Raw genomic sequence first — 55,903 nt, forward strand, 5'->3', positions numbered from 1 at the left:
CGCAGCGGTTCCGTTCTGACCTGTTCGGCAGCCAATGTCATAAGACAAGCAATTCCAGCCAAAGTGTGAAACGGTTTTCCGTCCGGAATTGCGTAATTTCAAAGACTTATGACACTTCAGTGTTTCGATGAAACAATGAATTGATCTAAGGGGATCGCCTGCTTCACTTTGGCTGGAATTGCGGCGCGGGGGAACTACACGCTCCCTCGACCACTTCAGGGCGCGTTACAGACCGTCGGCAGCGGCTGCTCGAGCGGCCCCTTCACTTCCTTGAGCCGCGCCGCTTCGACCTGGTAGGGCGTGAAGGGCGGCACCTGCAGCGACGGGTTGATGATGCGCGTGACGTAGCAGCCAGCGAAGAACCGGACCCGCGCGCGCTCCTCGATAGACTTCACCGCAACCGGAACCGCCGAATAGATGCTGCCGGCGCCCGCCTCCGTTTTCACCTTGCCGATCTTCACCTCGACCGACATGGTGCGATCATAGCCGCGGGTGAAGGACTTGAAGCCGCCGGCGGGCTTCGATTCGCCGAAATAGCCGTAGGCGCGGGCATATTCCTTGCGGTTGATGGCACTGTAGAGCGAACGGACGAGAGCTGCCCCGTCGGAGCGGTCGTCGACATAGGCGACGCCTTCCTGTGCCAGAGCCTCGCCGTTCAACGCTGCAAACGCGCCGAGAGCGAAGACGATGGATCGAAGCTTCATGGCAGTCCTCCTTTTGTCGTGCGACAGCCGAGCACAACAATAAGGCGAAGCCATAGCAGGATTCGCTACCCGCATGTTTCCCTACAACGCCGCGCGTCTTATCAGACGCGCAAAGGTCGCTGTAGCACTTTGAATTACTGCATGTTTTTGTCCTTTAATCGGGCACGATTAAAGGAAACATGCAGCAAGTCGTCTCCGGTCGAGCTCAGGCCGGTGGCAAGCCGGCACGGCGGCGGGCGACGACGCGCTCGCGCCACACGGTGAAGATGCCGGCGGCGACCACCAGCACGGAGCCGACGATCATGTTGACCGTCAGCGTCTCGCTGAAAATCGTCACGCCCATGATTGAGGCAAAGACGAGCTGGAGGTAGGTGAGCGGCTGAACGGCCACCGCATCCAGCACCTCATAGGCCCGGATGAGGAAGTAGTGGCTGGAGGATCCGGTGATGCAGAGCAACAGCATCCAGCCCCAGTCCGCCGGCGCGAGCGTGACCCAGAAGAACGGGCCGACCAGGCTGATCGCGGCAGCGCCCACGACGCCGGTGTAGAAGAAACTGGTCATCGCCGAATCCTGCCGGCTGACGAGCCGCGTGACGATGACATAAAGCGCAAACAGCAGAGCCGCCCCGAGCGGCAAGAGGAAGGTCCGGTCGAACAAGCCGTCTGCGGGCTTCAGAATCAGAAGCACGCCGCCGAGACCGACGGAGATTGCCAGCCATCGCCGCCAGCCGACGCGCTCGCCGAGAAGCGGCATGGACAGGAGGGCAACGAAGAGAGGCGTCGCCGCCAGAATCGCTTGCGAATGGGCAAGCCCGACCCAGGTGAAAGACGTGATCACCATGACGATCTGGGTCGGCAGCAACACGCCGCGCAGGATCTGAAGCCACGGTCTCCTGGTTGTCGCCGTGATCTTCAGGCCTTCCTTGGTACGCGCAGCCAGCGCAATCGCGAAAAGTGCAAAGGCCCAATAGCGGATCATAGCGACGAAGACCGGCGGATAGATCGCGCCCAGATGCTTGGAGATCCCGTCCTGGATCGAAAAGATGACGATCGCCAGAAGCGTGAAGATGTAGCCGTTTGCCTTGGAAGCCTGTGAGACGGTGGACGTCATGGCGCGCCGATACCTGCGAGAACCCGCCGCGCCGCCAATTGCGCACGACAGGTGCCACATACAGGGAAACACGGCCGTATTCGAGACATGAAAAGAGCCCCGTGTGGGAGGAGGTACACGGGGCTCTCGAACTTGATCGGTGACTGGGAGGAGGAGTGCCACCGACCCGCATCGGGCGCCGCGGGAGGAGGTGCAGCGCTTCGATAAGTCATATAATAATCGTGCGTCGCAGCAATTTCAAGACGTGATTTTTGCATTGCACAAAATCGTGAAGGCGAAGCGTCAGGTCGAGCCATCTTGACCCGCTGATCGGAGCCTGAGCCAGGGAACAACTCGTCGCCGGGCCGGCACGCGAAAGCCATGCATGGCGCGGTAACCAGCCGGAAACCACAACCTTTGATAGCTTTTTACTCTACTTCAGCTTTCCTGATATACGACCAGCAATATTAGAAGAAATATATTCACTCTCCATAATTGCAGGCTTTCAGATGAAATTATTGCTCCAGGTCCCCACCGCAATCATCGTTGTCCTGATCCTCGCCACCTGGATCGCCAGCCTGCGCCTCGTCGTGCTGCCACCGGGCTCCTTCAAGTTAAGAGCGATGACGGCGCTCGTTTATCAAGGGCACGACTACCGGCTGGTGGACAGCCCGCGCGCCATGTGCGACCGACAGGCCTACCAGGCGAAGGACTGCGAGGAAGTGGCGATGAACCACCTGGGGAAACGGGTTCTGTTTCGGCTTCCCTATAGCCAATGGCTCTACGACTTTACCGAGCCCGGTGCTGCCGCATCGAACGTGGCGGTCGAAGATACGCCACTGCGCAGCTCCATCCAGTAGTTGCGACCATATTGGGCTCGTTAGCACAACGGAGTGGACGTCTCACCCACTGCCACGCGCAGCGCGTCGCTTAAACGCAAGTTGTTGAAGACCATGCGTATTTCACGATGCGCTTCTTAACTCCCCCTTAAATTGCCGCATTTAAAGTTCACCCGGTCGCCGTGGCGGATGGGCGCAGAGCGCCGGTACCGCCGTCGAGATCGAAGTCACCGTCGTGATTGAGCCAATCGGCCCCGCAGACGGCAGAGGGACAAATCCAAACGGCATGGCAACAAACGGCAGGTCAGGAGAGCGGATCGAGCCATCGTTCGGCGGAAACCAGGACGATGATGACGATTTTCGCGTCGAGGCCAGCGATCGTGTGACCGCCAGCCGCAAGGCACCCCGCGGCTCGGGCAGCGGCAAGAAGGGCAGCAGCAAGAAGAAGGCAGCCGGCAAGCGCGGCAGCGCACGGCGCAACTCTGGCGGCGGCGGCTTTGTTGGCCTTGTCCGCACGCTGTTCTACTGGTGCATCGTGCTCGGCATCTGGGGCGCCATGGGCGTCGGCGGCCTGGTGCTCTACTACGGCGCGCGCATGCCGAGCGCCGAGAGCTGGTCGATCCCCGAGCGACCGCCGAACGTCAAGATCCTTGCGGTCAGCGGCGACGCCATCGCCAATCGCGGCACCACCGGCGGCGAAGCGCTGTCGCTGGAAAACATGTCGCCCTATATCCCGCAGGCGGTCATCGCGATCGAGGACCGCCGCTTCTATTCGCATTTCGGCATCGATCCGCTGGGTCTCGCCCGCGCCATGCTGACGAACCTCACCACCGGCCGCATGGTGCAGGGTGGCTCGACCTTGACGCAGCAGCTTGCCAAGAACCTGTTCCTTTCGCCCGAGCGCACGCTCGAACGCAAGGTGCAGGAGGTGCTGCTCGCCTTCTGGCTCGAGCAGAAATATTCCAAGGACCAGATCCTGGCGATGTATCTCAACCGGGTGTTCTTCGGCTCCAACGCCTATGGCGTGGAGGCGGCATCGCGGCGCTATTTCAACAAATCGGCGCGCGACGTGAACCTCGGCGAGGCCGCACTGCTTGCAGGCCTGCTCAAGGCTCCTTCCCGCCTGTCGCCGGCCCGCGACCCGAAGGCTGCGGAAGAACGCGCCCAGGTCGTTCTCGGCGCCATGCGCGAGGAAGGTTACGTCACCGATAGCGAGATCAAGACGGCGATGTCGCAGACCCCGACCAAGGCGAAGAGCTACTGGTCAGGCGCCGAGCACTACGTCGCCGACATGGTGATGGACCAGCTTCCCGGCATGATCGGCGAGATCAAGGAAGATCTCATCATCGACACGACGATCGACCTCAATCTCGAGAAGAAGGCCGAGGAGGTGATCGCTGCCACGCTGGACGCCGACGGCAAGAAGCTCGACGCTTCGCAGGCAGCACTCGTCTCGATCGATGGCACCGGCGCCATCCGGGCGCTCGTCGGCGGCAAGGACTACGCAGAGAGCCAGTTCGACCGCGCCTCCAAGGCCAAGCGTCAGCCGGGCTCTGCCTTCAAGCCCTTCGTCTATGCCGCGGCACTCGAGATCGGCCGCACGCCGATGTCGATCCGCAACGACGGCCCGGTCCGGATCGGCAACTGGACGCCCGAGAATTACGACCAGAAATATCGCGGCGAGGTTACGATCGCCGATGCGCTCGCCAATTCGCTGAACACTATCGCCGCGCAATTGGTGATGGAGGTCGGGCCGCAGAACGTCGTCAAGGTCGCCCATCGCCTCGGCATCGATTCCGAGATGCAGGCCAATGCCTCGATCGCGCTCGGCACATCCGAAGTCAGCCTCGTCGAACTGACGTCGGCCTATGCCCCGTTCATGAATGGCGGCTTCAAGGCGACGCCGCATGTCATCCGCCGCATCTCCAAGGCCGACGGCACGGTGCTTTACGAAAACACCTACGACAACCCGCCGCGTGTGCTCGACCCGGCGATCGTCAGCGAAATGAACCAGATGATGGTGCGTGTGCTGACCAAAGGTACGGGCAAGAAAGCGCAGCTCAAGGGCTGGGAGGCGGCCGGCAAGACCGGTACGACGCAATCCTTCCGCGACGCGCTGTTCGTCGGCTACACCTCGAACCTGACAACCGGCGTCTGGTTCGGCAACGACGATGGCAAGTCGATGAAGAAGGTCACGGGCGGCGGCCTGCCGGCCAAGGCCTGGCACGATTTCATGATGGCGGCCCACGAGGGCCTCTCGCCCTCGCCGCTCTTCGGCACGACGGGCGTGCAGCCGGTCTTCGACGAAGGCGTAGGCGCACCGGCCGGCGACTTGCTCTCCGGCGATCCGGAAGCCTTCCCGGAAGCACCCGTGGGCGTCAATGGCGCGGTCGCAGTGGGGCAGCGCCCGGTAGACCAGGGGGGCGAATGGGATGGCCAGAGCGCCGATCAGGGCAATGGCGGTCTCGTACCACCGGCCGATGTCGGCCAGACGACGGGTGCCACGCGCCGCACGACCCTCTTCGACATTTTGACCGGCGGTTGAGCCGGCGCGACTGGCGCTGCAAGCGTGCGACTGGTGCCATTCTCACCAGCCGCGCATAGCCCATTTCTAGCTAGGCAAATCCCGGACTTGCATTTGCCCCCAAACGCCCCGCAGAATGCCTTGCAGTCCGAAACGCCGGTCCTTATATACGCCGCATCGGCGCAGTCTCGACTGCGAAGAAATCCTGAGACCATCCCGTTAGGGGCTGTCTTACGAATGCCTGACCGGGTTCCGACAGTCCGCTGCAAGGAGAGAACGACATGGCTAAAGTTATTGGTATTGACCTGGGAACGACCAACTCCTGCGTCGCCGTCATGGACGGAAAAGACGCGAAGGTGATCGAAAACGCCGAGGGTGCGCGCACGACCCCCTCGATGGTGGCATTCAGCGACGACGGCGAACGTCTCGTCGGCCAGCCGGCCAAGCGCCAGGCCGTCACCAATCCGGAAAACACGCTTTTTGCGATCAAGCGCCTGATCGGCCGGACCTTCCAGGACCCGACCACGCAAAAAGACAAGGACATGGTTCCTTACAAGATCATCAAGGCCGACAATGGCGACGCCTGGGTCGAAGCGCACGGCAAGGATTATTCCCCGTCGCAGATCTCCGCCATGATCCTTCAGAAGATGAAGGAAACGGCCGAATCCTACCTCGGTGAAAAGGTCGAAAAGGCCGTCATCACCGTTCCGGCCTACTTCAACGACGCCCAGCGCCAGGCAACCAAGGATGCCGGCAAGATCGCGGGCCTTGAAGTTCTGCGCATCATCAACGAGCCGACCGCGGCAGCCCTTGCCTACGGCCTCGACAAGAAGGACGGCAAGACGATCGCCGTCTACGACTTGGGCGGTGGTACCTTCGATATCTCGGTTCTGGAAATCGGCGACGGCGTCTTCGAAGTGAAGTCGACCAACGGCGACACCTTCCTCGGCGGTGAAGACTTCGACATGCGTCTCGTCGAATACCTCGCCGGCGAGTTCAAGAAGGAACAGGGCATCGACCTGAAGAACGACAAGCTCGCCCTTCAGCGCCTGAAGGAAGCTGCCGAAAAGGCCAAGATCGAGCTGTCCTCGTCGCAGCAGACCGAAATCAACCTGCCGTTCATCACGGCTGACGCTTCCGGTCCGAAGCACCTGACGATGAAGCTGTCGCGCGCCAAGTTCGAAAGCCTGGTCGACGACCTGATCCAGCGCACCGTTGCGCCGTGCAAGGCAGCCCTCAAGGATGCCGGCGTCTCGGCTGCCGAGATCGACGAAGTCGTTCTCGTCGGCGGCATGAGCCGCATGCCGAAGGTTCAGGAAACCGTGAAGCAGTTGTTCGGCAAGGAGCCGCACAAGGGCGTGAACCCGGATGAAGTGGTCGCCATGGGCGCCGCCATCCAGGCCGGCGTTCTGCAGGGCGACGTCAAGGACGTTCTTCTGCTCGACGTCACCCCGCTGTCGCTCGGCATCGAAACGCTCGGTGGCGTCTTCACCCGCCTGATCGAACGCAACACGACGATCCCGACCAAGAAGTCGCAGACCTTCTCGACCGCCGACGACAACCAGTCGGCCGTGACGATCCGCGTCTCCCAGGGCGAACGCGAAATGGCCGCCGACAACAAGCTGCTCGGCCAGTTCGACCTCGTCGGCATTCCGCCGGCACCGCGTGGCATGCCGCAGATCGAAGTCACCTTCGACATCGACGCCAACGGCATCGTGCAGGTTTCGGCCAAGGACAAGGGCACCGGCAAGGAACACCAGATCCGCATTCAGGCATCTGGCGGTCTTTCCGACGCCGACATCGAAAAGATGGTCAAGGATGCCGAAGCCAATGCCGAGGCCGACAAGAAGCGCCGCGAGGGCGTCGAAGCCAAGAACCAGGCCGAAAGCCTGATCCACTCCAGCGAGAAGTCGCTGAAGGATTACGGTGACAAGGTTTCGGAAGCCGACCGCAAGGCGATCTCCGACGCGATTGCCGCACTGAAGACTGCCGTCGAAGCCTCCGAGCCGGACGCCGAAGACATCAAGGCCAAGACCAACACGCTGATGGAAGTTTCCATGAAGCTCGGCCAGGCGATCTATGAAGCGCAGCAGACGGAAGCCGCCCATGCGGATGCCGCAGCAGACGCGGCGCGCGACGGCGATGTCGTCGATGCCGACTACGAAGAAGTCAACGACGAGGACGACCGCAAGCGTTCGGCCTAATCCGTCCCTTCGATCAGACGAAAAGCCCGGGTTCGCCCGGGCTTTTTGTTATCTGCACAGCCCGGCGCGACGGGCAAAAGTGGCGACAAGTGCCGCGAGCCGCTGCAAACGTTACTTTTCCGACAAAAAACCGCATCTACCACCGCTCGGGCTATGGTATCGCGCTTCAAGGTTTACTAAATCGGTGGCAAGGTAAACGGGCAGCCGCCGAGCCCTCGCGCTGGCATGCCAACAGGATAATCTTCGACGAATGAAACGTGATCTCTACGAAACGCTTGGCGTTGCCAAGAACGCCGACGAGAAGGAGCTAAAGGGCGCCTTCCGCAAGCTCGCAATGAAGTATCACCCGGACAAGAACCCCGGCGACGCGGCAGCGGAGAAGACCTTCAAGGAAATCAACGAGGCCTATGAGACCCTCAAGGACCCGCAGAAGCGCGCCGCTTACGATCGCTACGGTCATGCGGCCTTCGAGCAGGGCGGCATGGGCAACGGCTTCGGCGGCGGCGCTGCCGGCGGCTTCTCCGACATTTTCGAAGACATCTTCGGCGAGATGATGGGCGGCGGGCGCCAGCGGCGCTCATCGGGCGGCCGCGAACGCGGCGCCGATCTTCGCTACAACATGGAGATCTCGCTCGAGGAAGCCTTCTCAGGCAAGACCGCGCAGATCCGTGTTCCAACCTCGATCACCTGCGACGTCTGCAGCGGCTCCGGCGCCAAGCCCGGCACGAGCCCGAAGACCTGCGGCACCTGTCATGGCTCCGGCCGTGTGCGCGCCGCCCAGGGCTTCTTCTCGATCGAACGCACCTGCCCGACCTGCGGCGGGCGCGGCCAGACGATCACCGATCCCTGCGGCAAGTGCCATGGCCAGGGCCGGGTCACCGAAGAGCGCACGCTCTCGGTCAACATTCCGGCCGGCATCGAGGACGGAACGCGTATCCGGCTTTCGGGCGAAGGCGAAGCGGGGCTTCGCGGCGGACCGGCAGGCGACCTCTACATTTTCCTCTCGGTCAGGCCGCATGAGTTCTACCAGCGCGACGGCGCCGATCTTTATTGCAGCGTGCCGATCTCGATGACGACAGCGGCCCTTGGCGGCAAGTTCGATGTGACCACGCTCGACGGCACCAAGTCGCGCGTCACGGTTCCCGAGGGCACCCAGGCGGGCAAGCAGTTCCGTCTCAAGGGCAAGGGCATGCCGGTGCTGCGCTCGGCCCAGTCCGGCGACCTCTACATCCAGATCCAGATCGAAACGCCGCAGAAGCTGACCAAGCGCCAGCGCGAACTGCTGCAGGAATTCGAACAGATCTCCTCGAAGGACAACAATCCGGAATCGACGGGCTTCTTCGCCCGGATGAAGGATTTCTTCGATACGCTGAGCGACTAAGGCGCCCCGCGTATCCCACAGCGATCTTGCGCGCCGGATAGGGCGCGCGGTGCTGTAAGCTTCACGTCATGGCCGCAAGCTGCCACAGCCCGGCCATGACGAGCACCACCCCAGCGACACGGGACAGGAGCCGGCCGCCGGGCACCACCTTTTCGGCGAGCACGAAGATGGCGATCGCCGCGATCCACAACACGTTCATCACCCCACCGACGAACAGAAGCGCCATCAGCGCCCAGCAGCAGCCGACGCAATAAAGGCCGTGTCGCAAGCCGAGGCCGAACGCGGCACCCGCCTCGCGGCGAAATCCGCCGTGGTTCTGGATGAATAGCAGCGGCGACTGGCATTGCCTGAGGCAACGATCCTTGAGCGACGTCCACTGAAACAGGCCGACGGCGACGAGGACCGCACCGCTCAAGGCTTGGTTGGCGCTCGAAAGCATTGGGGTGAGCAGCAAGGCATGATCCAGGAGCCATTGCCCGAGAACGGCAATCAGCGCGAACAAGGTCCAGGCCAGCAGATAGCCGCCGGCGAAGAAGCCGGTTGCGGCGAAGGGCTTGCCCTGCTGTGCCGCCTGTCTTCCGACCCGAGCATAGAGCAGGATCATCGGCGTTGCCGACGGCACCATCATACCCATCATCATGACAGCCCACATGACAAAGGCATAGGCGAAGGTTGCCGCGGTCCAGGGACCGGCGGCCGCAGTCGCCATCGATGTCATCGATCCCCCTTGCGCCTCCATAGGCATGTTCATCGGCATGTCCATGGGCATCTCCATGTCCATGCCCGAGCCCATATCCATGGTGCCGGAGGCTGCCGGGGGCGCAGCCATGTCCATGGCCGAAGCCAGCCACAGGACGTAAATCCAGCTGATCGCCGTCAGCGTAATCAGCGCCGCCACGACGATGGCGCGATCACGTCTGAGCAGGGTTTCGAGCGCCGTATCCTTCATCGACGTCAGTGGATCACGCCGCTTTCGGTCAGGTGCATGCGCGCGAAATGGGCGTGCGAGTCCGCCAGTGCCAAGGTCAGCGGCCCCTTCGTATCGGCCCATCCGCGCCCGACTTCGCAGACGTCGTATTCGAAGCCCTGGGGGAGATTGATGCGCGCCTGATGGGCGGCGCCGGTCACCGGATTGAGGATCGGTTCGCCGCGAGCGACGAGCCAGCCCGGCACATTCAGCCGCGCCGTGCGCGCGCCGACATCGACCTCGAAATCGATTTCGGCAAAGACAGGATCGTGCATGGTTTCGAAGGTCGTCGCAAAGACCTGGAAGAAGGTGGCACCCGGTTCCGTATCCTCGCCGCTCATGATGCGCAGCAACGCACCGCGCTGTTCGGCGGAGGCGCGGCTATCGACGATCGGCACTACCTGCCCCCTCCCCTCGTGGATGGCGCCCGGCCAGGCGGCGATCAGGCCGCCACGAAGCCCATCGAGCCGCGTATCGCCGTGATAGCCTTCCTCGATCTCGAAGGCGCCGACGGCGCTGCAATGGCCTTGTGTCGGCAATGCATTGAACTGGCAAGGACAGCCATAGGCGCAGTTGCAATGTATGAATTCGCGCCCCTTCATCATCCATCTCACACTCGTCATCGTCTCCTCCTGGGATCTGATCGGTGTTCCGTCTATGTCGATTTCTTGCGACTGGATGCATTCCATTAGATTGCAGAAATATACTCCTCCCAACCAGCGATGCCAACGGCCGGCCGAAGACGACGGGAAGCGCCGCGCATCCGATTGAACACGCGGCGCTTCTGTCTGTTCGTTAGAGTTAAGCCGTGATCAGAGCGTCGCCATGCCGCCATCGATGATCAGTTCGGCGCCGACAGTGAAAGCAGCCTCGTCGGAGGCGAGGAAGACGACCGCCTTGGCGATTTCGCTTGCGTTGCCGAAGCGGCCAAGCGGGATCTGCGCAGTGATCGCATCAACAACCTGCTTGTTTTCCTCCACCGTCGGGGCATGGCCGTCATGCAGCGGCGTGCGGATCGGGCCGGGGCTGACGGCGTTGACCCGGATGCCGCGGCCGATGAGTTCGCCGGAGAGCGTTTTGGCGAGCGATAGCAGCCCCGCCTTGGTCAAGGCATAGACGCTTGAGGTCGGCATGCCGATATGGGCGTTGATCGAGGTGTTGAGCACGATCGATGCCGGTTTGGAAAAGACCGGCAGCAAGGCCTGGATCAGGAAATACGGTCCCTTGAGGTTGATGGCGAGCGAGCGGTCGAAGCTTGCCTCGTCCCACTGCTCGATCGGCTGCAGCTTGGCGATGCCGGCATTGATGAACAGGATATCGAGCGTGCCCAAGGCGGCGCGGATCTTTTCAGCGACGGCGGCCTGGCCGGCGACATTGCCGGCATCGGCCTCGATGATCAGAGCTGTCTCGCCAAGGACGGCGCGTGCTTCGGCAATGTTCTTCGGATTGGTGCCGGTGACGGCGACCCTTGCGCCTTCGGCGATGAACTGGCGTGCGGTTTCGAGACCGATGCCGCTGGTGCCGCCGGTGATGAGTGCCGTCTTGTTCTGCAAACGAGACATGATGAAAGTCCTCTTGTTGGGTTGAAGAGGAGATCGGCTCGGTAGGCTGGAACCGTCGTCCTCGAATGCAGACAGTTATGGCGGAAAACGATCGTTCGGATTAGTCTTCCAATTGTGGAACTCGAATTCGGAAAAGTCGAACGATGGTGAAGATCGAGGGAATAACCGCCTTTGTCGCGGTCGCCGAAGCTGGCTCGATCAGTGAAGCGGCGCGGCGCCTGCGCCTGTCGAAATCCGTCGTCAGCGAACGCGTGGCGGAACTGGAGCGCGGGCTCAACGCCACGCTCCTCCATCGCACGACGCGCAAGCTGACGCTCACCGAGGACGGCATCGCCTTCCGCGAGCGCGCCGTCAGGATCGTCAGCGAGGTGCAGGCGGCCGCGAGCGACCTTGCCGAGCGGCGCGGACAGCTGACGGGGCCGCTTCGGATCGCCGCGCCCGTCAGCTTTGGCCGCCGGCATCTCGGCCCGGCGCTCTATCCGTTCCTGGCGCGCCATCCGGAAATCGAACTGACGCTCGATCTCGACGACCGGCGGGTCGATGCGGCCTCGGAAGGCTACGACGCGATTGTCCGCCACGGCGTGATCGCCGATTCCCGCCTGATGGTTTGGAAACTTGCCAGAAGCCGGCGCTTGCTCGTCGCCTCGCCCGATTATCTTGAACGACACGGCACACCGGCGTCGCTTACCGAGCTCGAAGGCCATCGCGGCGTCTTCTACACCAATCGCGGTGCGGCCGATTGGCGGTTCGAGGGACCTTCCGGTGCAACGATCGTCAGGGCGCGCCTGGCCCTCGGCATGAACAATGGCGACATGATGCACGACGCCGCCGTCGCCGGGCTCGGCATCGCGCTGTTGCCCGCCTTCATCGCCGGCCCCGCGGTGCGCGAAGGGCAATTGCGTGAGATCGATGTCGGGCTGCGTCCGGAGCCCGAATTCATCTACATGGCGCATCCGGAAGGACGACGCGTCTCCGCCAAGCTCCGAGCCATCGCCCAACATTTGAAGGAAGCGTTTGGCGATCCGCCCTATTGGGATCCGTGAAGCGTTTCCGCAACCCCGGCGTAATCGCTGTCGGCGACGGTATCTCGCCGATTGCCGATCGAGTCTCGACAGAAGCTTGATCGAAATCAGCTGGCATGCGCTTCGCACCCATCGCAACCAAAGATTGGTTTCCTATCTTCTCATCATGCGGACCTTCTTTCTGAACTGGATCGTCGCCATGACACTTGGCACCGCCGCCCATACGGACAACCTTTCCACGGCCCCGACCGATGCCGAAATCCTGAATATTCTGACCGATCGAATCGACAAGCAGCAGCAGTCGATCGGCATTGTCGTCGGAATCATCGATGCCAATGGACGACGCATCGTAGCGCATGGCCATCCGGCCAAAGGTGACCCGCGCCCGGTCGAAGGGCGGACCGTGTTCGAGATCGGCTCGGTCACCAAAGTCTTCACCGCGCTGTTGCTCGCGGACGCGATTGAAAAAGGCACGCTGCGCCTCGACACGCCCGTCTCGACGTTGCTTCCGCCAGGTGTGGCGATGCCGGACGACAAGGAGGAGCCGATCACGCTGAAGGACCTGGCGACGCACATGTCCGGTCTGCCGCGGCTACCCAGCAATCTGGACCCGACAGACACAAGCAATCCGTATGCGGACTACGGCACAGCAGAGCTTTATGCCTTCCTGTCCCATCACAAGCCGCTGCGACGCCCTGGCGTCGAGCACGAGTACTCCAATCTCGGCGCCGGGCTTCTCGGCCACGCGCTCGCCTTGAAGGCCGGTCTTTCCTACGAGGAGCTCGTCATCAGCCGCATCACAGCGCCTCTCGACATGAAGGACACCGCGATCTCGTCGCAGCCCGGCTGGGCCGAAAGGCGGGCGACGGGCCACAATGCGGCGCTGGAGCCGGTGATAGACTGGGATCTCAACGCGCTGCAGGGAGCCGGCGCGCTCCGCTCCACGGCGAACGATCTTCTGACATTCCTGGAGGCGGCCATGGGGAAAACGCCATCGCCGCTGGCGCCAGCCTTCACCACGTTACTTGCGACCCGGCAGCCGCTCGGCAACGGCGACGACGACCAGCAGGCGCTTGGCTGGGTGATCTCGGGCAAGGGCGACGAGCAGTTTATCTGGCATAACGGCGGGACCGGCGGCTACCGATCCTTCGTCGGCTACCGACCGTCGACCGGTGTCGGCGTCGTCGCTCTCTCCAATGCGTCGACCGAGGTCGGCGTGGACGATATCGGCCACCACCTGCTCAACCGCAACGCTCCGCTTGCGCCGGCAACTGTCAGGCGCACTGCGATAACCGTCGATCCGACGAGCTATGACGCCTATGTCGGCACCTATCGGCTGGCGCCCGGCTTCGATCTGACGATCTTCCGCGATGGCGATCGGCTGTTTGCCCAGGCAACAGGACAGGATCGGATCGAAATCTTTCCGGAGGCCGAGCACCGTTTCTTTGCGAAGCTTATCGATGCGCAGATCAGCTTCACCGTAACCGGCACCCGCGCCGGGAGCCTGACCTTGCATCAGGGCGGACGGGACAGCCCCGCGCCTCGGATCGAGAAATGATGCACGTCTCCCGCCGATTGAAGCGGGAGACGCTGTTCGCTTCGATCAGAAGATCAGATCGATCAGGAAATAGGCGAGCGCCGAAATCGCCGCCGCGGCCGGCATGGTGATGAACCAGGCAATCACGATATTGCCGGCAAGCCCCCAGCGGACCGCCGAGACGCGCCGCGCCGCACCGACGCCGATGATCGCACCGGTGATGGTGTGCGTCGTCGAGACGGGAATGCCGAGCCAGGTGGCGGCAAAGAGCGTGATCGCCCCGCCGGTTTCGGCGCAGAAGCCCTGCATAGGATTGAGCCTGGTAATCTTCGAGCCCATGGTGTGCACGATGCGCCAGCCGCCGAACAGCGTGCCGAGCGCGATTGCCGCCTGGCAGGTTATGACCACCCAGAAGGGCACGTAGAACTCCGAACCGAGATAGCCCTGCGAGAAGAGCAGAACGGCAATGATGCCCATGGTCTTCTGCGCGTCATTGCCGCCGTGGCCGAGCGAATAGAGCGACGCGGAAACGAACTGCATCACGCGGAAGGTGCGGTCGACGGCAAAGGGCGTCTGCCGCACGAAAATCCAGGAGACGATCAACACCAGGAGCAAGGCCAGGAAGAAGCCTATCGCCGGCGACATGAAGATGGCGCCGACGGTCTTCAGAAGACCGGTCCAGACGATGGAACTAAAGCCGGTACTGGCAAGGCCGGCACCGACGAGGCCGCCGATCAGCGCATGCGACGAACTCGACGGAATGCCGAAGAGCCAGGTGACGATGTTCCAGACGATCGCCCCCATGAGGGCCGAAAAGATCACCAGCGGCGTGACGATGCCGGGATCGATGATGCCCTTGCCGAGCGTCTCGGCCACATGCAGGCCAAAGAACAGGAAGGCGATGAAGTTGAAAAAGGCTGCCCAGATGACCGCGTATTGCGGTCTCAGCACCCGCGTCGAGACGATTGTCGCGATCGAGTTGGCAGCGTCGTGCAAACCGTTCAGGAAGTCGAAGAACAGCGCGATGCCGATCAGCCCGACGAGCAACGGAAAGGCGAGCGTCGCATCCATCAGACGTTCTCGATCACGATGCCGCTGATTTCATTGGCGACGTCCTCGAAGCGATCGATCACCTTTTCGAGCTCGCCATAGATCTCACTGCCGATGATATAAGCCATCGGGTTGCTGGCGCCGTGACGGCGGAAGAGATCCTTGAGGCCGAGGTCGTGCAATTCGTCGGCACGCCCCTCGATGCGGGTAACTTCCTCGGCGATGGCGATAAGGCGATTGTGATTGGCGCCGATACGGTCGAGCAACGGAATGGCCTCGCCGATCAGATGCGCGGCCTGGACGATGATCGTCGCCATCTCGCGCATGCCCGGATCGAATGTCTTCTGCTCGTAGAGCCGGATCGTCTTGACTGTCTTGTGCATCATGTCGATGGCATCGTCCATCGACTGGATCAGGTCCTTGATGTCGCCGCGGTCGAAGGGCGTGATGAAGGACCGGCGCACCGCCAGGAGCACCTCGCCAGTAATATGATCCGCTTCATCCTCAAGCGCGACGATCCGGTCGCACTGTTTCTCCATGTCGTCGCCACCGGCAAGCAGCCTGTCGAGCGCTTCGGCGGCACCGACAACGGTGAGCGCGTGTTTTGCGAAAAGGTCGAAGAAGCGGTCTTCGCGGGGAAGCAGTTTGCGGAACCAAGCCAGCATTACAAATATATCCATCCGTGGATTGTCATGAAACTGTCATATTTGACCGAGGCGCTCAAGAAAAGCACCTGATTCAAGGGGTTTGTCGCCTATCCCCTGCCGATATCGACCTATCCCAGGCGATATCGACGCGCTGGCCATTTCGCCTTGCCTTGGCCAACGCTTTCGTCCTACTGCATGTCTCCTTAAATCGACCTCGATTTAAGGACGAAGACATGCAGCAATTCAAAGTGCTACAGCGACCTTTGCGCGTCTCATAAGACGCGCGGCGCTGTAGCTGGCGCCCAACGTCGAATCCGGTTTGCCCATGCCCCACAAGGTCTTTCTCAACCGCTTGAAGCTCACGGAGTTCCGCAATTATGCGGCTCTCTCGCTGGAGCTCGACCAGCGCCATGTGGTGCTGACGGGAGAGAACGGCGCCGGCAAGACCAATTTGATGGAAGCGGTTTCCTTCCTCTCACCAGGACGGGGCTTGAGGCGCGCGGCCTATGCCGACGTCACCCGTGTCGGCGCGAGCGACGGGTTTTCCGTCTTTGCGGAGGTCGAGGGCATGGAGGGGCCGGTCGAAATCGGCACCGGCACCGCCGGGGTAACCGAGGGCCAATCCCGGCGGCTGCGGCTCAACGGAACGCCGGCATCAACCGTCGACGAACTGACGGATCACCTGCGCGTTCTCTGGCTGACGCCATCGATGGACGGGCTCTTCACCGGGCCTTCGGCCGACCGGCGGCGGTTCCTCGATCGGCTGGTGCTTTCGCTCGATCCGGAGCATGGCCGACGCGCCAGCGAATTCGATCGGGCGATGCGCAGCCGCAACCGGCTGCTCGGCGAGTTTCGCCCGGATCCGTCCTGGCTGACGGCGATTGAGCGAGAGATGGCCGGTCTCGGCGTCTCCATGGCGCTGGCAAGGCAGGAAATGCTCGGCCTCTTGACCGCGCTCGTCGAGCGGAATGTCGATGACAGCGTTTTTCCGTCCGCCCGCCTGGCGCTGTCCGGCTTTCTCGACGACGAGGGTCATCGCCCGGCCTATGATCTCGAAGAGCAATATCTGACAATGCTGCGCGACGGACGGCCGCGCGACGCAGGGGCGGGCCGGACGCTCGATGGACCGCACCGAAGCGACCTGCTGGTGCGTCATCGGGACAAGGACATGGAAGCCGCACGCTGCTCGACCGGCGAGCAGAAGGCGCTGCTCGTCGGACTGGTGCTGGCGCATGCGCGCCTCGTCGGCGACATGACTGGCCACGCGCCGATCCTGTTGCTTGACGAGATCGCCGCGCATCTCGACGTCAACCGGCGTGCGGCGCTGTTCGACCTCGTCGATGGTCTTGGCGGCCAGGCCTTCATGACCGGTACCGACCAGGCCATGTTCGAGGCGCTTGGCGAACGCGGTCGCTTCCTGACCGTTTCGCACGGGAGCGTTACGGGATAAGCAAGAGCGGATGAGGAAAAGTGTGTGCGGTTTTCCGCCCGCATCCGCTCTCGCTTGAGAATCGATCGGCCGCCCGGATGAGGAGGATGTTGCATGACCGGTGAGAACAAGCTCGACCAATCGGAGATCGCCCGCTACGCCCGCCATATCGTGCTGCCGGAAATCGGCGGCGCGGGGCAGCAAAAACTCAAAGCGGCGCGTGTGCTGGTGATCGGCGCCGGCGGGCTCGGCGCCCCGGTGCTCGTCTATCTCGCGGCCGCTGGCATCGGCCGGATCGGCGTCGTCGACGACGACATCGTTGCGCTCTCGAACCTCCAGCGGCAGATCATTCACCGCACCGAGGACATCGATCGCGCCAAGGTCGAACGGGTAGCCGAAGCGATCGGTTCACTCAACCCGCATGTCAGCGTCGACGAACACAGGCTGCGGCTCAACCCCGACAATGCCGAGGCCCTGTTCCGGCAATATCACCTGGTGATCGACGGCTCGGACAATTTCGACACGCGCTATCTCGCAGCCGATACGGCAGCGGCGGTCGGCATTCCGCTGGTAACCGGCGCCGTCGGCCGCTTCGACGGATCGCTGACGGTGCTGATGCCGTACAAGGCAGGCAGCGATGGGCGGCCGAACCCCTCCTATCGCGATCTGTTCCCGGAACCGCCGCCGGCCGGCGTCGTGCCCTCCTGTGCCGAAGCGGGCATCGTCGGCGCCTTGACCGGCGTCATCGGTACATTGCAGGCGATGGAGGCGATCAAGGTGATCGCCGGTTTCGGTGAACCGCTGGTCGGGCGCCTGTTGATGTATGATGCTCTGACGGCGCAGTTCAACACCATCCGTTACCGTCGCAGAGCGTAGGCCGATCATGGTGCAGATCTTCCGCATCAGTGAAAGCTTCGACCGGCACGAGGAGCTGCTGAAGCTGATCCTTGGCGCCTTCTCCTACATGGACGGACGGATCGACCCACCGTCGTCAGCACATGCCTTGAGCATTGAATCGCTCCGGCAAAAGATTGCCGACGAGATCGCCTTTGGCGTCAGCGACGGCGCGCGGCTTGTCGGCTGCATCTTTTGCAAGCCTGAAGCCGATTGTCTCTATATCGGCAAGCTCGCGGTTGCCCCGCAGACACAGGGAAAGGGTATCGGCCGGTTGCTGCTCGCGGAAGCGGAGGCGACAGCGCGAGCGCTCGGCCTTTCCGCATTGCGGCTACTCACCCGCATCGAACTCACCGAAAACCACCGGGCGTTCGCCGCCTGGGGCTTCGTCAAAACCGGTACGATGTGCCACCCCGGCTTTACCCGGCCGACGGCGATCGAGATGCGCAAGACGCTCTAGCTTCTGACTTTGAGCAGGACGGACGGACAACCGCACGGCAGGACCGTGCGGCGCTCCGCGATCAGTCGCGGCCCGGAAGCACGCGGTCCGGCGGGCGATGGCCGTCGAAGAAGGTGCGGATGTTGATCACCACCTTGTCGCCCATGTCGATGCGGCCCTCGAGCGTCGCCGAACTCATATGCGGCAGGAGCACGACCTTGCCTTCGCCCGCGAGCTTGATCAGCTTCGGATTGACCGCGGGCTCGTTCTCGAAAACGTCGAGGCCGGCACCGGCTATCTTGCCTTCGCGCAGGGACTTGATCAGCGCCGTCTCGTCGATGATGCCGCCGCGGGCTGTGTTGACGATATAGCTGTCGGGCCGCATCAGCGCCAGGCGCCGGGCCGAGAGCAGGTGATAGGTCGCCGGCGTCGACGGGCAGTTGACCGAGACGATATCGACGCGGGCAAGCATCTGGTCGAGGCTGTCCCAGTAGGTCGCCTCCAGCATCTCTTCGGTTTCGGCGTTCACCCGGTGACGGTTGTGATAGTGGATCGAAAGGCCGAAGGCCTTGGCGCGGCGTGCGACCGCGGTGCCGATCCGGCCCATGCCGACGATGCCGATGCGCTTTCCGGCAATGCGCCGGCCGAGCATCCAGGTCGGCGACCACCCGGCCCATTCGCCCTTGCGATCGGTCAGGATCTGCGCACCTTCGGCAAGCCGGCGCGGCACTGCGAGAATCAACGCCATCGCCATGTCGGCGGTGTCCTCCGTCAACACGTTCGGCGTGTTGGTGACGGTGATGCCTTTGCGCGCTGCGGCGTCGACGTCGATATTGTCGACCCCATTCGAGAAGCTGGCGATCAGCTTCAGCTGTGGGCCGGCCTGCTCGATCAGCGCCGCATCGATGCGATCGGTCACTGTCGGCACCAGCACGTCGGCGCGCTTCACCGCCGCGACGAGCTCGGGCTGGCTGCGCGGCGTGTCGTCGATGTTCAACTCCGCATCGAAAAGTTCGCGCATGCGCGTCTCGACGATATCAGGCAGTTTACGGGTGATGTAGACCGTGGGCTTCTTCTTGCTTGTCATTGCTGCGACGGGCCTTGTTGACGGGTCCTTAACCAAGTTGGGCGATACTTTCTCCCTGTAGCCGCAATTTCTACCAGACCCCACCGGGAAGACAAACAAAACTCGCGCGTTCGTCCCCGCGATTTCAGCCCGTGTGTTGGGCCCCAGGTGAACTGCGCCCGCAAAAGCTAGTGCCACGGAAAATGAGCTTCGTCATGCGTCATGTCATTTCCAGATTCTCGTTCTCGTTGATCGCCGCCTGCCTTGGCGCCGGGATCATGGCGTCGGCGGCTTACGCTCAAGCTGCCAAGGGCGCCAGCGGACTGCCGCTGCCGCGCTTCGTGAGCCTCAAGTCGAAGAGCGTCAATCTCCGGATCGGCCCGAGCGTCGATTACGCGGTCGCCTTCCGCTACATGAAGCCCGGCGTTCCCGTGGAGATCATCCAGGAATACGATAACTGGCGCCGTATCCGCGACGCCGACGGCACCGAAGGCTGGGTCAACCAGGCGCTGCTTTCCGGCGACCGTACAGCCGTCGCAGCGCCCTGGATGCGCGGCAAGGGCGAAGGCGTCTTCGTCAACATGCGCCGCGATCCGCAGGGTACATCCCCGATCGTCGCCCGCATGGAGCCGGGGGTCATCGTGCATGTCGGCGAATGCAATGGCGACTGGTGCCATGCCGAGACGCAGGGCGTCGAAGGCTGGATCGCCCAGAGCGAGATCTGGGGCGCCTATCCCGGCGAGGCCTTCAAGTAAGGCCACGCCTGCTTTTCACAAAATTCAATCAGGACGAATCAGGCGAGACCCGCCTGCTTGGCGGCCGTTTCCAGCGAGACCATCGGCCGCGGGCCGATCTGACCGATGACAATGCCGGCGGCGAGATTGCCGAGCCTGCTGCAGTCTTCGAGCGAGCGTCCGGTCGTGTAGCCGTGCAGGAAGCCCGCGGCATAGAGGTCGCCGGCACCGGTCGTATCGACGACCTGGGCGATCGGCGTTGCGCGGACCCGAACCCGCTCCTCTCCACGCACGACCACCGAGCCTTCTTCGCTGAGAGTCACGGCAGCGAGCTTGCAATCCTTCGAGAGTTTTTCCAGCGCCAGATCGAAGTCTTCGGTCTCGTAGAGGGCCAACGCTTCCTGCCTGTTGGCGAAGACGATATCGACCGTGCCTGATCGCATGAGTTCGAGGAACTCCTCGCGATAGCGGTGAACGCAGAAGCTGTCGGACAGCGTGATCGCGGTTTCGCGGCCGTTTTCGTGGGCGATCCGCGCGGTCTCGCGGATGGCGTCCTTGGCCCGCGGCGGATCCCAGAGATAGCCTTCGAAATAGGTGACCTTGGCCTCAGCGACGACGTCGGCCTCCACATCCTCGGGGCCAAGCTCGACGCAGGCGCCGAGATAAGTGTTCATCGAGCGCTCGCCATCCTCGGTGACGAAGATCATCGAGCGCGCGGTCGGCGGCACGTTTTCGAGCGGCTTCGTCTGGAAGTAAACGCCCTGGGCGCGGATGTCGTGCGCGAAGATCTCGCCGAGCTGGTCGCTCGCGGTCTTGCCGAAGTAGGCGGCGCGACCGCCAAGGCTGGCGACACCGGCTGCCGTATTGCCGGCGCTGCCGCCGGACGCTTCGACGGCCGGGCCCATGCGCGAGTACAACAACTCGGCTCGTTCGGCATCGATGAGGTTCATGGCGCCCTTTATGATGCCGTTTTCATTGAGAAAGGCATCGTCGCAGCGCGCGATGATATCAACGATGGCATTGCCGATCGTCAGCACGTCGTATTTTGTCATGAACCTCGTCCGGTCTCCGTGATGGCCGGTGTTCGTTAATACCGGTTTTCCGGCCATTTGGAAGACAAAAGACGTGGGGCCATCGCATCAGGCCGTCGGAAGCGCGCTTTCGTCGTAAGCTGCGGCGAATTCGGCGCTCGGCGGGATCGGCTTGATGACATCGATCAGCACGCCGTTCGGATCGGCGGTGATGAAATGACGCTGACCGAAGACCTCGTCTCGCAACGTCTTCAGGATCGGAAGCCCGGCGGCAACCGCTTGCGCGTAAATGCGATCCGGATCCTCGACCTCAAAATTCAGCAGAAGACCGCGGGTGGGCGTACGTGCTTCCTCCGGGATCGTCTCGTGGCGGTAGTCGAGCACCGCCAGCGTCACATGCTCGTCCTCGACCGACTGCAGATGCACATACCAATCGCTGGTGAAGAGCGCCTGGAAGCGGAAGTGCTCGATGTAAAAGGCGGCGGTGGCGGCAACATCTGATGTCATGATGACAGGATAGTAGCTCGTCGATTTCATGGCTTTCCCTCGCTCCGGCAATATCATACAATCTGTATGTATCTTTAATTAACATACAGGCTGCATGTATGCAACAGGAAGTCTCCCGTCGCTCCAATCGCGAGCGATCCGACACGACGCGCACCGCGATCCTCGATGCCGCGCGTGGCCTTTTCGTCACCCGGGGTTATGCCGATACCTCCACGCCCGATATTGTTGCCGCCGCCGGATTGACCCGCGGCGCGCTCTATCACCACTTCGAAGACAAGAAGGCATTGTTCCGTGCCGTGGCGGAGCGGGAGGCGGGCGCAGTGGCGATATCGATCGAGCAGGCAACGGCCAACGACCTCACGCCCCGCGACGCACTGAAAGTCGGTGCCCGCGCCTATTTCGACGCGATGCGCGAGCCGGGCCGAATCCGTCTGCTGCTGCTCGACGGGCCGGCGGTGCTCGGCAAGCAGGAAATGGCCGCGATCGACGCGGCCAATGCCCAGAGAACCCTGGAGGAGGGCATTGCCGAGGCGATGGCGCCGGCAGTGCCGGGCCCGGAAAGGCTGTCGGCCATGGCCTCGCTGCTTTCGGCCGCCTTCGATCGCGCGGCGCTCGACATCGCCGATGGTGCTTCGGCCGAGCTTTACGCGGAGACGATCGGCACGCTGATCGACCGGCTGGTGTCGGCCTGACGCCGACCGTCAAGACAACACCAGGGTGCCTCAGCCTGCGGCGGAGATGATCTGCGGCGGCAGTTCGACGAGCGGCGCCGGGATATCGCAGGTCTTTTCCGGCGACTTGCAGAGATCGGCGATGACGCAGCGCTCGCATTCGGGCTTGCGCGCCTTGCAACAGTAGCGCCCGTGCAGGATCAGCCAGTGATGCGCGTGGTAGAGGTATTCATCCGGGATGATCTTGATCAGCTTGTCTTCCACCTCGTCTGGGGTCTTGCCCGGTGCCAGACAGAGGCGGTTGGCGATGCGGAGGATGTGGGTGTCGACGGCGATCGTCGACTGGCCGAAGGCCATCGACAACACCACATTGGCGGTCTTGCGACCGACCCCCGGAAGGGTCACCAGTTCCTCCCGCGTGCGCGGCACTTCGCCACCGAAATCGCGGATCAGCTTTTCGCTGAGCGCGATGACGTTCTTCGCCTTGTTGCGGTAGAGACCGATGGTCTTGATGTAGTCCCGGACCTTCTCTTCCCCAAGCGCCAGCATCTTCTCCGGCGTATCGGCGATGGCGAAGAGCGCGCGCGTCGCCTTGTTGACGCCGGCATCGGTCGCTTGCGCCGAGAGCGCCACGGCAACGACGAGCGTGAACGGGTTGACGTGCTCCAACTCGCCCTTCGGCTCGGGGCGCTGGATCGAGAAGCGGCGGAAAATCTCCTTGAGCTCGTCCTGGCTGTAGAGGCTCTTCACCCGCGGCGTTGCGCGGCGGCTCGTCTTGGGTTTTGCGGCGCTGACGGGGAATTTCGGCTTCACGTTTTTCATGATGCATCTATAGTCAAAGGTCATGATCAATGGCAACGTCACCACCCCGCCCGAGGATGCGCCGGTCTTCACCGCCGAGCTTACGCCCTATCGTTCGCTCGGGCGAAAAGGCTTCAGGATCGTCTTCCTGATCGCCGGACTGCTCAGCCTGGTGCACGCTTTTGTCTTCCTCGTCATCGGCGCCTGGCCGATCGTGTTCTTCTTCGGGCTCGACTACCTGCTGCTGTTCGGCGCCTTCTGGCTGAATTACCGCTCGGCGCTCAGCCGCGAAGAGGTCAGCGTTTCCAGAACCGATGTTTCCGTGCGCAAGTTCACGCCGTCGGGCCAGATCACCGAACACCGCTTCAATCCGTTCTGGGCCCGCTTCAATGTCGCCCGCCATCAGGAAATCGGCATCATCTCGATGACGATCAGCGGTGGTGGCCGCCGGACCGACATCGGTTCGTTTCTCAATCGCGACGATCGCGAGACCTTCGCGCTCGCCCTCTCGGGTGCGCTTGCGACCGTTCGCCGCCGCTGACGCTCGCCGAACGACCAATGGGACGCAAATCCGCGCATTCGTTCAAGTTTCGGGTGGTTTCCTGGACCAGCAAGGGATTACCTGTGACATGACAGGAGAAGAGCCATGAACATTGCGACATCCGTACCCACAGACATCACGCCGAAAGGCACCGATTACGATACGGTCAGCCGCGTGATCGAAATGCTCACCGAGGATTATCGCGACCAGCCGTCGCTCGAAACGGTGGCGCACCGCCTGAAGCAGTCGCCGACGCAACTCCAGAAGGTCTTCACCCGCTGGGCCGGGCTTTCGCCGAAGGCCTTCCTCCAGGCGGTGACGCTCGACCATGCCAAGCGCCTGTTGCGCCAGGAAGACATGCCGCTGCTCGAAACCAGCATCGAGGTCGGCCTGTCAGGGCCGAGCCGCCTGCACGACCTGTTCGTCACCCACGAGGCGATGTCGCCCGGCGAATGGAAGGCGCGCGGCACCGGCCTGACGATCCGCTACGGTTACCATCCCTCGCCCTTCGGCACGGCGCTGGTGATGATCACAGACCGCGGCCTGGCAGGCCTCGCCTTTAACGATGGCGGCGGCGAACAGGCGAGCTTCGAGGACATGGCGCAACGCTGGCCGAACGCCAGCTATATCGAAGACAGTGCGGCCACCGCCTACTATGCGGCACGCATCTTCGATCCCTCGCGCTGGCGCCAGGAAGAGCCGCTGCATATCTTCCTGATCGGCTCCGATTTTCAGATCCGGGTCTGGCAGGCATTGTTGAAGATCCCGCTCGGCTGCGCCACCACCTATTCGAACATCGCCGGGACGATCGGCCAGCCGACGGCCTCGCGCGCCGTCGGTGCCGCGGTCGGGCGTAATCCGATCTCCTTCGTGGTTCCCTGCCATCGCGCACTCGGCAAGAGCGGCGATCTCACCGGCTACCACTGGGGCCTGACGCGCAAGCGCGCGATCCTCGGCTGGGAAGCCGGCAAGGCGGCGGACGGCACGATCTGATGCTTTCAAGTCACGCAGATCCGGACGGAAAGCCGCTTCGCACCTTTCCTGGAACTGCTTGGAAAAACAAAAAAGGGGCGCTCGGCGCCCCTTCTTCATTTCCATCTTTGTCAGCGCTCAGTGGGCGCCGGACATGTCGCCCAGCACTTCCTTGGAAGCGACCGTCGAGTCGGCCTTGAGCTTGTAGACCATTGGCACGCCGGTCGCGAGGTTGAGCTTCAGGATCTCTTCCTTGGTCAAATGATCGAGCACCATGACCAGCGAGCGCAGCGAGTTGCCGTGGGCGGCGACCAGAACCTTCTGGCCCGACAGCACGCGCGGCAGGATCTCGGTCAGGTAATAGGGCCAGACGCGGGCACCGGTGTCACGCAGGCTTTCGCCGCCCGGAGGCGGCACGTCGTAGGAGCGGCGCCAGATGTGCACCTGCTCTTCGCCCCACTTCTCGCGTGCGTCGTCCTTGTTAAGGCCGGAGAGGTCGCCGTAGTCGCGCTCGTTGAGCGCCTGGTCGCGGATCGTTTCGAGCGAGGACTGGCCGACGGCGTCGAGCACGAACTGGCAGGTGCGCTGGGCACGGACGAGGTCCGAGGTGAAGGCGATGTCGAACTTGATGCCATATTCGGCAAGCGCCTTGCCGCCGGCCCTGGCTTCCGCGACGCCGAGTTCCGTCAGGTCCGGATCACGCCAGCCGGTAAACAGGTTCTTCAGGTTCCAGTCGCTCTGGCCATGCCGGACGAGGACGAGAGTACCGCTCATGTCGAATTCCCCTTGAGACTTGAGAGTGGAAAGGTCAGTTGAGCCCGAGAACGTCGAGCATGGAATAGAAGCCGGGTTTCTGGCTGCGTGCCCAAAGCGCCGCCGTGACGGCGCCGCGCGCGAAGATCGAGCGATCCGTGGCACTGTGCGAGAGCGTCACCTGCTCGCCTTCGCCGGCGAGAATGACCGAGTGTTCGCCGACGACCGAGCCGCCGCGCAGCGTCGCAAAGCCGATCGTACCGGCCGGACGCGGGCCCGTATGACCGTCACGCACGCGCACCGAATTGTCGGCAAGGCTGATGCCGCGTCCCGTCGCCGCCGCTTCGCCGAGAAGCAATGCGGTGCCCGAGGGCGCATCGACCTTGTGCTTGTGGTGCATTTCGAGGATTTCGATATCCCAATTGGCGGGGCCGAGCGCACGCGCCGCCTTTTCCGTCAACACGCCGAGCAGGTTCACACCGAGGCTCATATTGCCCGACTTGACGATCCGGGCGTGACGCGCAGCAGCACGGATTTTCGCCTCGTCGTCGGCCGAGCAGCCGGTGGTCCCGATGACATGGACGATGCGGGCCTGGGCCGCAAGGCCGGCAAACTCGACGGTGCCCGCGGGTGCTGTGAAATCAAGCACGCCTTCCGCCTCGACGAACGCTTCGAGCGGCTGGTCGGTGACCGGCACGCCGATCGGCCCGAGACCGGCCACTTCGCCGGCGTCACGGCCGATGAAGGGAGAACCCGGGCGTTCGATGGCGGCATGCAGGCGCACGCCGTCCATCGCGTGGACCGTGCGTATCAGCGTCTGGCCCATACGGCCTGCAGCACCCACCACCACGAGCTTCATATCGGGTTCGCCCATCGGTGATTTCCTTCTCGTCCGCTGTTAGCGCGTTCCCAGTCAAAACGGCGTCGGGAAACGCTCTATCTCATTGTTCTTACGCATTTCCGGACGCAAAACCGCTACGCGCTTTTGCTGGAAATGTTCTAGATTTCGGCGCCGGCCGGCGCTTCGGGCGCCTTGGCCTCAGGCGACTGGCCCTGAAGATTGTGAAGCCGAGCGTAGAGACCGTCCGGTCGCCGTGCAAGCTCGGCATGCGTGCCCTCCTCGACGACGGAACCATCCTTCATGACGATGATCTTGTCGGCATTGACGACGGTCGAAAGGCGATGCGCGATGACGATCACCGTACGGCCGTTCATGGCGTAATCGAGCGCCTTCTGCACGGCGGCTTCCGATTCGGTATCGAGCGCCGAGGTGGCCTCGTCGAGCAGCAGGATCGGCGCATTGCGCACGAGTGCACGGGCGATGGACAGCCGCTGGCGCTGGCCGCCGGAAAGCGTCATGCCGTTTTCGCCGACCGGGGTATCATATCCCTGCGGCTGCGCCAGAATGAAATCATGCGCATAGGCAAGCCGCGCGGCTTCCTCGATCTCCGCGTCGGTCGCATCGATGCGCCCATAGCGGATGTTGTCGCGGATCGACCCTTCGAAGAGATAGGGTTGCTGCGACACATAGGCGATGCTCTTGCGCAGCGACTGCTTGGTGACGTCGGCAATATCCTGCCCATCGATCAGGATCTGGCCGGAAGCCGGATCGTAGAAGCGCGGGATAAGGCTGATGACCGTCGACTTGCCGGCACCGGAGGGGCCGACGAGCGCCGTCGTCTTGCCGCCTTCTGCAACGAAGCTGACGCCTTTCAGAACCTCGTCGCCGTTAGCGTACTGGAAGCGGACGTCGCGCAGCTCGACTGCGGCGTTCGTGAAGGCCAGTTCCTTGGCGTCCGCCTTGTCGCGCTGATGCGGCACGGTGTCGAGGATTTCGTAGACCATGCGGGCATTGACGGCAGCACGCTCCATCGAGACCTGCAGCCGCGCCAGTCGGCGGGCCGGATCGTAAGCCATCAGGAGAGCCACCACGAAGGCGAAGAAGGCGCCGGGCGGCACGTCCGCATAGATCGCGCGGAAGGCGGAATAGGCAAGCACAGCAGAAATCGCGAGGCCGGCGAAGGTTTCGGTCATCGGCGCCGTGCGCTCGCTCAACCGCGCAATGCGGTTCGCCCGGTTCTCGGCCCGATCGATGATCGCATCGACCTTGCCGCGCAGTTCGCCTTCCATGGTGAAGGCCTTGACGATGGTGATGCCCTGGATCGTTTCCTGCATCGCGCCGAGAACGCGGCTATTGACCTCGATCGATTCGCGCGTCGCCGAACGCAGGCGCCTGGAAACGTAGCGCAGGCCGAGCAGCAACGGCGGCGCCGCGACGAAGACGATGATCGACAGCAACCAGTCCTTGGCGAACATGACGCCGACCAGACCAATCAGGGTCAAGAGATCGCGGGCGATCGACGTGACCGTCAGGTTGAGCACGTCGCGGATGCCGCTGACATTCTGGCTGATCTGGGCTGCAAGCTGTGCCGATCGCGTCTCGTTGAAATAGCCGACGCTCAGCGCCATCAGATGGGCGTAGAGCCGGCGCTGGTAACGCGCGACGATGTTGTTGCCGATCTTCGACAGGGCAACGGCCTGGCCGTAGGTGGCGAAGCCACGCAGAATGAAGGCTGCGAGGATCGCGCCGCAGACGAGCAGGACGATATCTGCCCGCTTGTTGGCGAAAGCCTCGTTGATCACGGTCTCCATGATCGAGGCCGTGAAACCGGTTGTGGCAGCGACGACGGCCAGACAGGCAATGGCAAAAGCATAGCCGCGAATGTGGTCGCGACCGTTTTCCGCAATGACCCGTTTCAGAATTCCGCTGATCGTATCGGAATCGACCGCGTACTGTTTTCTATTGCTGGCGCTCAAAAAGCCCGTCTTCCCTGGACCCAATGTGGCGAGCCGGTTTCCGGCCCGACCTTTCCCGGGGCTCTATAGTAGTTTGGTATCGCTTTGGCGAGTCTTTGCGCGCGCCGACTGCTCAGCTTCTCCAGCGGCGTCCCTCCGTTGCAACACCGAAATCCCTCGGCGTGCGGGCAAAAGCGGCCAAGCCGGAGAGCGCCGCCATTGGATGAATGACGGCAAAGGTCGGGATCGTCTTCATCAGCGCCGAGTGCGGCGCCTTGTCTTCGAAGGCGGCACGGAACGGCGATTTCATGAGCGCCGGCAGGATCTTCTGCGAGATGCCACCCGCCAGGAACACGCCGCCGCGAGCCATGAAAATTAGCGCCATGTCACCGGCAACGCGGCCGAGATAGGTGCAGAACAGCGAGATCGTCTCGATCGCCGCCCTGTCGCTCTCGGCCAGAGCGTGCGTCGTCACTTCCGCCGGATCGATGAGCACCGGGTCCACGCCATCGGCGGCACAGACGGCGCGATAGAGATTCATGATGCCGCGCCCGCAGAGGATCTGCTCGCCGGCCATGCGTCCCTCGATCGGTTCGAGGAAGGGCCAGATCTGAAAGTCGCGTTCGCTACGCGGGCCGATGTCGACATGGCCACCCTCGCCCGGTACCGGGATCCAGGTGTGCTGGGCAAAGACCAGTCCGCCGACGCCGAGACCCGTGCCCGGGCCGAGGACCACACGCGACGTCAGGGGACGAACGCTACCGCCGCCGATCTGCACGAGATCCTCGTCCGCCGGAGCAGCCACGGCGAGCGCCTGTGCCTCGAAATCGTTGATGATCAGCACGTCCTCGAGGCCAAGGCTCGAGAGCATGTCTTTCGGCCTGATCACCCAGCCGGCATTGGTGAGCGGAATTTCATCGCCCCGGATCGGACCGGCCACCGCCAGAATCGCCGAACGCGGCTGCACCGAGGTCTTGTCGAGGATGCTCTTCTGCATCGCCTCCTCGATCGTTTCGAAATCGCCGGTCTTGATCGGCGGCAACTGCTTCGGCTCGGCAAAAGCATCGAGGAGCAGGGCAAAGCGGGCATTGGTGCCACCGATATCACCGATCAGGATCGGAAAGGGGAAGGCGTTTTCACTGGTGCCGGGCATCGCAAGATCCATCCTGATGGTCGTGGCAGGTATATCGCTGTCTATCAGCTAGAGCGGGATAAGGGAAAGTGTGTCCGGTTTTCCGCCCGCAGCCGCCTAACTCATGAGAAGCGATCACGTTTATGATTTTGGGTTGAAGTCGATCAACCGTTCGGCTGTCGCCTGGTTGAGGGCCATCGGAATGTCGTAGACGATCGCGAGACGCATCAGCGCCTTGACGTCCACGTCATGCGGCATTGCCGTCAGAGGATCGACGAAGAAGATCAGAAGCTGCACCTCGCCGGTGGCGATCATCGCGCCGATCTGCTGGTCGCCGCCGAGCGGACCGCTTTTCAGGCGCGTGATATCGAGCCCCGGACAGACATCGAGGACACGGCCGCCTGTCGTGCCTGTCGCAACGATGCGCCATTGGGACAAAACCGCTTCATGCACCTTGGCGAAAGCCGCAAGATCGTCCTTCTTCTGATCGTGAGCGATCAGGGCAATGCATTTCCGATCCGCCATGTCGGGCCTCGCATCAATCTTTAAATCGATTTGATCGCCCTATACATGAACGCCGCGGCAATGGGAAGGTTGAAGCCCGCCCACCCCGCTCACGCGTTCATGATCATTGCAAGGCCGGACGGGCCAGCGGCACTGGAATATCGGTCGGCGGAACGTCTCCGGCGGCAGCGCCGATCACCTGCTCGATACCTTCAGTCGCCGGGGCAGGTGCCGCCGCCCGATAGGCCGTGCCAAACGTGGCGGCCTCTTCCGAGGCGGGCGCGGGACCGTTCAGCACCAGCGCGCAAGCTTTCGGCAGGTCGGCCATGGTCGTGAGCCTTGGCTTCACCGGCTTTTCGCCCGGCTTCTTCTTCGGCTTTGCCCAGGGCTCGTCGGTAAACCACCAGGCCAGCGACTTGTCGCAGCCATCGCCGGCCGGCACCGCCGCCTGGTCCTTGCAGCTCGCTGCACCCGCGGGGCATTTGATGCGGATGTGGAAATGATAGTCATGACCGTAGATCGGCCGGACCTTGCCAAGCGCCGATCGGTCCCCGGTCCAGGTGTCGCAGAGCTTCTTCTTGATCGCCGGATTGACGAAGACGCGCTGCACCTGCGGGTAGCTGGCGGCCAGCATGATCAGCTGCGCGTGTTTTGGCGTCCAAATGGAGCGATCAACCGTCAGGAACTTGTTCTTCTGCAGCATCGAGGTCGCGGAGATATCTTCGCGCTCGCGGTAGCTGAGCGTGCGCTGCGGCATCGGCGTCAGCCAGATATCGGCGTCGAGACCGATCTGATGGGACGCGTGGCCCGACAGCATCGGGCCGCCGCGCGGCTGCGAGATGTCACCGAGCAAAAGGCCCGGCCAGCCGACCTTTTCGGCGGCATCGTGCGAAAACTGCTCGATCAGCGCGATCATCTGCGGGTGACCCCAACGTCGGTTGCGCGACAGCCGCATCGCCTGCCAGGTGGGCCCGTCGGTCGGGATCGCGACACCGCCGGCAAGGCAGCCCTTCGCGTAGAAACCATAGGGGTTCGCGGCCATTTCGGCCGGCAGGGCCTTGGCACCGAACAGCGCCTTTGCCGGCACATCCTCGGCCGCCGCGTTGTCGGCAATCAGAAGGCTTGTTCCCAGCAGCAACGCAAGAAACGCCGAGCCGCAACGTCGAAGTGGAGCAATCATTGAATTTCGTCCCATTTGTCTCGCGGACAGAAGCGCCAGCACGCGGCATTCCCTGGCCGACGAACCCCGATCCTAAGGCCCCGTGTTTGCCTCAGCCTTACGCGTCACGCGCTTGTGAATCACCGGGATGTGACTCAAAAATTTTGCCTGATTTGCGGCGGTGCCTGTCAATTGCCCGGATTTCGCCTATGCTCTCGCAAAAGAAGATTGAAATATAAGGGGTACCGGCTGGATGCCAAACTTCTGCAGGACCGTGAAACCTGGCCTCGCTGCCTCGCTTCTGACAGCAGCGTTTCTTCTCTTTCCTCCTGCATCGAACGCCGAAGATCAGCCCGTCTGGCGTCATGGCACGTCGTCAATCGGTGAACTGAAATACAAGCCTGACTTTGCCCGCTTCGACTATGTCAATGCGGATGCGCCCAAAGGCGGCGAATTGAACCTCTCCGAAAGCGGCACCTTCGACACGTTCAATCCGATCCTTTCCAAGGGCGAGGCGGCGAGCGGTGTTACCTCCCTCGTCTTCGACACCCTGCTGAAATCCGCTGAGGATGAGATCACCACGGCCTACGGTCTGCTAGCCGAGGGCGTCTCCTATCCCGATGATATTTCCTCCGCCACTTTTCGTCTTCGCGCCGAGGCGAAGTGGGCGGACGGCAAGCCAGTGACGCCTGAGGATGTCGTCTTCTCGTTTGAAAAGGTGAAGGAGCACAATCCGCTCCTGTCCAACTACTACCGCCACGTCGTTTCGGCGGAAAAGACGGGCGAGCGCGACGTTACTTTCCGCTTCGACGAGAAGAACAACCACGAACTGCCAAACATTCTCGGCCAGTTCCCGATCCTGCCGAAGCATTGGTGGGAAGGACAGGACGAGAAAGGCAACAAACGCGACATCAGCCGCACGACGCTTGAACCGGTCATGGGCTCCGGCCCCTACAAGATCGCTTCGTTCCAGGCCGGCGGCTCCATCCGCTTCGAACGCAGGGACGACTATTGGGGCAAAAACCTCAACGTGAATGTCGGTCAGTATAATTTCGGTACGATCACCTACGCCTTCTTCAGCGACCGGAACGTACAATTCGAGGCGTTCCGCGCCGGCAATGTCGATTTCTACCAGGACAACAGCGCCAGCCATTGGGCGACGGCCTATGATTTTCCGGCCATGAAGGATGGCCGCGTGATCCGCGAGGAAATCGAGAACCCCTTGCGCGCGGCCGGGATCATGCAGGCCTTTGTGCCGAACATGCGCCGAGAAAAATTCCGGGACCAGCGCGTGCGCGAGGCGCTAAACTACGCCTTCGACTTCGAGGATCTCAACCGCAATCTCGCCTACAATGCCTTCCAGCGTGTCGACAGTTACTTCTGGGGCACCGAGCTTGCCTCATCCGCTTTGCCTGAAGGCCGGGAAAAGGCCATCCTGGAGGAGCTGAAGGACAAGGTTCCGGCCGAGGTCTTCACCACGCCCTACACCAACCCCATCAATGGCGACCCGCAAAAGGTGCGCGACAACCTGCGCAAGGCGCTCGCGCTGTTCAAGGAGGCCGGTTACGAACTGAAGGGCAACCGCCTCGTCAACGTGAAGACTGGCGAACCCTTCAGCTTCGAACTGCTTCTGTCCAACCCGTCTTTCGAGCGCACGGTCACCCCGTTCATCAACAGTGTGAAGAAGATCGGTATCGATGCCCGCATCCGCACCGTCGATGACTCCCAGTACACCAATCGCGTCAGAAGCTTCGACTATGACATGATCTACGGCATCTGGGCGCAGACACTGGTGCCCGGCAACGAGCAACTCGACTATTGGGGCTCATCCTCGGTCAACCAGCAGGGGTCGAGAAACTATGCCGGGATCGCCGATCCGGCGATCGACGAGCTCATTCGCAGAGTGATCTTCGCGCCGAACCGCGATGAACTGGTCGCGACCACGCGGGCGCTCGACCGCGTCCTTCTCGCCCACCACTACGTCGTGCCGCTCTTCTATTCGAAGTCGGTGCGCGTCGCCTATTGGAACCACCTCGCCCACACGAAGGAACTTCCCTATTACGGCACAGGCTTCCCGGATGCCTGGTGGTCGAAAAACGCCACCCCCAAATGAAGTCCTTGCACTCGGATGGCGTCTCGATTCCAAATGCAAAAAAACGAATCACTGAAACAAGCCCCGATCCGGGCCTGACAGCCGCAAGGAGACACAGGGATTGAAACACCATAGACGGCATGCCGACGCTTCGCCGGTCCGGGCCATCGCCCACACGTCGATCGAAAGGCTCGCCTGATGGGTGCCTATATCCTGCGCCGCCTGCTTCTGATGATACCAACGATCTTCGGGATCATGGCGATCTCCTTCGCCATCGTACAGTTCGCACCGGGCGGCCCGGTCGAGCAGGTGATTTCGGATCTCACCAATGCTGGCGGCGGCTCGGACCGCTTGAGCGGCAGCAGCGGCGACCTGATGCCGTCGGGGGGGGATGAAGGCGGCCGCTATCGCGGCGCGCAAGGGCTAGATCCGGAATTCATCGCCAAGCTCGAGAAGCAATTCGGCTTCGACAAGCCGCCGCTTGAGCGCTTCGCGACGATGATGTGGAATTACATCCGCTTCGATTTCGGCGAGAGCTTCTTCCGCAACACCTCGGTCATCGATCTCATCAAGGAGAAGATGCCGGTCTCGATCTCGCTCGGCCTCTGGATTCTGCTGTTTTCCTACGCAATCTCCATCCCGCTGGGCATCAAGAAGGCGGTTTCCGACGGCTCGGCCTTCGACGTCTGGACCTCCGGCATCATCGTCATCGGCTATGCCGTGCCGAGCTTCCTGTTCGGCATCCTCTTGATCGTCATCTTCGCCGGCGGGTCGTTCTTCGACTGGTTCCCGCTCCGCGGCATTGTCTCCGACAATTTCTGGCAACTGCCCTGGTGGCAGAAGCCACTCGACTACATCTGGCACATGACGCTGCCGCTGATCACGCTGCTGCTTTCGGCATTTGCGACCACCACGCTGCTCACCAAGAATTCCTTCATCGACGAGATCAAGAAGCAATATGTGACGACGGCGCGGGCGAAGGGTCTCAACGATCGCCAGGTGCTCTACGGCCACGTGTTCCGTAACGCCATGCTGATCATCATCGCCGGCTTCCCGGGCGCCTTCATCTCGGCCTTCTTCACCGGGTCGCTGCTGATCGAGTACATCTTTTCGCTCGATGGCCTCGGTCGCCTCGGTTATGATTCGGTCGTCAAGCGTGACTACCCGATCGTCTTTGCAACGCTCTTCATCTTCTCGCTGATGGGTCTGCTCGTCAGCCTGCTGTCGGACCTCATCTACACCTGGGTCGATCCGCGCATCGACTTCGAGCGGAGGGACGTCTGATGGTGGACGTGACGACCTCTCCGACAAGCCGCGTGGAGGTGCCCCCGCGCGGCTGGCTGTCTCCGGTCAACCAGCGGCGCTGGCAGAATTTTAGGGCGAACCGACGCGGCTACTGGTCGCTCTGGATCTTCCTTGCGCTCTTTGGGCTGAGCCTTGTTGGCGAGTTCATCGCCAATGACAGGCCGATCGTCGCCTCCTACAAGGGCGAGCTTCTCTTCCCTGTTGTCATCGACTACCCGGAGGAAAAGTTCGGCGGCTTCCTTGCCGAGACCGACTACCGCTCCGACTTCATCCGCGACGAAATCGAGGCCAATGGCTGGATGGTCTGGCCGCCGGTCCGCTACTCCTATCAGACCGTCAATTCCAACATCCCACATTCGGCGCCCACCAAACCCTTCTGGCTGATGGACAAGGAGGAGCGCTGCTCCGCCTATCCGGAGGGGCGGAATGACCGCAACTGCATCGTCGGCAATCTCAACTGGCTTGGCACCGACGATCAGGCCCGCGACGTGTTTGCGCGCATGATCTACGGCTTCCGTCTCTCGGTGCTGTTCGGCCTGACGCTGACCATTGCCTCGGCGGTGATCGGCGTGACCGCCGGTGCTGTCCAGGGCTATTTCGGCGGCTGGACCGATCTCCTGATGCAGCGCTTCATCGAGATCTGGTCGTCAATGCCGGTGCTTTACATCCTGTTGATCATTGCCGCGATTCTGCCGCCCGGCTTCTTCATCCTGCTCGGCATCATGCTCTTGTTTTCCTGGGTCGGCTTCGTCGGCGTCGTGCGCGCCGAGTTCTTGAGGGCGCGCAATTTCGAGTATGTGAATGCGGCGCGCGCGCTCGGCGTCGGCAACGGCACGATCATGTACCGCCACCTGCTGCCGAACGCGATGGTCGCAACGCTGACCTTCCTGCCCTTCATCCTCTCCGGCTCGATCACGACGCTGACATCGCTCGACTTCCTCGGTTTCGGCATGCCACCGGGCTCGCCTTCGCTCGGCGAGATGATCGCGCAGGGCAAATCCAACCTGCAGGCACCCTGGCTCGGGCTGACGGCCTTCTGCGTCATGTCGCTGATGCTATCGCTGCTGATCTTCGTCGGTGAAGCAACGCGCGATGCCTTCGACCCGAGAAAGACATTCCGGTGAGCGCGACGATGACAGATCCCATCCTCTCCGTCCGCGACCTCTCGGTCGCCTTTCACCAGGGCGGCAACACCTCGATCGCCGTCGACCACATCTCCTTCGAGATCAAGCGCGGGGAAACCGTGGCGCTTGTCGGCGAATCCGGTTCGGGCAAGTCGGTTTCGGCCAATTCGATCCTGAAGCTGCTGCCCTATCCGTCCGCGAGCCACCCGAGCGGCGAGATCGTCTTCAACGGCAAGGACCTGTTGAAGGCCGGCGATGCGGAGCTGCGCAACGTGCGCGGCAACGACATCACCATGATCTTCCAGGAGCCGATGACCTCGCTCAACCCGCTGCATTCGATCGAGCGGCAGATCGGCGAGATCCTCGAACTGCACCAGCGGCTCGAAGGAGCCGCTGCGCGCACCCGCATTCTCGAGCTTCTCAATCAGGTCGGTATCCGCGAGCCGGAGAAGCGCCTCAGCGCCTATCCGCACGAGCTCTCCGGTGGCCAGCGCCAGCGCGTCATGATCGCCATGGCGCTTGCCAACCGGCCCGAGCTCTTGATCGCCGACGAGCCGACAACGGCGCTCGACGTCACGGTGCAGGCGCAGATCCTCGAGCTTCTGAAGACGCTCAAGGACGAGCACGGCATGTCGATGCTGTTCATCACCCACGACCTCGGCATCGTGCGCAAGATCGCCGACCGGGTCTGCGTGATGACCAAGGGCAAGATCGTCGAGACCGGCCCGACCGCCGAGATCTTCGCCAATCCGCAGCACGCCTATACCCGCCATCTGCTCGCCTCCGAACCGAAGGGCAACCCGCCGCCGTCAGACGCGTCGAAGCCGCTCGTGTTGGAAGCCTCCGACATGAGGGTCTGGTTCCCGATCAAGGCCGGCTTTCTGCGCAAGGTGGTCGACCACGTTAAGGCGGTCGACGGCATCGACCTGAAGCTGCGCGCCGGCCAGACGCTCGGGGTCGTCGGCGAATCCGGTTCCGGCAAGACGACGCTCGGCCTGGCGCTGACGCGGCTGATCTCGTCGAAGGGCCGCATCGCCTTTATCGGCAAGGACATCGACCGCTACAGCTTCAACGAAATGCGGCCACTTCGAAACCGGATGCAGATCGTCTTTCAGGACCCCTATGGCTCGCTCAGCCCGCGCATGTCGGTGGCCGATATCATCGCCGAAGGCCTGAAGATCCATGAACGTTCGCTTTCGGAAAACGAGCGCGATGCCCGCGTCGCCGCCGCTCTCGAAGAAGTCGGCCTCGATCCTTCGACCCGCTGGCGCTACCCGCACGAATTTTCCGGCGGCCAGCGCCAGCGCATCGCCATTGCGCGTGCCATGGTGCTGAAGCCGCAATTCGTCATGCTCGACGAACCAACCTCGGCGCTCGACATGAGCGTGCAGGCGCAGGTGGTCGATCTCTTGCGCGACCTGCAGAGCAAACACGATCTCGCCTATCTGTTCATCAGCCATGACCTGAAGGTCGTGCGGGCGCTTGCCAACGAGATGATCGTGATGCGCCTGGGCAAGGTGGTGGAACAGGGGCCGGCCGAGCGCATCTTCAATGCGCCGAGCGAAGATTACACGAAGGCGCTGATGGCAGCGGCCTTCAACCTCGAAGCCGTCAATCTCACCGCGATCCGCCAGTAGAGTGCCCGCAATGTCCGCAAAGAGCCCCGTCATCGTCGATCTGAAGTTCATTCCGGAGGAGGTCGAGGCGGCTCTTCGCGGCGCCTTTCCCGATCGCGAGGTGATCAATCGCGCCGACGTCGTGCACCACAACCGCGATCTCTCGGGGATCGACTATGCAGTGGTGTGGAAATCGGCGCCGGATCTCTTCGAGCGGGCGCCGGATCTCAAGGTGGTCTTCTCCGGCGGCGCCGGCGTCGATCACGTGCTGACGCTTCCCGGGCTTCCCGAGGTGCCGCTGGTGCGCTTCGTCGATCAGACGCTGACGACGCGCATGAGCGAGTGGGTCGTCATGCAATGTCTTCTGCATCTGCGCCAGCACCGCGCCTATGAGGCGCTAGCGGCGAAGCGCGAATGGCGCGATCTGACCCAGCCGGAAGCCGCAGACATCACGGTCGGCATCATGGGCATGGGCGTGCTTGGCCAGGACGCCGCCCGCAAGCTCTCCACCATGGGATTCAAGGTCGTCGGCTGGTCGCGCAGCAAGCGAGACGTCGCAGGCATCGAGACCTTCGGCGGCAGCGAGCTCGACACGTTCCTGGCGCGCACGGATTTCCTCGTCGGTCTGCTGCCGCTGACGCCGGACACCCGTGGCATTTTCAATCTGCGCCTGTTTGCCAAGCTCAGCCGCAACGGTCCGTTTGGCGCGCCTGTTTTCATCAATGCCGGTCGCGGCGGCAGCCAGGTCGAAGCGGATATCCTGAGCGCGCTGGACAGTGGTGTGCTCGGCGGCGCCTCGCTCGATGTCTTCGAAGAGGAACCGCTTGCCAGCGACAGCCGCTTCTGGACGATGCCGAACGTCTATGTCACACCGCATGTGGCGGCATCCTCCGACGTCAAGGCGCTGTTCCGCCATGTCGAGCAGCAGATCGCCCGCTTCGAAAGCGGTCAATCGCTCGAACACGTGGTCGACAAAGTAGCCGGCTATTGATTTAGCGGAAGCGAGGTGCGGCGGAATCAACCCGCCTGCACGTGGCTTGCTTCAGGGCCGTCGATAGCCGGTCGGCTGGTCATAGAGCCAGCCAATGCGAGCGATCGCCTCTTCCAATCCTTCATGCGCGACCGACATGGTGTGGCCGTTGGCATGGATCAGCGTGCGTTCGTCTTCCATGATCGCGACATGGCCCTTCCAGAACACGAGATCGCCGCGCCGCAACTCTTCACGAGCGATCGGCATGCCGAGCCGAGCCGCCTGCATGTCGGAATCGCGCTCGACTACACGGCCTGCCATCAACATCGACGTCTGGACGAGGCCTGAGCAATCGATGCCGAAGCCGGAGCGGCCGCCCCACAGATAGGGCGTCTCCAGGAAGCGGGTGGCGACGGTGACGTAGTCGGCGCTGACGGCGTGGCCAACGGGCGCACAATGATTGGCGACGATCGCGCGGCCGCCCTCAAGCAGGAAGTAGCGCGTGCCACGCGTTTCCGCCTCGCCGATGACCGCGACACGGCTTCCCATCGAGAGAGCGAGGGCATGCGGAAACTTGAGGTCGGCACCGTTGTAGACGAATGTGCGCGGCACGGTGACGATATGGGTCGGAACGGTCGTCTGCCGCAGAAGAGCCGTCTCCGGCAGATAGCCGACATAGCCGTCGAGATCGGCTTTGACCCAGGCCCAGCCCTCGGCCGTATCAAGCACCCGCACGCCCTCGCCATAGAGCACCTCGGTGTCCGTGCCGCAAGCGGCGTCCGGGCGAGCACGCAGCGGCGCGACCGGCACGGCGAGCGTCGCCACCTCTCCCTCGACATAACGCTCCGCCTCGACCTGGCCGCGAAGCGCGATTTCGGCGAGATCGCTGCGATAGGCGTTGAGACGACGGTCCGGCAGTTGCGACATGGCTGAGACTCACAAGGTCAATTTGCGACCATGAAGAATGATCAGATCGCCGAGTTTTTCAAGGTAAAGCGCACCTTCGACGGTGCGTTTTATGATCACGTTGCGCCGGTCGATATCGTCACGCACCCGGTCCACGAGACCAAGAGCGCCCATGGTATCGAGCGCGCGGGTGATGACCGGCTTGGTAACGCCCAGCGTCGCCGCCAGTCCGCGCACCGTGTGGGGCGGTGGCACGAGGTAGATGTGCAGAAGGATCGCCAGCTGCCGCAGGGTCAGGTCGCGGCTGTCGACGCGCACCTGGGCGAGCGACACCGTATGCCAAAGCCCGAGGGCCTGGGAAGGCGTAAGCTCGATCGGCAATGGCGGCTCCTGCGCAGAAAGATGATCCGCCACGATAGCGGCGGATCGTTACGCAAGCGTTTCTTTCTTGCCAATCGTTCCGATAGGCTATTTCGCCATCTTCTGGACGTGATGGTAGAGCGCCCGGATCGCCTGCGCCTCGCCGCCAACCGGCGAATGCGGCCGCTCGGACTGTGCCCATCCGAAGATGTCGAAATGCACCCAGCTCTTGGTGTTGGTGACGAAACGCCTTAGGAAGAGCGCTGCAGTGATTGAACCGGCCATACCACCCGCCGGCGCATTGGTGAGATCTGCGATCCGTGCCGAGACATCCTTGTCGTAGCCATTGTAAAGCGGCATGCGCCACATCGGATCGTCGACCTCGAGGCTTGCTTCCGAGAGATCATGGGCAAGGTCGGCGTCGTCGGTAAAGAAGGGCGGTAGATCCGGGCCGAGCGCGACGCGAGCGGCACCGGTGAGCGTCGCCATGTCGACCAAAAGATCAGTCTTCTCCTCGTCGGCATAGGCGAGCGCATCGGCCAAGATCAGCCGGCCCTCGGCATCGGTGTTGTCGATCTGAACTGTCAGCCCCTTGCGGCTGCGATAGATGTCACCGGGGCGGAAGGCATTGGCGGAGATCGAGTTCTCGACAACCGGCACGATGACGCGCAGATCGACCTTGAGTTTGGCGTCCATGATCATCAACGCGAGGCCGAGGACATTGGCGGCACCGCCCATGTCCTTCTTCATCAAGAGCATCGAGGCGGCCGGCTTGATGTCGAGACCGCCGGTGTCGAAGCAGACGCCCTTGCCGACCAGCGTTACCTTCTTGTGGCCCTTCTTGCCCCAGCGCAGCTCAAGCAGGCGCGGAGCTTCGGCGCTGGCGCGTCCAACGGTATGGACCAGAGGGAAATTCTGCGTCAGCAGCGCTTCGCCCGATATCACCGAGACATCGGCCTTGTAGTGGGCGGCAAGCGCGCGGAATGCCGCTTCGAGCGCCTCGGGACCCATGTCGTTGGTTGGCGTGTTGATCAGGTCGCGCGCAAGGAAGACGCCGGCGAGCTGCCGCTTGATATCGGTCGCATCGGCGTCGGCGGGGATCAGCAGTGTCGGCGGCTCGCCCTTGGTGGATTTGTAGCGCTCGAAGCGATAGGAACCGAGGCCATAGCCGAGCGCCAGCCGGTTGGCGGTGAGCGGCGCGGTTTCGATGTGCCACTTGCCTGCCGGCAGTGCTCGCGCAAGCTTGCCGGCCAGAAACGGCGCTTCCGACGGGTTGCTGCCGAGACCGAAGAGCGCACCGCCGAGATGGCCGTCTGAGGACGGGATCAACAGCACCGCGCCGGATTCGGCCGTGAAGCCAGCCTTGCGCGCCCAGTCCAAAGCGATCGGATCGATCGTCCCCGTCTCAATATGCGCCGGCGTGACCGCGAAGATCGGCAGGGTCTTGCCGGCGCTGGTGTTGAACGGCGACGGCCGCTCGATGAACTGATAGGGAGCCATGAAAGTCCTCGGCTGACAGAGATGGAATCGCGCCATTAACGCTCCGTTAGGGTTAACAGATTATTGCTGGAGTGAAAGTTGCGCCGGTGTTGTCTGAAGTTCAGGTGCGCGAATGCATGCTGGGGACACTCATGGCCAAACGCACGACTTCACCGTTGAAAGCCGCTCACTTCTTCCAGGGCGCGGCGATTGCGCTGGTGGCGCTCTCGCTCGCAGGCTGCGCCAATCAGCCGAAGAAGGAGCTGACCACGGGCTCGATTTCGAGAACGTCGACGCCGGTTCAGTCGATGACCGCGACCGAGCTTTCGGCGGCGGCCGAAAGCGTTGGCCAGGCCTATGAAAAGAACCCCAAGGATCGCGAAGCCGGGCTCAACTACGCCAACCTCCTGCGTATGACCGGCCGCAACGAGCAGGCCCTCGCGGTCATGCAGCAGGTCGCGATCAACAATCCGTCGGACCGGGAAGTGCTCGGTGCCTATGGCAAGGCGCAGGCCGCGGCCGGCCAGCTCGATCAGGCGCTGGCGACGATCAGCCGCGCCCAGACCCCGGACCGTCCGGACTGGAAGCTGAAATCGGCCGAGGGCGCGATCCTCGACCAACTCGGACGCCCGCAGGAGGCGCGCACGCGCTACCGCGAAGCGCTCGAACTCAGGCCGACCGAACCGTCGGTGCTCTCCAACCTCGGCATGTCCTATCTTCTGACCAAGGATCTCCGTACCGCCGAAACCTATCTCAAATCGGCGGCGGCCCAGCCCGGTGCTGACAGCAGCGTGCGCCAGAACCTGGCGCTGGCCGTCGGGCTTCAGGGCCGCTTTCAGGAGGCCGAGACCATCGCCCGGCAGGAACTTTCCAGCGAGCAGGCAGAAGCGAACGTCGCCTATCTGCGCTCAATGCTCTCCCAGCAGGGAGCGTGGAAGCAGCTGGCGAAGGCTGACGAAGCGAAGACCAACTGAGCACCTTACAGTCAAGGCACAGTCAGGCGGCTCTCCCCTCCTCCGGTGTATTTCACCTCAGAAACGCATGCGTTAACGCGCGTCAGACCGCGCGGCGTCGTGAGCCGGCACTGTCCCCCAAACAGTGGGCGCAACGGACGACACGATTTTCAGTTACACCCCGAAATTCGCTGGAGCAGCCCGCTTCGAGCGGAATCGCTGGAAGCAAAAAAGACGCTCTGGAATCAAGGTTCCAGAGCGTCGTTCGTGCGTTCGTCTGAGCGCAGGGTGGTCTAGAACTTGTCGGCCACCTGAATGCCGGCGGGTCCAAGGATGACGGCGACCAGCACGGGCAGAAAGAACAGGATCATCGGCACCGTCAGCTTGGGCGGCAGCGCCGCCGCTTTCTTCTCCGCCGCGTTCATGCGCTGATCGCGGCTTTCTTGCGCAAGGACGCGCAAGGCCTGGGCGATCGGGGTGCCGTAGCGGTCCGCCTGGATGAGTGCCTGGACCACCGACCTGACCTCTTCGAGGCCGGTGCGAAGACCGAGGTTTTCAAGTGCTGCGCGACGCTCGGGCAGGAAGGAAAGTTCTGCCGTCGTCAGCACGAGTTCTTCCGCCAATGGCTGCGACTGGGCTGCGATTTCGTCGGCGACACGCCGCATGGCAAGTTCCATCGACACACCCGATTCGACACAGATCAAGAGAAGGTCGAGTGCATCCGGCCAGGCGCGACGAATGGAAGCCTGACGCTTGGAGACGGCATTGGCGACGATAATGTTCGGCGCGTAGAAGCCCAGATAGGCGAAACCGATCGCAAAGAAGAGACGTACCATCAGCGGTTTCTCGGCAAAGTTGCCGAGCCCGAAGATGTAGACGAGGGCGACGAGCAGAAACAGGAAGGGCAGGCAGAAACGCGCAAACAGGAAGGTATTGAGGGCATTCTGTGAGCGAAAGCCGGCCATTTTCAAACGGTTGACCGTCTTGTCATCCACGAGCGCCGTGCGCAGATTGAGCCGTTCGACGATCTGGCGAATGGAGGCGTTGTTTTGGCCACGCAGGCTCGCCCTGCCGCCCTGCATATCAGCAAGCCGCGCCCGTTCGCGTGCTCGGATTTGTTCCCGCTCGCTCGCAACCGACTTCATCCGCTTTCCGAGGTCGCCCCGTTCGAAGAACGGCACGATCAGCGAATAAAAAGTCGCGAGCACGGCGAGCGAAACCAGAACGGCCAGGACAACGTTCGGATCGGTCAGTGTCTTGATCAGGCCCGTGCTCATCGATGCCCCCTCAGATATCGAAATTGATCATGTTGCGCATCACCATGATGCCTACGCTCATCCAGAAGAGGCCGAGACCGATAATCAAGTGGCCGCGCGGGTCGGTGAACAGGACCATCATGTATGCGGGTGACGTCAGATAAACGAGCAAGGCAACGATGAACGGCAGGGCACCAATGATGCACGCCGACGCCTTGGCCTCCATCGACATCGCGCTGACCTTCGCCCTCATCTTCCTACGTTCGCGCAGAACCTTCGACAGGTTGCCGAGGGCTTCGGAAAGGTTGCCGCCCGCCTGCGCCTGAATGGCGATCACGATCGCGAAGAAGTTCACCTCCGGCAAGGGAATGCTATTGATCATGCGGGCACAGGCATCAGTGACGCTCAACCCGACCTGCTGTGATTCCACCACGCGGCGAAACTCCGTCTTCACCGGCTCCTGCGCGTCGGCGGCAATGAGGCGGAGCGCGTCATTGAGAGGAAGGCCCGATTTGATCGAGCGGACCATGGTCTCGAGAGCGTTCGGAAACTCCTCCAGGAACTTCTTGCAGCGTCGCTTGATCAGGAAGCCGACAAACCAACGGGGTAGGCCAAGGCCGGCGATCACTGCTATGCCGAGGCCTATAGCGGGCCCGGCTCCCATGATCAGGGCGACGAGAAAGGCGAAGGCGCCGAAAAGCGCGCTGAACAGATAGAAGCGCCCCAAGGAAACTGAGAGGTCCGCCTGGGTCAGTCGCACCTTCATCGAAGGGGAAGACTTGGCCGAGCGCTCCTGTTGCTTCTTCTCGAGTTCCTTCAGCGAATCCTGCACGGACTTGCGCCGCTTCGACAGTTCGCTCACGCGGTCCCGCGCGGCCTTCACCTTGGCGCGGTCCGTTTCAGCCGCGCTGACCTTACGCACGCGGCCTTCCGCCTTCTTTTCGCTTTCGATACGCGAGAACAAAAGGCCGTAGGCGAGCGCCGCCGCCGATATTGCGACAAGGGCGGCCAGCGCCAGAACGGTGATGTCTATGCCGAACATCGCAGCTCCTAGTTCTTGTCCATCGCGTCAAGGGTGGCGGCCAAACGCTTATCCTCGTTGAAGTAGCGGGCGCGATCCCAGAAATGCGGCCGGCCGATGCCGGTCGACGTGTGGCGGCCAATGATACGTCCGCCGGCGTCCTCGCCATCGATCTCGTAGCGCATCAGGTCCTGCGTGATGATCACGTCACCTTCCATGCCGACCACTTCGGTTATGTGGGTAATGCGCCGGGAGCCGTCGCGCAAACGCGATGCCTGGATGATCACATCAACCGATCCGGCAATGATCTCGCGCACGGTTTTGGCTGGCAGGCTGTAGCCACCCAAGGCGATCATCGATTCCATACGGCTCAAGCATTCGCGCGGCGTGTTGGCATGGATCGTTCCCATCGAGCCGTCATGGCCGGTGTTCATCGCCTGAAGCAGGTCGAAAACTTCTGGTCCGCGCACTTCGCCGACGATGATGCGTTCGGGGCGCATGCGCAGGCAGTTCTTGATGAGGTCGCGCATGGTGATCTCACCTTCGCCTTCGATGTTCGGCGGGCGCGTTTCCAGGCGCACGACATGCGGCTGCTGCAGCTGCAGCTCGGCCGTGTCCTCGCAGGTAATGACCCGTTCGTCGGCGTCGATGTAGCGCGTGAGGCAGTTGAGAAGTGTCGTCTTGCCCGAGCCGGTGCCACCGGAGATGACAATGTTGCAGCGGACGCGGCCGATGATCTGCAGAAGGACGGCACCCTCCGCCGTTACCGAACCGAAGCGCACGAGCTGCTCCAGCGTCAGCTTGTCCTTCTTGAACTTGCGGATGGTCAGCGCCGTGCCGTCGATGGCGAGCGGCGGGGCAATGACGTTGACACGGGATCCGTCTGGCAGGCGGGCGTCGCAGATTGGGCTCGATTCATCGACGCGACGGCCGACCTGGCCGACGATGCGCTGGCAGATCGACAGCAGCTGCGCGTTGTCGCGAAACCGGATTTCCGATTCCTGCACCTTGCCGCCGACTTCGATGAAGGTCTGACCGGCGCCATTAACCATGATGTCGGCGATGTCGTCGCGGGCAAGCAGCGGTTCGAGCGGACCATACCCCAGCACGTCGTTGCATATGTCGTCGAGCAGCTCTTCCTGCTCGGAGATCGACATCGCGAAATTCTTGATCGTGATGATGTCGTTGACGATGTCGCGGATTTCCTCGCGCGCGCTCTCGGTGTCGAGCTTGGCGAGCTGCGACAGGTCGATCGTGTCGATCAGCGCCGAAAATACCTGCGACTTCGTATCGTAATAGTCTTCCGTTCGCGCGGTGCGACGCCGGGTCGTCGATGGGGCGGCCGGCTGGATCTTCGGGATCGCGGACGTCGTTTCGCCGAGAACCGGAACCGCGGACCGCTCGGTCGCCATCGGTTGCGCAGCAACCACGGGCGGCGGAACGGCGGGACCCGGGGTGCCGCTTTTGCCGAAGCCTTCGTTTCCGCGTTTGCCAAACATTTGCGTGATCCTATGTCCAGTCTATTTCCTGCCGAGCGCGGCAAGCACCTTTCCAAGTCCGCCGCGCCGAGCCTTCTTCATCGTTACCCGGCCGGTCAAAAGATGCGCGAGCTGTGAGAACGTTTCAGCCGCCGGCGCCTTCTTGTCGATTTCCGCTATCATCCGTCCGCTGTTCGAAGCGTTGCCAAATAGGGCCGCGTCAAAGGGAATGATGGCCGCCGCTTCGGTTTCCAGCGAATCGCAGAACTCGCTCGCCGTAATCTCCGGACGCTTCGGCATCCCGACCTGGTTCAGAACCAAGTGGGGCGGTTTGTCGTTTGGACGCAGCTTCTTCATTGCATCGAGCAGGTTCTTGGTATTGCGCAGGCTGGCGAGATCGGGGATCGCGGTAATCACCACTTCGTCGGCTTCTCCGAGCACGGCGCGGGTCCAGTCCGTCCACAGATGCGGAAGATCGAGTACGGAAACGGGGGCGCTGCGCTGCAGGATCTCCAGGATCGGGTGGAACGCACCGGTCTCAAAATCATAGGCGCGGTCCAGCATGGAGGGGGCGGCCAACAGCGACAGGTGGTCGGAGCATTTGGTCAGCAGCCGGTCAAGGAACACCTCGTCCAGGCGCTCTGGCGCAAACACCGCTTCGGCAATGCCCTGCGGCGGATCCTGGTCGAAATCGATGTTGGCCGTGCCATAGGGAAGGTCGAGATCGGCGAGAATGGTCTCGGTCGAGAAGAGGCTGGAGATGCCCCAGGCGCAATTGTGCGCGATCACCGACGAACCGCAACCGCCCTTTGCACCGATGAAGGCGATGCTTCGGCCCAGGGGCTCGGCATCCGGGTCGACGAAGATCGCCGAAACGGCGGTGAGAATGTCCGGCATAGACACCGGTGCGACCATGTATTCCGAAATGCCGTTGCGGATGAGCTCGCGATAGAGCCCGATATCATTGTGTTTGCCGACGAGAATCACCTTGGTGCTCGGGTCGCAGACCTCTGCAAGCGGCGTAAGCTCGGCCAGTAGCGACCGTGGTTCGGTCGATGTTTCAAGGATGATGAGATTGGGGGTAGACACGGTCGCGAACATGTTTGCGGCCGCGTCGATGCTGCCGCTGTTGATGCGCAAGCTGACCTTGGCCATGCGCCGGTCCCGCCCGCAACGCTCCATCAGCTGCTGCATTGCATTGGTTTCGCAGAATGCGTGGATCGAGATCCGCGGTAGCGGGCGGACTTGCTCCAGATCGCCCGTGCGCACCTGGTCGGAGAAAGGATCGTCCCCCTCGCCGCCGGTGCCGATCTTATAATCGATCGTGTTCATTTCTTCATCCCGCCGCTATCAGTTGAAGATGACGACCGGGCCGTCGCTCTTGTCGGTTCCACGCCAGTCCTTGATCACCTGGCCACGCTGTTCCGCGTCGATCGGCGACGTCTGGCGCGGGCCGAGCAGGTCTGTCGGATTGGCGATCTGGGCGGCCAGGTTCGATTGCGAGGCGCAACCGAAATTGTAATAGTTCTTGTTTTCCAGTGTGTTGAGGTTCAGATCTTCCGGCCAGGTGCCGCAAGGCGCGGTCTGGGCGGTAATCGCAACGTAGCTCAAGCGGATCGGTGCCGCGTCTCCATAAGGTCCGGCGTCGTAGCTCGTTTCGAGCAGACGTTTGGCGGGAATGCCCGCAGCAACCAGGACGCCGCGGATTTCCCTGCGCATCGCTTGCGCAGCATGGCTGTTGGCCGCGCCGCGCGGCATCATGATCTGCACGACGCCGCTTGCCGAATTGCGATAGTCGGAAGCGAACCCGGCGATAACATCGCGCGTGCCCTGGGTCAGGCGACGGTCGCCCGATGCGATCGGGATGTCGATGGCGCGTTCGCCTTCGGCGAGCACGATCGGATGTCTCGTGCGATAGTCGTCCGGAATCGAGCCAGTAGCGAGATTGTCCTTTGTCCCGCAGCTCGCAAGAAAGATACCAGCGATGGCCAGCATGGCCACGCGGCTCGTGCATCGCATGAAGGCGCTGGATGTGCTCAGGGGCATGGCAGTCGGCCTTTCAGAATTCTGGTGGGAACCGGTTCGAAGCGTCATGATCCGACCTATTTGTAGATGAAGCCGACATTGCCGTGGTAACGCCCTGCCGGAGCGGCCGCCTCCGGCCGCCCGTAGATGCGGTTCACGCGGCCAAGGAAGTAGCTGTCGAGATCATTGGCCGGATTGAAATTGTCGTCAGGCCGGGAGATCGCGCTTCTGGCGACAGGACGGACAAGATAGGGCGTCGCGATGATGACGAGCTCGGTTTCGTTGCGCACGAAATCCTTGCTGCGGAAGAGCGTTCCGAGGATCGGGATCTTCGAAGCACCCGGCAGGCCGGACATCGCCTGGCGAATATTGTCCTGAACCAGGCCGGCGATCACGATCGAGCCGCCGGAAGGCAACTCGACGCTGGTCGAAGCTTCGCGCCTGCGGATGCCGAGAAAGGTATTGCCAGGAATCTTGCTCGTGCCGTTGCCAGTGACGACGGATCCCTCATAGGTGGGCTCAGAGACATTCGTCTCGATCTGCAGGCTGATGCGTCCCGGTCCCAGGACAACAGGCTTGAAGTTCAGGCGGATGCCGTATTCGACGTCGTTGACTTCGCGCGTGACCCTGTTTTCGCCGGTCTGATCGTCGGTCGTGACTTCCTGGGTTCCCGACAGGCGAAACTGACCGCCGACATAGAACTTCGCCTCCTGACCAGAAATCGCCGTCAGGCTTGGCTCGGCCAGTGTCCGCATCACACCCGCCTGCTCCATCGCGTTGATGTAGCTGGAGATCATCGTGCCGCCGACAGACTTGTTGATCACCGCGTTGACACCAACGCCGATCGCATCCCCGAGGTTGGCCGGATTGCGGAAACCGATGCCGCTTTCGCCGTCGCTAACACGGCCGTTGAAACCGAGCTGCTTCAGCACCTGGCGGCTGACTTCGGCCACCGTGACCTTGAGGTTGACCTGGTCATCGCCGTCGATCGTCAGGAGGTTGACGATCTGCGAAACCTGGCGATCTTCAGCGAAGATGTCGGCATCGCCATTGTTGCCCTGGGCGGTGATGTTGCGCGTGGTCGCCTCGCCGCCCTGGAGGAAGGCCTTCGCAAGGTCTACGGCACGGGTGGAATCGAGCGGCGTTCGCACGGTTCCGGTCAAGACGATGTTGTCCGAAATGATCTCGACATTGATGTCGGCGTCCGGAATGAAGCGACGCAGATTGGACTGGAGATTGGCGATATCGCGCTCGACTTCGATGTCGAGGCTGACGATCTCCTCGCCATTGGGGCCGAAGACGAAGATGTTGGTCTGGCCGACGGATTTGCCGAAGAGATAGATACGCCGTGAGGTGCGCGTCACTGCGTCCGCCAGCGACGGGTCCGCCACGAGAATGTCGTGCGCGTCCGCCGGCAGGTCGACGACCACGGCCTTGTTTAAGCCGAGACTGACCTTCTTCTTGACGCCTGGGCCGCTTTCAACGATCCGCACGACGGAGGAAGCAGCGGCGAGTGCGACCGTCGGCGCCGGCAGATACATGCCGGTAAACGCCAGGCAGAATGATAGGCCGGCTGCGACAGACGCCCGAAATGTGTTTCCGCTCCGTTTCACCTTATGCCCCATTCTAGCCTGGTTACTGCTGTGTCTGGCCGAGGGCGCCATCGCTCTTGACGATGGACCCGGATTTGATGACCTGAATGCTCGGCTGACCGTCGCCGCTCAATAGATAGTCTGCGGCGTCGGTGTCGGATTCCTGTGCATCGGCGACGCTTCGGAGCGCCAATGAAATGCGCTCGGCCATCTGCTGCGCCACTGTCATTACTTTCGACTGGTCGGGCGTCAGCTCCAGCGTGGCCGTGGTTCCGACCACGGCCTTGGTGCCGTCTTCCTTCTCCTCGACCTGCTGGTCGATCGCCAGAACACGCACGTTGCTGAGCACGGTTTCGGTCAGGTAGAGTTCGCCATCGCCCTTGCGGACCATGATGACGTCGACACGGTCATTCGGAAGGATGAAGCCGCCGGCACCGGTAGCGACGGTGATTTCCGTCGCGACGGCGCGTTTGCCCGCCGGCAACAGCGACGACATGATGCGGTTGGACGAGTCTGCGACCTTTTCGTGACGGACCGGCTCGCCGTTGAAGATCGGCAAGCGAACGACGGCTCCGGTGAGGTCGTCGATTGCCGACGGTTGACTTTCGTCGGTGATCAGGCCGTCAACCAAACCGTCCTTCGGCCAGGCCATCCACTGGATGGAATCGCCGCCCAGGCGCGAACCGACAGGCAGGCTCTTGCTGGCAACCAGGACGTTGACGGTCGGCGCCCGCTCGATCAGAGGCTCGGCGGCCAACGGCGCAGGTGCGCGCGTCAGTTTCATCGCCAATAGACCAGCCATTGCAGCCGATAGAACGGCCACCGCCAGTATGATGATGCGAACCGGTTTCATGATCGTTTCCGAGCCCCGAAAAATGCCAGGGTCAGATTGATCAGGAATTGGTGTAATTATAGTTAACGGATTGCTTATGAGGAGAGTTAACGAAAGGTGATGCCCCGCGCCCGGGCCTTAAGAAAGGCGCGCAAAGGCCGCCTGCATGAGCGGCGAAGCCGGATAGGCGGCAAAGCCACCAAGCGCGATTGCAACGCCGTAGGGAATTTTCTTGGCCGTCAGCAAGAGTTGCGGAACAGGGATGCCACTCGCCAGTATTGTGTTTTCATGCCGGCGCAGCATCAGGATGGCAAGCGTCAGCAAGCCTCCAAAAATCGAGACGTAGAGCAGAAAAGCGGTCAACGATGGGGTGAACCCGAACCAGATGGCGCTGGCGGTTAAGAGCTTGGCGTCTCCGCCGCCCATCACGTTTGCGGCAAACAGACCGAAGCACACGGCAAAGACAACCAAGGCCGCAGCCATATGCCGGGCGATCTCCGTGAAATCGAGCCCCGCCAACGGCGCCACGACAAGAAAGCTGCCCAGAAGGATCACCGAAACGCGATTGGGAATCGTCATGGTCAGCAGGTCCGAAAACGCTGCAAATCCCAGACAGAAGGGAAAGATCACGAAAATGGCGGCTTCAGTCATGTTCCGGTCTTCCGAAGGAGGGTATGCAATCTCCGATGCCCCGCAGGACTCCAGATAACAATGGAGCCGCCTTTGGAGCGGCTCCATTTCAGGTCATTGCGGGACCCGTTCGTCAGATCTTGCCGCTCGTCGCAATGCTCGACCCGATTTTACTGAGCGCGGAATCGAGCGTGTTGCCAAGCGTGGATGCACCGGCGATCAGGGCTGCGGAAACAAGCGCCGCGATTAAGCCATACTCGATCGCGGTCGCACCGCCTTCATCCCGCTTCAGGCGATGGAAAATCTTCGTCATGCGAATTTTTCCTCGCTTAAAGCAGTCAGATCAGAGACCGTTCGTTTCGGTCGTCAGCTTCGTGCCCAGCTTGCTGAATGTGTCGTCGAGCGCGTTGCCCAGGGTGCTTGCGCCAGCAATGAGGGCAACCGAGATGAGGGCGGCGATCAGGCCGTACTCGATCGCGGTCGCGCCGGACTCGTCCTTCATCAGACGGGCAAAAATCTTCTTCATGATGATTCTCCTACTTCGCGTTTGTTGTTCAGCACTTCCGCCAACTGTTGCCGTTGATCGGATGGCCTCAAACTAGTCCTGGCGCATTTCCATCGACTTAAAGAAGGCGGTTACCGACAGGTTAACGATGCATCCCTGATTTTTGGGTAAACGAACAGAAAACGGCGCGGGGCGCCTATCCGGTCTCGAAATCATGGATTTAACGGTTCATTCACCAAGACGAGGGAGTATGGCGTGAGCATCACCTCAAGGACCCGCCATGACCATGCCATTCGCGACCGGCCGAGCCGCCCTGTTTGCTTTCGTGATCGCGTCGCTCCCGGTGGTCGCCGCTGCTGCAGAGAACGACATGATGCGCGTCTATATGGATCACGCGCGCGTGCTCAAACTCGACCGTCCGGTCAGCAAGGTCATCATCGGCAATGCCGAAGTGGCAGACGCCACGGTTGCCGATGCCCGAACCATCGTCATCACCGGCCGCAATTTTGGCACGACCAATCTGGTCATCCTCGACCAGGATGGAAACGCCATTGTCGATGAGCGGATTCTGGTGTCGATCGATGAAGGCAACACCGTGCGCGTCTACAAACAGACGTCGCGCACCGTGCTCTCCTGTACGCCAAATTGTGAACGACACGCGGAACGTAAAACCACAGGTAGCACCAACTGAATTTTATGGGTTTCGACCCGCGATTCGTTAAAATGCACATGATTTGCGGGAACGAAATATCAACGGTTGCTCCATAATCTTCCGCCCGTCTGGCGTAACATGATGGGACGGCACAATGAGCAGCGAGCAGGCAATCGAACGTGCGAGCGGGCCTGATATCAGGCGAAAAGGCATTCTGCGCCGCTTCATCCGCAACCGCAAAGGCACGACGAGCATCGAGTTCGCCATCCTCGCGCTGCCCTTCTTCGTGGTGATTTTCGCCTCACTCGAAACCTTTGCCGCCTTCTACGGCGACCAGCTCCTGGCGAACGCAACGGAGACGATGGCGCGCAAGGTCCGTACCGGCCAGATTACCTTCCAGCGGGGGAAGGCCACGGATATGACTCAGGCGCAGTTTCGCCAGGCCTTCTGCAATGAAATCTCAGTCCTGATGAAATGCTCCGCCACCGAAGCAAACCAGCCCTCGCAGTTCTACCTGGATGTCCGGGCGGTCTCGGATCTCAGCACGTTTCCTGTGAACATCCCGCGCAAGGCGGATTCGACCGATATTGATACGGGCGACTTCAAGTTTGCCCCCGGCGGTCCGGGTACCTTCAACGTGGTGCGTGCCTACTATCGGTGGAGCGTGATCACCGACCTCGTCAGGCCGTTCGTCACCAATTTGCGGCCCGCCGGCGCGAGCATGCCGAAGGACTATCTCATGGTGGCAACCGCCACCTTCCGAAACGAGAGCGAGTGAGGTTTGCCGTGAAGCAGATTGCGAAGCAAACGATCCTGCGCCTTCGGGCGGTTTCTGCCATGTTTCACGCACTGCGGCGGGACAAACGCGGCGTCGGAGCCGTTGAATTCGCGATCGTCGCACCCTTGCTGATCATAACCTATCTCGGTGCGTTCGAGCTTTCGGTCGGTTTTACGGTCGCAGGCAAGACGGCCCGCGCCGCGAGCGCCGTCGCCGACATCATCGCACAGCAATCGGAAGTCAACAAAGCCTTCCTCGCCAAGGTGCCGAATATCGCAAAGAGTATTCTCGAACCCTATGGGAACGCGAACTACACACTGAAGATCACCGGTATCGAGGTCTCAAGCACCAATGAGGGGACCGTCATTTGGTCGCGCGATCAGGCCGGCGGGGTTCCCTACAGCGTGAATTCGAAGGTCACCCTGCCCGGGCAATTCACGGCCAACAAGTCCTTTGTCATTCGCACGGAGCTGACCGTGCCGCACGAGTTGCTGCTCTACGCTCCGAGCCTTCAGGCCACGGCGAAGACGATAGACCTCTCCAAGACGGCCTACTTCCATTCGCGTCTCGCCCAAACAATAAAATGCACTGATTGCTGATCGGGCACTGATCCGGCGCAATTGCATTGCGCCGTGCGCAGCGCTATCCCTTCGGGATTGTGCGTGGCGCGCGCCTCCGGCGTCGTCGCGTTCTTCCAGAAGCTTTCGGAGCGCGATGCGAGCGCTTCCGCTGTCAGGTGCATCATGGCGCGTGCGTTTCTATTCGTTCTCGATTCCTTCGGCTTAGGCGGCGCGCCGGATGCCGAAGCCTACGGTGACCTGGGCGCCAACACGCTCGGACACATCGCCGAGTTCTGCGCCGCCGGCGCCGCAGATCGGGTTGGTTTGCGAGAAGGGCCGCTCAATCTGCCGAACATGTCCGCCCTTGGCCTTGTTCACGCAGCAAAGCTCGCCAACGGCACGATTCCCAAGGGCATGCCGGTGCCCAATCGGGTCTATGGTGCCTTTGGCGCCGCCAGCGAAGTCTCGCGCGGCAAGGACACGCCCTCCGGGCACTGGGAAATCGGCGGCACGCCGGTCATGTTCGATTGGGGTTACTTTTCGGCTGAAGGCGATGCCTTTCCGCCCGAGCTCGTCGAAACCATCTGCCGCGAAGGCAACATTCCCGGCATCCTCGGCAATTGCCATGCTTCCGGCACCGACATCATCGCCCGCCACGGCGAGGAGCACATGCGCAGCGGCAAGCCGATCTGCTACACCTCTTCGGACTCGGTCTTCCAGATCGCGGCGCATGAGCAGAGCTTCGGGCTCGATCGCCTGCTTGAGCTTTGCCAGACGGTCCGCCGCCTGGTCGACGACTACAATATCGGCCGCGTGATCGCCCGCCCCTTCGTCGGCACCAGCCCGCAGACTTTCACCCGGACCGGCAATCGCCGTGACTATTCCGTGCTGCCGCCGGAGCCGACGATCCTCGACCGGCTGACGGAAGCGGGGCGCACGGTTCACGCGATCGGCAAGATCGGCGACATCTTCGCCCACCAGGGGGTGACGAAGCTGACGAAGGCCGACGGCAATATGGCGCTCTTCGACGCAAGTCTCGCGGCCATCGACGAGGCCGAAGACGGCAGCCTGGTCTTCACCAATTTCGTCGATTTCGACATGCTCTACGGCCATCGCCGCGACGTCGCCGGTTACGCGGCAGCACTCGAAGCCTTCGATGCGCGCCTGCCGGATCTCGACCGCCGCCTGCAGCCCACCGACATCGTCATCCTCACGGCCGATCACGGCTGCGACCCGACCTGGCGCGGCACCGACCATACGCGCGAGCGGGTGCCGGTGCTGATGTTCGGACCGTCGCTGCGCAGCCGCTCGCTCGGCGTCGCCAACACCTTCGCGCATATCGGCGAATCCGTCGCCAAACATCTCGGCATCGCGCCGGGCCATCATGGGAGAAGCCTCATTTGACCGCGCATCTGAAGAAGGCGGAGCTGCATTGCCACATCGAAGGCGCGACGCCGCCTGAGCTGGCTTTAGCTCAGGCCGAGAAGTATGGCATCGACACCAGCGCGATCATCCGTGACAGGGCCTATGTCTGGGAAGACTTCACCAGCTTCGTGAAATGCTACGACGCCACCGCCTCGCTGTTTCGGACCGAGGAAGACTACGCACTGCTCGCCGAAGCCTATCTGACGGAGCTTGCCGAAGCCGGCACGATCTACAGTGAAATCATCGTTTCGCCCGACCACGGCAACACGATCGGCCTGGGCGCGAAAGCTTACCTTGAGGGCCTTGCCGCCGGCATGGAAGCCGCAAGGCAGAAGACCGGGATCGAATCGCGCATGCTGATCACAGGCATTCGCCATCTCGGCCCGGAGTCCGTAATCAAGACCGCAGAATTCGCGGCCAGGCGGGAGCATGCGCTCGTCACCGGCTTCAACCTCGCTGGCGAAGAACGCATGCACAACGTGGCCGATTTTGCCCGCGCCTTCGACATTGTACGGGACGCAGGCCTTGGCCTGACGATCCATGCGGGCGAGCTCTCCGGCGCCTTTAGTGTGCGCGACGCGCTTGACCACGTGCACCCCTCGCGCATCAGCCATGGCGTTCGGGCGATCGAAGACATGGATCTGGTGCGGCGCCTTGCCGATGCCGGAGTCGTGCTCGAAGTCTGCCCCGGCTCCAACATCTCGCTGCAGGTCTTCCCGGACTTCGCCTCGCACCCATTGCGGGCACTTTACGAGGCCGGCGTGCGCGTCACGCTCAATTCCGACGATCCACCGTTCTTCCATACGTCGCTCGCTCAGGAATACGACATCGCCTCTGCGGTGATGGGCTTCACCGACGAGGAGATCAACCGCATGACCCGCACGGCGATCGAGGCCGCCTTCGTCGACGAGCCGACGCGCCAGCGGCTGCTCGCGCGGATCTAGAGCGCCGTGCGTTCAGGTGAACGCACTTGGCTCTAGCCTATGATGCCAGAGCATCTTCCCGCTTCAAGCGATTACGCTTGAAAGCGGGATGCTCTGGAAACCGCGACGCCGGATTGCCGTCCGTCGGCTGGGGATGACGTTCTCCGGCCGGCCAATACCCTTGCGGCGACGACGCATTCCATGGAAAAAGGACGGATACAAAAAATCCGGAAAGGTGAGCCATGAACGGCGTTACAGTGATCGATCATCCGCTTGTGCAGCACAAGCTGACCATCATGCGCAAGAAGGAGACCTCAACCGCGGGTTTCCGCCGGCTTCTCCGGGAGATCTCGACGCTGCTCTGCTACGAGGTCACGCGCGATCTCGAACTGACGATGGAGCGGATCGAGACTCCGCTGGAGGAAATGGACTCGCCGGTCCTCGAGGGCAAGAAGCTTGTGTTCG

At 62.2% G+C, this 55,903-nt stretch carries 55 protein-coding genes (1 of these 55 cut by a window edge); 25 read left to right on the top strand and 30 right to left on the bottom strand.

The genetic code is table 11. The annotated features are described in order from the left end of the window. Positions 1–215 precede the first annotated feature (215 nt). Positions 216–704 carry a hypothetical protein gene (locus ACTJKE_RS32090; protein WP_058328316.1) on the bottom strand — a complete coding sequence of 163 codons (489 nt, stop codon included), beginning with the start codon at positions 702–704 and terminating at the stop codon, positions 216–218. A gap of 205 nt (positions 705–909) precedes the next feature. Further along, positions 910–1,815: a DMT family transporter gene (locus tag ACTJKE_RS32095; RefSeq protein WP_113512242.1), complete on the bottom strand. Its 906-nt coding sequence runs from the start codon at positions 1,813–1,815 to the stop codon at positions 910–912. A 488-nt stretch (positions 1,816–2,303) separates the two neighbouring features. Between ACTJKE_RS32095 and ACTJKE_RS32100 the strand changes: the two genes are divergently transcribed. The 4 genes from ACTJKE_RS32100 (at position 2,304) to dnaJ (ending at position 8,742) form a co-directional block, all read left to right on the top strand. Then, positions 2,304–2,654, top strand: a complete 351-nt coding sequence (locus tag ACTJKE_RS32100; protein WP_057247764.1) for a hypothetical protein — start codon at positions 2,304–2,306, stop codon at positions 2,652–2,654. Positions 2,655–2,919: 265 nt separating this feature from the next. Continuing rightward, on the top strand, positions 2,920–5,178 hold the full coding sequence (locus ACTJKE_RS32105; RefSeq protein WP_058328317.1) for a transglycosylase domain-containing protein: 2,259 nt from the start codon (positions 2,920–2,922) through the stop codon (positions 5,176–5,178). A 260-nt stretch (positions 5,179–5,438) separates the two neighbouring features. Beyond that, on the top strand, positions 5,439–7,361 hold the full coding sequence (gene dnaK, locus ACTJKE_RS32110) for a molecular chaperone DnaK (protein WP_057247762.1): 1,923 nt from the start codon (positions 5,439–5,441) through the stop codon (positions 7,359–7,361). A 250-nt stretch (positions 7,362–7,611) separates the two neighbouring features. Continuing rightward, positions 7,612–8,742, top strand: a complete 1,131-nt coding sequence (gene dnaJ / locus ACTJKE_RS32115) for a molecular chaperone DnaJ (RefSeq protein ID WP_058328318.1) — start codon at positions 7,612–7,614, stop codon at positions 8,740–8,742. A gap of 61 nt (positions 8,743–8,803) precedes the next feature. On the opposite strand, the gene ACTJKE_RS32120 is transcribed toward dnaJ, so the two are convergent. The 3 genes from ACTJKE_RS32120 to ACTJKE_RS32130 all read right to left on the bottom strand — a co-directional run bounded on the left by ACTJKE_RS32120 (position 8,804) and on the right by ACTJKE_RS32130 (position 11,271). Further along, a complete protein-coding gene (locus tag ACTJKE_RS32120) occupies positions 8,804–9,691 on the bottom strand; it encodes a DUF2182 domain-containing protein (protein ID WP_440693488.1) in 888 nt (295 codons plus the stop codon). A 5-nt stretch (positions 9,692–9,696) separates the two neighbouring features. Beyond that, positions 9,697–10,332, bottom strand: coding sequence for a DUF1326 domain-containing protein (locus ACTJKE_RS32125; RefSeq protein WP_058328339.1), 636 nt, complete (start codon positions 10,330–10,332; stop codon positions 9,697–9,699). A 189-nt stretch (positions 10,333–10,521) separates the two neighbouring features. Then, the gene (locus ACTJKE_RS32130) at positions 10,522–11,271 is read right to left on the bottom strand and encodes an SDR family oxidoreductase (protein WP_058328320.1); all 750 of its coding nucleotides are present in this window, start codon (positions 11,269–11,271) and stop codon (positions 10,522–10,524) included. Between the two features lie 143 nt (positions 11,272–11,414). On the opposite strand from ACTJKE_RS32130, the gene ACTJKE_RS32135 reads away from it, so the two are divergent. Together ACTJKE_RS32135 and ACTJKE_RS32140 are read left to right on the top strand one after the other, a co-directional pair. Next, a complete protein-coding gene (locus ACTJKE_RS32135) occupies positions 11,415–12,314 on the top strand; it encodes a LysR family transcriptional regulator (RefSeq protein WP_058328321.1) in 900 nt (299 codons plus the stop codon). Between the two features lie 76 nt (positions 12,315–12,390). Then, a complete protein-coding gene (locus ACTJKE_RS32140) occupies positions 12,391–13,851 on the top strand; it encodes a serine hydrolase (RefSeq protein WP_440693490.1) in 1,461 nt (486 codons plus the stop codon). Positions 13,852–13,896: 45 nt separating this feature from the next. On the opposite strand, the gene ACTJKE_RS32145 is transcribed toward ACTJKE_RS32140, so the two are convergent. Together ACTJKE_RS32145 and ACTJKE_RS32150 are read right to left on the bottom strand one after the other, a co-directional pair. After that, on the bottom strand, positions 13,897–14,901 hold the full coding sequence (locus tag ACTJKE_RS32145) for an inorganic phosphate transporter (protein ID WP_057247755.1): 1,005 nt from the start codon (positions 14,899–14,901) through the stop codon (positions 13,897–13,899). Then, complete coding sequence (locus ACTJKE_RS32150) at positions 14,901–15,545, bottom strand: DUF47 family protein (RefSeq protein ID WP_057247754.1); 645 nt, start codon at positions 15,543–15,545, stop codon at positions 14,901–14,903. The genes ACTJKE_RS32145 and ACTJKE_RS32150 overlap by 1 nt, the downstream gene beginning before the upstream one ends. A gap of 307 nt (positions 15,546–15,852) precedes the next feature. On the opposite strand from ACTJKE_RS32150, the gene recF reads away from it, so the two are divergent. From recF to ACTJKE_RS32165, 3 genes are all read left to right on the top strand, one after another. Then, positions 15,853–16,977: a DNA replication/repair protein RecF gene (gene recF / locus ACTJKE_RS32155; RefSeq protein ID WP_440693492.1), complete on the top strand. Its 1,125-nt coding sequence runs from the start codon at positions 15,853–15,855 to the stop codon at positions 16,975–16,977. A 93-nt stretch (positions 16,978–17,070) separates the two neighbouring features. Continuing rightward, complete coding sequence (locus ACTJKE_RS32160; protein WP_113132914.1) at positions 17,071–17,832, top strand: molybdopterin-synthase adenylyltransferase MoeB; 762 nt, start codon at positions 17,071–17,073, stop codon at positions 17,830–17,832. A 7-nt stretch (positions 17,833–17,839) separates the two neighbouring features. Beyond that, entirely contained in the window at positions 17,840–18,310 is a 471-nt protein-coding gene (locus tag ACTJKE_RS32165; protein ID WP_425985878.1) for a GNAT family N-acetyltransferase, read from the top strand. 61 nt (positions 18,311–18,371) lie between these two features. Here ACTJKE_RS32165 and ACTJKE_RS32170 read toward each other — a convergent pair whose 3' ends face one another. Then, positions 18,372–19,376: a 2-hydroxyacid dehydrogenase gene (locus ACTJKE_RS32170; RefSeq protein WP_057247751.1), complete on the bottom strand. Its 1,005-nt coding sequence runs from the start codon at positions 19,374–19,376 to the stop codon at positions 18,372–18,374. 182 nt (positions 19,377–19,558) lie between these two features. Between ACTJKE_RS32170 and ACTJKE_RS32175 the strand changes: the two genes are divergently transcribed. Continuing rightward, positions 19,559–20,110, top strand: a complete 552-nt coding sequence (locus ACTJKE_RS32175; RefSeq protein ID WP_057247750.1) for an SH3 domain-containing protein — start codon at positions 19,559–19,561, stop codon at positions 20,108–20,110. A gap of 38 nt (positions 20,111–20,148) precedes the next feature. On the opposite strand, the gene ACTJKE_RS32180 is transcribed toward ACTJKE_RS32175, so the two are convergent. Both ACTJKE_RS32180 and ACTJKE_RS32185 read right to left on the bottom strand, forming a co-directional pair. Continuing rightward, on the bottom strand, positions 20,149–21,141 hold the full coding sequence (locus tag ACTJKE_RS32180; protein ID WP_057247749.1) for an adenosine kinase: 993 nt from the start codon (positions 21,139–21,141) through the stop codon (positions 20,149–20,151). Between the two features lie 87 nt (positions 21,142–21,228). Next, entirely contained in the window at positions 21,229–21,657 is a 429-nt protein-coding gene (locus tag ACTJKE_RS32185) for a VOC family protein (RefSeq protein WP_057247748.1), read from the bottom strand. 68 nt (positions 21,658–21,725) lie between these two features. Here ACTJKE_RS32185 and ACTJKE_RS32190 point away from each other — a divergent pair, with 68 nt between their 5' ends. Further along, complete coding sequence (locus tag ACTJKE_RS32190) at positions 21,726–22,319, top strand: TetR/AcrR family transcriptional regulator (protein ID WP_057247747.1); 594 nt, start codon at positions 21,726–21,728, stop codon at positions 22,317–22,319. A gap of 30 nt (positions 22,320–22,349) precedes the next feature. Here ACTJKE_RS32190 and nth read toward each other — a convergent pair whose 3' ends face one another. Further along, a complete protein-coding gene (gene nth, locus ACTJKE_RS32195; protein WP_058328341.1) occupies positions 22,350–23,120 on the bottom strand; it encodes an endonuclease III in 771 nt (256 codons plus the stop codon). Positions 23,121–23,142: 22 nt separating this feature from the next. On the opposite strand from nth, the gene ACTJKE_RS32200 reads away from it, so the two are divergent. Next, complete coding sequence (locus ACTJKE_RS32200; RefSeq protein WP_057247746.1) at positions 23,143–23,640, top strand: DUF2244 domain-containing protein; 498 nt, start codon at positions 23,143–23,145, stop codon at positions 23,638–23,640. A gap of 105 nt (positions 23,641–23,745) precedes the next feature. Further along, a complete protein-coding gene (locus ACTJKE_RS32205; protein ID WP_058324472.1) occupies positions 23,746–24,633 on the top strand; it encodes a methylated-DNA--[protein]-cysteine S-methyltransferase in 888 nt (295 codons plus the stop codon). A gap of 117 nt (positions 24,634–24,750) precedes the next feature. Here the strand turns inward: ACTJKE_RS32205 and ACTJKE_RS32210 are convergent, their stop codons facing one another. The 6 genes from ACTJKE_RS32210 to mepA form a co-directional block, all read right to left on the bottom strand. After that, entirely contained in the window at positions 24,751–25,386 is a 636-nt protein-coding gene (locus ACTJKE_RS32210) for a 2,3-bisphosphoglycerate-dependent phosphoglycerate mutase (protein ID WP_058328325.1), read from the bottom strand. A gap of 34 nt (positions 25,387–25,420) precedes the next feature. Next, positions 25,421–26,239, bottom strand: a complete 819-nt coding sequence (gene dapB / locus ACTJKE_RS32215) for a 4-hydroxy-tetrahydrodipicolinate reductase (protein WP_057247743.1) — start codon at positions 26,237–26,239, stop codon at positions 25,421–25,423. Positions 26,240–26,364: 125 nt separating this feature from the next. Beyond that, positions 26,365–28,182, bottom strand: a complete 1,818-nt coding sequence (locus ACTJKE_RS32220) for an ABC transporter ATP-binding protein (protein WP_440693495.1) — start codon at positions 28,180–28,182, stop codon at positions 26,365–26,367. A 112-nt stretch (positions 28,183–28,294) separates the two neighbouring features. Next, positions 28,295–29,314, bottom strand: a complete 1,020-nt coding sequence (locus tag ACTJKE_RS32225) for a glucokinase (RefSeq protein WP_058324620.1) — start codon at positions 29,312–29,314, stop codon at positions 28,295–28,297. A 120-nt stretch (positions 29,315–29,434) separates the two neighbouring features. Further along, on the bottom strand, positions 29,435–29,818 hold the full coding sequence (locus ACTJKE_RS32230; RefSeq protein WP_057247741.1) for a methylglyoxal synthase: 384 nt from the start codon (positions 29,816–29,818) through the stop codon (positions 29,435–29,437). Positions 29,819–29,921: 103 nt separating this feature from the next. Next, entirely contained in the window at positions 29,922–30,977 is a 1,056-nt protein-coding gene (gene mepA / locus ACTJKE_RS32235; RefSeq protein ID WP_440693498.1) for a penicillin-insensitive murein endopeptidase, read from the bottom strand. Between the two features lie 232 nt (positions 30,978–31,209). Here mepA and ACTJKE_RS32240 point away from each other — a divergent pair, with 232 nt between their 5' ends. From ACTJKE_RS32240 to ACTJKE_RS32260, 5 genes are all read left to right on the top strand, one after another. Then, positions 31,210–33,069, top strand: a complete 1,860-nt coding sequence (locus ACTJKE_RS32240; RefSeq protein ID WP_112994246.1) for an extracellular solute-binding protein — start codon at positions 31,210–31,212, stop codon at positions 33,067–33,069. Between the two features lie 177 nt (positions 33,070–33,246). Further along, positions 33,247–34,332, top strand: a complete 1,086-nt coding sequence (locus ACTJKE_RS32245; RefSeq protein ID WP_058328328.1) for a microcin C ABC transporter permease YejB — start codon at positions 33,247–33,249, stop codon at positions 34,330–34,332. Continuing rightward, the gene (locus tag ACTJKE_RS32250; RefSeq protein WP_112994247.1) at positions 34,332–35,477 is read left to right on the top strand and encodes an ABC transporter permease; all 1,146 of its coding nucleotides are present in this window, start codon (positions 34,332–34,334) and stop codon (positions 35,475–35,477) included. The genes ACTJKE_RS32245 and ACTJKE_RS32250 overlap by 1 nt, the downstream gene beginning before the upstream one ends. A gap of 8 nt (positions 35,478–35,485) precedes the next feature. Next, a complete protein-coding gene (locus tag ACTJKE_RS32255; RefSeq protein WP_113132930.1) occupies positions 35,486–37,114 on the top strand; it encodes an ABC transporter ATP-binding protein in 1,629 nt (542 codons plus the stop codon). 10 nt (positions 37,115–37,124) lie between these two features. Beyond that, positions 37,125–38,084: a 2-hydroxyacid dehydrogenase gene (locus ACTJKE_RS32260; RefSeq protein WP_058328330.1), complete on the top strand. Its 960-nt coding sequence runs from the start codon at positions 37,125–37,127 to the stop codon at positions 38,082–38,084. A gap of 51 nt (positions 38,085–38,135) precedes the next feature. On the opposite strand, the gene ACTJKE_RS32265 is transcribed toward ACTJKE_RS32260, so the two are convergent. From ACTJKE_RS32265 to ACTJKE_RS32275, 3 genes are all read right to left on the bottom strand, one after another. Continuing rightward, positions 38,136–38,990, bottom strand: a complete 855-nt coding sequence (locus ACTJKE_RS32265; RefSeq protein ID WP_113132916.1) for a C40 family peptidase — start codon at positions 38,988–38,990, stop codon at positions 38,136–38,138. A 9-nt stretch (positions 38,991–38,999) separates the two neighbouring features. Beyond that, positions 39,000–39,350, bottom strand: a complete 351-nt coding sequence (locus tag ACTJKE_RS32270) for a MarR family transcriptional regulator (protein WP_057248220.1) — start codon at positions 39,348–39,350, stop codon at positions 39,000–39,002. Positions 39,351–39,437: 87 nt separating this feature from the next. After that, positions 39,438–40,829 (bottom strand): leucyl aminopeptidase family protein, encoded by a 1,392-nt coding sequence (locus ACTJKE_RS32275; protein ID WP_057247734.1) that lies wholly within the window; start codon positions 40,827–40,829, stop codon positions 39,438–39,440. A gap of 131 nt (positions 40,830–40,960) precedes the next feature. Here ACTJKE_RS32275 and ACTJKE_RS32280 point away from each other — a divergent pair, with 131 nt between their 5' ends. Next, positions 40,961–41,782: a tetratricopeptide repeat protein gene (locus ACTJKE_RS32280; RefSeq protein ID WP_113132917.1), complete on the top strand. Its 822-nt coding sequence runs from the start codon at positions 40,961–40,963 to the stop codon at positions 41,780–41,782. Positions 41,783–42,054: 272 nt separating this feature from the next. Here ACTJKE_RS32280 and ACTJKE_RS32285 read toward each other — a convergent pair whose 3' ends face one another. The 10 genes from ACTJKE_RS32285 to ACTJKE_RS32330 all read right to left on the bottom strand — a co-directional run bounded on the left by ACTJKE_RS32285 (position 42,055) and on the right by ACTJKE_RS32330 (position 51,121). Beyond that, positions 42,055–43,038, bottom strand: a complete 984-nt coding sequence (locus ACTJKE_RS32285) for a type II secretion system F family protein (protein ID WP_057247732.1) — start codon at positions 43,036–43,038, stop codon at positions 42,055–42,057. 10 nt (positions 43,039–43,048) lie between these two features. After that, entirely contained in the window at positions 43,049–44,059 is a 1,011-nt protein-coding gene (locus ACTJKE_RS32290) for a type II secretion system F family protein (protein ID WP_057247731.1), read from the bottom strand. A gap of 8 nt (positions 44,060–44,067) precedes the next feature. Beyond that, positions 44,068–45,537, bottom strand: coding sequence for a CpaF family protein (locus ACTJKE_RS32295; RefSeq protein WP_057247730.1), 1,470 nt, complete (start codon positions 45,535–45,537; stop codon positions 44,068–44,070). Between the two features lie 21 nt (positions 45,538–45,558). After that, positions 45,559–46,848: an AAA family ATPase gene (locus tag ACTJKE_RS32300; protein WP_440693502.1), complete on the bottom strand. Its 1,290-nt coding sequence runs from the start codon at positions 46,846–46,848 to the stop codon at positions 45,559–45,561. Between the two features lie 18 nt (positions 46,849–46,866). Continuing rightward, positions 46,867–47,562 carry a CpaD family pilus assembly protein gene (locus tag ACTJKE_RS32305; protein ID WP_057247728.1) on the bottom strand — a complete coding sequence of 232 codons (696 nt, stop codon included), beginning with the start codon at positions 47,560–47,562 and terminating at the stop codon, positions 46,867–46,869. A 56-nt stretch (positions 47,563–47,618) separates the two neighbouring features. Next, positions 47,619–49,166, bottom strand: a complete 1,548-nt coding sequence (locus tag ACTJKE_RS32310; RefSeq protein ID WP_057247727.1) for a type II and III secretion system protein family protein — start codon at positions 49,164–49,166, stop codon at positions 47,619–47,621. A 10-nt stretch (positions 49,167–49,176) separates the two neighbouring features. After that, positions 49,177–49,986, bottom strand: a complete 810-nt coding sequence (gene cpaB, locus ACTJKE_RS32315; RefSeq protein ID WP_110880881.1) for a Flp pilus assembly protein CpaB — start codon at positions 49,984–49,986, stop codon at positions 49,177–49,179. 117 nt (positions 49,987–50,103) lie between these two features. Then, positions 50,104–50,616, bottom strand: a complete 513-nt coding sequence (locus ACTJKE_RS32320) for an A24 family peptidase (protein WP_113132919.1) — start codon at positions 50,614–50,616, stop codon at positions 50,104–50,106. A 112-nt stretch (positions 50,617–50,728) separates the two neighbouring features. After that, the gene (locus ACTJKE_RS32325; RefSeq protein ID WP_110880879.1) at positions 50,729–50,908 is read right to left on the bottom strand and encodes a Flp family type IVb pilin; all 180 of its coding nucleotides are present in this window, start codon (positions 50,906–50,908) and stop codon (positions 50,729–50,731) included. A 30-nt stretch (positions 50,909–50,938) separates the two neighbouring features. Beyond that, entirely contained in the window at positions 50,939–51,121 is a 183-nt protein-coding gene (locus tag ACTJKE_RS32330) for a Flp family type IVb pilin (protein ID WP_110880878.1), read from the bottom strand. Positions 51,122–51,380: 259 nt separating this feature from the next. Between ACTJKE_RS32330 and ACTJKE_RS32335 the strand changes: the two genes are divergently transcribed. The 6 genes from ACTJKE_RS32335 to upp form a co-directional block, all read left to right on the top strand. Further along, positions 51,381–51,791, top strand: a complete 411-nt coding sequence (locus ACTJKE_RS32335; RefSeq protein WP_110880877.1) for a pilus assembly protein N-terminal domain-containing protein — start codon at positions 51,381–51,383, stop codon at positions 51,789–51,791. Between the two features lie 115 nt (positions 51,792–51,906). Further along, entirely contained in the window at positions 51,907–52,530 is a 624-nt protein-coding gene (locus ACTJKE_RS32340) for a TadE/TadG family type IV pilus assembly protein (RefSeq protein ID WP_113132920.1), read from the top strand. A gap of 59 nt (positions 52,531–52,589) precedes the next feature. Further along, entirely contained in the window at positions 52,590–53,129 is a 540-nt protein-coding gene (locus ACTJKE_RS32345) for a TadE/TadG family type IV pilus assembly protein (RefSeq protein WP_093235394.1), read from the top strand. Between the two features lie 144 nt (positions 53,130–53,273). Next, complete coding sequence (locus ACTJKE_RS32350; RefSeq protein ID WP_057248218.1) at positions 53,274–54,494, top strand: phosphopentomutase; 1,221 nt, start codon at positions 53,274–53,276, stop codon at positions 54,492–54,494. Further along, positions 54,491–55,459, top strand: a complete 969-nt coding sequence (locus tag ACTJKE_RS32355; protein WP_440693506.1) for an adenosine deaminase — start codon at positions 54,491–54,493, stop codon at positions 55,457–55,459. Before ACTJKE_RS32350 ends, ACTJKE_RS32355 begins: the two co-directional genes overlap by 4 nt. 221 nt (positions 55,460–55,680) lie before the next feature. After that, positions 55,681–55,903, top strand: the start of a protein-coding gene (gene upp, locus ACTJKE_RS32360; RefSeq protein WP_058324465.1) for a uracil phosphoribosyltransferase. The gene runs 407 nt beyond the window's last position; the window shows 223 of its 630 coding nt (coding positions 1–223); its start codon is at positions 55,681–55,683; the stop codon falls past the right edge of the window.

Source organism: Ensifer sp. 22521 (assembly GCF_052044795.1).
In the GTDB taxonomy this organism is placed as follows: domain Bacteria; phylum Pseudomonadota; class Alphaproteobacteria; order Rhizobiales; family Rhizobiaceae; genus Ensifer.

Excerpts from the sequence above, each read along its gene's own strand:
- ACTJKE_RS32090 (WP_058328316.1), bottom strand. The coding sequence starts at position 704 with ATGAAGCTTCGATCCATCGTCTTCGCTCTCGGCGCGTTTGCAGCGTTG.
- ACTJKE_RS32095 (WP_113512242.1), bottom strand. The coding sequence starts at position 1,815 with ATGACGTCCACCGTCTCACAGGCTTCCAAGGCAAACGGCTACATCTTC.
- ACTJKE_RS32100 (WP_057247764.1), top strand. The coding sequence starts at position 2,304 with ATGAAATTATTGCTCCAGGTCCCCACCGCAATCATCGTTGTCCTGATC.
- ACTJKE_RS32105 (WP_058328317.1), top strand. The coding sequence starts at position 2,920 with ATGGCAACAAACGGCAGGTCAGGAGAGCGGATCGAGCCATCGTTCGGC.
- dnaK (WP_057247762.1), top strand. The coding sequence starts at position 5,439 with ATGGCTAAAGTTATTGGTATTGACCTGGGAACGACCAACTCCTGCGTC.
- dnaJ (WP_058328318.1), top strand. The coding sequence starts at position 7,612 with ATGAAACGTGATCTCTACGAAACGCTTGGCGTTGCCAAGAACGCCGAC.
- ACTJKE_RS32120 (WP_440693488.1), bottom strand. The coding sequence starts at position 9,691 with ATGAAGGATACGGCGCTCGAAACCCTGCTCAGACGTGATCGCGCCATC.
- ACTJKE_RS32125 (WP_058328339.1), bottom strand. The coding sequence starts at position 10,332 with ATGACGAGTGTGAGATGGATGATGAAGGGGCGCGAATTCATACATTGC.
- ACTJKE_RS32130 (WP_058328320.1), bottom strand. The coding sequence starts at position 11,271 with ATGTCTCGTTTGCAGAACAAGACGGCACTCATCACCGGCGGCACCAGC.
- ACTJKE_RS32135 (WP_058328321.1), top strand. The coding sequence starts at position 11,415 with ATGGTGAAGATCGAGGGAATAACCGCCTTTGTCGCGGTCGCCGAAGCT.
- ACTJKE_RS32145 (WP_057247755.1), bottom strand. The coding sequence starts at position 14,901 with ATGGATGCGACGCTCGCCTTTCCGTTGCTCGTCGGGCTGATCGGCATC.
- ACTJKE_RS32150 (WP_057247754.1), bottom strand. The coding sequence starts at position 15,545 with ATGCTGGCTTGGTTCCGCAAACTGCTTCCCCGCGAAGACCGCTTCTTC.
- recF (WP_440693492.1), top strand. The coding sequence starts at position 15,853 with ATGCCCCACAAGGTCTTTCTCAACCGCTTGAAGCTCACGGAGTTCCGC.
- ACTJKE_RS32160 (WP_113132914.1), top strand. The coding sequence starts at position 17,071 with ATGACCGGTGAGAACAAGCTCGACCAATCGGAGATCGCCCGCTACGCC.
- ACTJKE_RS32165 (WP_425985878.1), top strand. The coding sequence starts at position 17,840 with ATGGTGCAGATCTTCCGCATCAGTGAAAGCTTCGACCGGCACGAGGAG.
- ACTJKE_RS32170 (WP_057247751.1), bottom strand. The coding sequence starts at position 19,376 with ATGACAAGCAAGAAGAAGCCCACGGTCTACATCACCCGTAAACTGCCT.
- ACTJKE_RS32175 (WP_057247750.1), top strand. The coding sequence starts at position 19,559 with ATGAGCTTCGTCATGCGTCATGTCATTTCCAGATTCTCGTTCTCGTTG.
- ACTJKE_RS32180 (WP_057247749.1), bottom strand. The coding sequence starts at position 21,141 with ATGACAAAATACGACGTGCTGACGATCGGCAATGCCATCGTTGATATC.
- ACTJKE_RS32185 (WP_057247748.1), bottom strand. The coding sequence starts at position 21,657 with ATGAAATCGACGAGCTACTATCCTGTCATCATGACATCAGATGTTGCC.
- ACTJKE_RS32190 (WP_057247747.1), top strand. The coding sequence starts at position 21,726 with ATGCAACAGGAAGTCTCCCGTCGCTCCAATCGCGAGCGATCCGACACG.
- nth (WP_058328341.1), bottom strand. The coding sequence starts at position 23,120 with ATGAAAAACGTGAAGCCGAAATTCCCCGTCAGCGCCGCAAAACCCAAG.
- ACTJKE_RS32200 (WP_057247746.1), top strand. The coding sequence starts at position 23,143 with ATGATCAATGGCAACGTCACCACCCCGCCCGAGGATGCGCCGGTCTTC.
- ACTJKE_RS32205 (WP_058324472.1), top strand. The coding sequence starts at position 23,746 with ATGAACATTGCGACATCCGTACCCACAGACATCACGCCGAAAGGCACC.
- ACTJKE_RS32210 (WP_058328325.1), bottom strand. The coding sequence starts at position 25,386 with ATGAGCGGTACTCTCGTCCTCGTCCGGCATGGCCAGAGCGACTGGAAC.
- dapB (WP_057247743.1), bottom strand. The coding sequence starts at position 26,239 with ATGGGCGAACCCGATATGAAGCTCGTGGTGGTGGGTGCTGCAGGCCGT.
- ACTJKE_RS32225 (WP_058324620.1), bottom strand. The coding sequence starts at position 29,314 with ATGCCCGGCACCAGTGAAAACGCCTTCCCCTTTCCGATCCTGATCGGT.
- ACTJKE_RS32230 (WP_057247741.1), bottom strand. The coding sequence starts at position 29,818 with ATGGCGGATCGGAAATGCATTGCCCTGATCGCTCACGATCAGAAGAAG.
- mepA (WP_440693498.1), bottom strand. The coding sequence starts at position 30,977 with ATGATTGCTCCACTTCGACGTTGCGGCTCGGCGTTTCTTGCGTTGCTG.
- ACTJKE_RS32240 (WP_112994246.1), top strand. The coding sequence starts at position 31,210 with ATGCCAAACTTCTGCAGGACCGTGAAACCTGGCCTCGCTGCCTCGCTT.
- ACTJKE_RS32245 (WP_058328328.1), top strand. The coding sequence starts at position 33,247 with ATGGGTGCCTATATCCTGCGCCGCCTGCTTCTGATGATACCAACGATC.
- ACTJKE_RS32250 (WP_112994247.1), top strand. The coding sequence starts at position 34,332 with ATGGTGGACGTGACGACCTCTCCGACAAGCCGCGTGGAGGTGCCCCCG.
- ACTJKE_RS32255 (WP_113132930.1), top strand. The coding sequence starts at position 35,486 with ATGACAGATCCCATCCTCTCCGTCCGCGACCTCTCGGTCGCCTTTCAC.
- ACTJKE_RS32260 (WP_058328330.1), top strand. The coding sequence starts at position 37,125 with ATGTCCGCAAAGAGCCCCGTCATCGTCGATCTGAAGTTCATTCCGGAG.
- ACTJKE_RS32265 (WP_113132916.1), bottom strand. The coding sequence starts at position 38,990 with ATGTCGCAACTGCCGGACCGTCGTCTCAACGCCTATCGCAGCGATCTC.
- ACTJKE_RS32275 (WP_057247734.1), bottom strand. The coding sequence starts at position 40,829 with ATGGCTCCCTATCAGTTCATCGAGCGGCCGTCGCCGTTCAACACCAGC.
- ACTJKE_RS32280 (WP_113132917.1), top strand. The coding sequence starts at position 40,961 with ATGGCCAAACGCACGACTTCACCGTTGAAAGCCGCTCACTTCTTCCAG.
- ACTJKE_RS32285 (WP_057247732.1), bottom strand. The coding sequence starts at position 43,038 with ATGAGCACGGGCCTGATCAAGACACTGACCGATCCGAACGTTGTCCTG.
- ACTJKE_RS32290 (WP_057247731.1), bottom strand. The coding sequence starts at position 44,059 with ATGTTCGGCATAGACATCACCGTTCTGGCGCTGGCCGCCCTTGTCGCA.
- ACTJKE_RS32295 (WP_057247730.1), bottom strand. The coding sequence starts at position 45,537 with ATGTTTGGCAAACGCGGAAACGAAGGCTTCGGCAAAAGCGGCACCCCG.
- ACTJKE_RS32300 (WP_440693502.1), bottom strand. The coding sequence starts at position 46,848 with ATGAACACGATCGATTATAAGATCGGCACCGGCGGCGAGGGGGACGAT.
- ACTJKE_RS32305 (WP_057247728.1), bottom strand. The coding sequence starts at position 47,562 with ATGCCCCTGAGCACATCCAGCGCCTTCATGCGATGCACGAGCCGCGTG.
- ACTJKE_RS32310 (WP_057247727.1), bottom strand. The coding sequence starts at position 49,166 with ATGGGGCATAAGGTGAAACGGAGCGGAAACACATTTCGGGCGTCTGTC.
- cpaB (WP_110880881.1), bottom strand. The coding sequence starts at position 49,986 with ATGAAACCGGTTCGCATCATCATACTGGCGGTGGCCGTTCTATCGGCT.
- ACTJKE_RS32320 (WP_113132919.1), bottom strand. The coding sequence starts at position 50,616 with ATGACTGAAGCCGCCATTTTCGTGATCTTTCCCTTCTGTCTGGGATTT.
- ACTJKE_RS32325 (WP_110880879.1), bottom strand. The coding sequence starts at position 50,908 with ATGACGAAGATTTTCCATCGCCTGAAGCGGGATGAAGGCGGTGCGACC.
- ACTJKE_RS32330 (WP_110880878.1), bottom strand. The coding sequence starts at position 51,121 with ATGAAGAAGATTTTTGCCCGTCTGATGAAGGACGAGTCCGGCGCGACC.
- ACTJKE_RS32335 (WP_110880877.1), top strand. The coding sequence starts at position 51,381 with ATGACCATGCCATTCGCGACCGGCCGAGCCGCCCTGTTTGCTTTCGTG.
- ACTJKE_RS32340 (WP_113132920.1), top strand. The coding sequence starts at position 51,907 with ATGAGCAGCGAGCAGGCAATCGAACGTGCGAGCGGGCCTGATATCAGG.
- ACTJKE_RS32345 (WP_093235394.1), top strand. The coding sequence starts at position 52,590 with ATGTTTCACGCACTGCGGCGGGACAAACGCGGCGTCGGAGCCGTTGAA.
- ACTJKE_RS32350 (WP_057248218.1), top strand. The coding sequence starts at position 53,274 with ATGGCGCGTGCGTTTCTATTCGTTCTCGATTCCTTCGGCTTAGGCGGC.